The organism is Haemophilus parainfluenzae, assembly GCF_900638025.1.
In the GTDB taxonomy this organism is placed as follows: domain Bacteria; phylum Pseudomonadota; class Gammaproteobacteria; order Enterobacterales; family Pasteurellaceae; genus Haemophilus_D; species Haemophilus_D parainfluenzae_J.
In genome coordinates, this window is the sequence record NZ_LR134481.1 from 2005001 (window position 1) to 2062405 (window position 57405).

The following is a 57405-nucleotide window of genomic DNA, read 5'->3' on the forward strand; positions in this document are numbered from 1 at the left end:
TTAGCACCTATTAAGACTTCAAAATTAAAAAATATTTTTAAAACATGTCAATCAACAAGTGCCCACACAGATTGTCTGATATATTGTTAAAGAGCAAAAAATAACGACGCACTGGGTTTTATTACGTTTCACAACAGCGCGTCGTTGTGTGCGGCGTATTATAGGACTTTCAGAATTCTTTGCAAGTGCTTTTTTTAAAAAAATGTAATTTTTTTGCTATTTGCTTAGAAACACACCAACATGACGAGAAAAAATCATTTTAAAACGGTAATGCCATCAAATCCCCAAAGGGCTAATGCCTGTTCTAATTGATGTTTACTCTCTAGGTCCTGTGTACAAAAAACCTGATTTTTCACCTCTAATTTTGACCGCACTTCTAATTTATCAAGCAAGAACTGCAACCGCTTGGCAATAGCGAATCCTGGATCCATAAAATTCTTCACTTGAGGTAAGCAAATTTGAATTTCGTCTTTAATTAAAGGGAAATGCGTACAGCCTAAACAAATCGTATCTAAACTCTCTAGTGATGCCCAGGGACTTAATTCATTTTTCAATGCAATTAAATCAACCGATTTCCCTTGGATTTTATGTTCTGCGATTTCAACCAGCTTAGTGGAGCCTAACCGTTCAACCACACAATGGGCGGCAAACTGATGAATAAGATCATTAACATAAGGGCGTTTAACCGTGCCCCTTGTCGCCAATAGACCGATATGTTTCGTTTGTGAGATTTCTGCTGCTGGCTTAATAGCGGGCACGGTACCTACAATCGGAATAGAAAATTGCTCACGTAAAGGCGGTAACACTACAGTACTCGCAGTATTACAAGCAATCACAATGGCATCAAGTGGATAATCCTGATTAATTTTTTTACAAATATCCAATGTTCGCTGAATGATTGTTTCTTCTGATTTTTCTGAATAAGGAAAGCCAGCATTGTCAAAGCAATACAAATAACGGTTATCTGGCATCAGCTTTTTCGCTTCGCGATAAACGCTTAAGCCTCCCATTCCAGAATCAAAGAAAAGTACCGTTGATTTATTCATTTATATAAAACTCTTTCAAAAATAACCGCACTTTAGGCATTCGAATAAATTTCTCGATTATTTAGCCAACGGCGGATTAAACTGTCTGCCACATCCGGATATTTTACAATTAATGCCTTAGCATAATGTTGAACTGTTGGGAGCATTTTACGATCGCGCATTAAATTTGCCACTTTAAATTCGGCAATTCCTGTCTGTTTAGTGCCCAATACTTCACCTGGACCACGAATTTCTAAATCTTTCTCTGAAATAACAAAGCCATCTTGGCTATCACGCAATACCTGTAAACGTTTTTGCGACACTTTACCCAACGGCGGTTTATACATTAAGACACAAAAAGACGCTGTACTGCCACGCCCTACCCGTCCACGCAGCTGATGAAGTTGTGATAAGCCCAAACGCTCTGCATTTTCAATAATCATTAGACTGGCATTCGGCACATCTACGCCCACTTCGATCACGGTTGTAGCCACAAGCAAATCGAGTTCTGCATTTTTAAAGGCAGCCATAATATCTTGTTTTTCTTGCGGTTTCATTCGCCCATGTACAAGGCCAATTTTAAGCATCGGCAAGGCTTTCGTTAAATCTTCCCAAATTGCCTCGGCTGCTTGCGCTTCTAGCATTTCAGACTCATCAATTAACGTACAAACCCAATAAGCCTGACGTTTTTCATTAATACAGGCACTTTTGACTCGAGCAACGATTTCATCGCGACGCTCTTCAGAAATAACCACTGTCGTAATCGGCGTTCTACCCGGTGGCAATTCGTCAATAATTGATGTATCGAGATCGGCATAAACCGTCATCGCTAATGTTCTCGGGATTGGTGTTGCTGTCATAATCAGTTGATGTGGATAAAACCCTGCTTTTTCGCCTTTTTCTCGCAACATCAAACGTTGATGCACACCAAAACGATGCTGTTCATCTATAATCACCAAGGCTAAATCCGCAAATTCCACTTCTTCTTGGAATAAAGCATGTGTGCCCACTACCATTTGCACAGTACCCGATTTAATCTTTTCCAATTCGGTTTGGCGAGCTTTCCCTTTCACCTTACCCGCTAACCAGCCTACTTCAATACCAAAAGGTTCTAACCAACGGCGGAAATTATTTGCATGCTGTTCCGCTAAAATCTCTGTTGGCGCCATTAAAGCCACTTGTTTGCCATTATCAATCGCTAATAAGGCGGCTAATGCTGCTACCAATGTTTTTCCTGAACCTACGTCGCCCTGAACAAGTCGCATCATTGGATAATCTTTCGCTAAATCCTGTTCAATATCCGCCACCACTCTATTTTGGGCATTTGTTGGTTGAAAAGGCAAAGATGCAAGAAAACGTTGCTTCAAATCGGTTTGATAATGCAATGGCAACGCTAAAAACTGCTGCGTACCCAACCGCACTTTTTGCATCGCAAGATTATGCGCAAGAAGCTCTTCAAAGATAAGTCGTTGTTGTGCGGGATGCTGTCCTTTCTCCAAAACATCTAATGAGATATCTGGCGGCGGACGATGCAAAAATCGAATCGCATCCTTTAGGCTAAAAGGATGTGGATTAAATTCATTAGGTAAAATTTCCGTTAATTGGATTTTATCGAGTAAAGCCAATGCTTGATCGGTTAGCTTACGTAATGAATTTTGTTTTAAACCTTCCGTTGTGGAATAGATAGGCGTAAGTGTTTCCTCTAAAACCAATGGTGCATTATCCCGAATAATTTGATATTCAGGATGATGAATTTCCGCCATAAAACGCCCGCGTTTAATTTCACCAAACGCTTTGACGCGCGTACCAATCTGAAAACTGTTTTTCATCCCCGCATTAAAATTGAAGAAACGGAGCATAATCTTGCTCGTTCCATCAGAAAGACTTACGGTTAAAATAGGACGGCGCCCAAAGGCAACTTCACAAGTTTGGACAACCCCTTCAATGGTGGCATATTGTTCAGGACGAAGATCGGCAATAGGCGTAATTCTCGTGCGATCTTCATAACGGATTGGTAAATGAAAAAGTAAGTCTTGGAGATTATAAATTCCAATACGGCTTAATTTATCGGAGATTGCCGCACCTACACCCGATAAAGTGGTTAGAGGAACGGCATCGAGAAGTTGTGTACTCATTATGCTTCATTAATATTGCGCTTCAAACGAATCACACTGGTAATTTGTTTGATTTTTCGCATAATGTTTTCTAAATGATAGATATCTCTTGCGCCAACTTGGATAATGACTAATAGCAGATTATTCTCTAATTCTTCAGTCCAAATACTTTGAATATTACTTTCACAAGTCGCGACCGCTGTCATGAGGCTACCTAATACATTTTGTTCATTAAGCATTTCGATGTGTAATTCGGCATCAAAATTGACCGCACTTTCAGCCTCTTCCCATTTTGCCGCGGTGAAATCTTTGGCATTACTTGACGTTAAATTAGAACAAGCTTGATGATGTACAACCACACCTTTCTTCGCTGTACTTAATGCCACGATCGGATCACCCGGAATTGGATGACAACATTGAGCGAAAGACGCTTTCATTTCGCCATCTCGGCTTAACGTTAGCATACTTTGTGTATTTTCAGACACACCATCCACATCAATTTCAATGGCTTCATCCATTAATTGATGCGCAATAACACTCGACATTTGATTGCCCACACCGATTTCCTCAAAAAGCTCATTGAGGCTTGAAAGGTTCAATTCATTTAGTAGCGCTTGGATTTTCTCTTCAGAAACTTCAGAGAGATAATGAGGTTTCAAAGCCATTTCTAGCTGTTTTTTGCCCGTCTGAACCGCATCATCTGCACGCAATAATTTTAAGAAATGACGAATGCGGGTTCTTGCGCGAGCCGTCACGACAAAGTTTAACCAGTTAACGCTTGGATGAGTATTTTCACTGGTCACAATCTCAACGGTTTGACCAGACTCTAAAGCTTGTGATAACGGATAAGGTTTATGCTCTACTACTGCCGCAACACAATGATTTCCCACATCAGAATGCACGGCATAAGCAAAATCGACAGCTGTTGCACCCATTGGTAATTCAACGATGCGACCTTTCGGCGTAAAGACATAGATTTCTTTTGGGAAAAACTCTGATTTAACATTTTCAATAAACTCAAAAGAGTTACCCACGTTCTGTTGAATATCCACCAAGCTTTGCAACCAACGTTGTGCACGTACTTGAGCGGTGGTACTATCGTTTTTACCACCTTCTTTATACACCCAATGAGCGGTAACGCCCATTTCAGCAACCTGTTCCATTTCTTCAGTTTGCAAATGGACTTCCACAGGCACCCCATGAGGGCCAATCATTGAGGTTTGTAGTGCTTGGTAGCCATTTGCACGTGGCACGGCAATATAATCTTTCACTTTACCAGGGCGAGGCTTATACAAACTATGCATTTGCCCCAATCCGCGATAGCAATCATCCACCGAATTCACAATGACACGAAAAGCATAAATATCCATAATCGAATGGAATTTCTGATCTTTCGTACGCATTTTTTGGTAAATTTTATAGAGATGTTTTTCACGTCCCCAAATACGATTTGTAATACCTACATTATCAAGACGCTGTGAAATATCATTAGAAATGCGTTGAATCAATTCTTGACGAGAGCCACGCGCTTGCTCGACGAGCTTTTTAAGTACTTCATAACGGCGAGGATGCATTGCTTCAAAAGATAAATCTTCTAATTCATTTTTGATATGCTCAATGCCTAAACGGTGGGCTAATGGACAGTAAATCTCTAAAGTTTCTTTTGCGATACGACGACGTTTATCCGGACGTAATGAACCCAATGTTCGCATATTATGGGTACGGTCAGCTAGTTTGATTAAGACAACGCGAATATCTCGAGTCATCGCTAAAATCATTTTGCGGAAGTTTTCAACCTGCGCTTCTTGGCGGGTACGGAATTTCAATTTATCTAGTTTAGATACGCCATCAACAATTTCGGCTACGCTAGCGCCAAATTCATCTTTTAATTGGGATTCGGTATAAGGAGTATCTTCGATAACATCATGCAATAATGCGGCCATGATTGCTTCATGGTCTAAATGCATTTCTGCGATGATTGAGGCTACCGCAACAGGGTGAGTAATATAAGGTTCGCCGCTTGAGCGAAATTGTCCTTCGTGAGCATCTCGCGCAATGACGAATGCACGTTTGATTAATTCAATTTTATCGGCGGGCAAATACCCCTGAATAATTCGATATAAATCTGCAAACAATTCCAAAGGACACCTGACTTTTTGTAGAGAGAAAGACTAGGCGATCAAAATAGCTTTAATTTTGACCGCACTTTAATGAGATTATTCTGCGATTAACGCTACTGCTACTTCTTCGTTACGTTGAGAAGCTGCCACATCTAAATACTCTTTTGCATCCATGATTTCTTGGTTGATTAATCCTTTTTCGATTTCACGTAATGCGATTACTGTTGGTTTATCGTTATCTTCCGGCACTAACGGCTCACTTTGATGCAACTCTAATTGTCTCGCACGACGAGCGGCGGTTAAAATTAAATCAAAACGGTTACCAATTTTTTCTACTGCATCTTGCACAGTCACTCGAGCCATGTTTTACTCCGATGTTAAAAATAATGTCTATAAAGGGAAAATATTGTACTCAATTCAAGCTTATTTTGCTAGTAGCTGATGAATTAAGTCCGCATTTTCTGTTTGTTGATAAGCTTTGGTCAAGCGCTCTGCCTGTAAAATGCTTTGTAAATCGGCCAATGCCTGTTCAAAATTATCATTCACAATAACGTAATCATATTCATCATAATGCGAAATTTCGCTGATTGCTTTTGACATTCGCTCAGCAATGACCTCTTTGCTATCCTGTCCGCGTCCAACCAAGCGACGCTCCAATTCTGGCAATGATGGAGGCAAAATAAAAATGCTTTTTACAGAAGGTACTTTTTGACGAATTTGCTGCGCACCTTGCCAGTCAATATCTAAAAACACATCAATGCCTTTTGCTAAGTTTTCTTCAATTGCTGGCAATGAAGTGCCGTAATAATTGCCACCAAACACTTTTGCATATTCTAAGAAGTGACCTTTTTCAATTAAGGTTTCAAATTCTTCTACTGAAACAAAATAATAATGCACACCATGACTTTCACCTGGTCGAGGTGAACGCGTTGTGTGTGAAATAGATACCATTTTTTTCGTACCTTGATTTTTTTCTAATAACGCGGAAATTAATGATGACTTACCCGCCCCACTTGGGGCAGAAAGAATGTATAAATTACCTTGAGACATAATTGAAACCTCTTCTTGTTGTTTGTTTTTATTATACAAAAAGAAAAGGAAAAGTGCGGTCAAATTTTCATTTGTTTTACCAAATTATTAAAAACTGATCGAGATCACAAAAAAGTGGTATATACCCTTTTTTTTATCAAAATGCCCATGCTATAATCCACGGGAACTCGTGAGAGCAACGATTTTGTTTAACTTAAAAAAATAGAAGGTGAAAATCTTATGGCTATTAAAATTGGTATCAACGGTTTCGGCCGTATCGGTCGTATCGTATTCCGTGCAGCACAACATCGCGATGACATCGAAGTTGTAGGTATCAACGACTTAATCGACGTTGAATACATGGCTTACATGTTGAAATACGATTCAACTCACGGTCGTTTTGACGGTACTGTTGAAGTTAAAGACGGTAACTTAGTAGTAAACGGTAAAACTATCCGTGTTACTTCTGAACGTGATCCTGCAAACCTTAACTGGGGTGCGATCGGCGTTGATGTTGCAGTTGAAGCAACAGGTTTATTCTTAACTGATGAAACAGCACGCAAACACATCACTGCTGGTGCGAAAAAAGTCGTATTAACAGGCCCTTCTAAAGATAGCACACCAATGTTCGTACGTGGTGTAAACTTCGGTGCATACGCAGGCCAAGACATCGTGTCTAACGCTTCTTGTACGACAAACTGTTTAGCACCTTTAGCACGTGTTGTTCACGAAACTTTCGGTATCAAAGATGGTTTAATGACTACAGTTCACGCAACCACAGCAACTCAAAAAACTGTTGATGGTCCATCAGCTAAAGACTGGCGCGGTGGTCGTGGTGCGGCACAAAACATCATCCCTTCATCTACCGGTGCAGCGAAAGCTGTGGGTAAAGTATTACCAGCATTAAATGGTAAATTAACTGGTATGGCGTTCCGTGTTCCTACTCCAAACGTTTCTGTAGTTGACTTAACTGTAAATTTAGAAAAACCAGCAACTTACGAACAAATCAAACAAGCAATCAAAGATGCAGCTGAAGGTAAAACTTTCAACGGCGAATTAAAAGGCGTTTTAGGTTACACTGAAGATGCAGTAGTTTCTACAGACTTCAACGGCTGTGCTTTAACTTCTGTATTTGATGCTGATGCGGGTATCGCATTAACTGATTCTTTCGTTAAATTAGTATCTTGGTACGATAACGAAACTGGTTACTCAAACAAAGTATTAGACTTAGTTGCACACGTTTACAACTACAAAGGCTAATCAAAATCGCTAAAAAATTGACCGCTCTTTTTAGAGCGGTTTTTTTATTTCCAATCCATTTCACTTAATCAATATTTTTAAAATTCTTTATTTCTCATCCAGAGATAAAAATAGAAAAATAAATATGTCTATTATTTATTCTATATTCACAAAATAACAACATTTCACTAGATTTTAAATTTATTTCGTTTATATTAGCGTACAGTTGTTCGCTCAAATAAGGCTTATATGAATTTAGAACGTCATTTCGTCAATCGAATTCGCCAACAGGCAAAAACTCGTCAAAATGCAACCGCACTTCGCCATAAAATTAATGGCTTATGGAAAGATATTTCGTGGAACGCATTTCAACAACAGCTTGATCAGCTTTCATTAGCTTTTCTTGCTTGCAATATTCAAGTACAAGATAAAATTGCAATTTTTGCGCACAATATGTCACGTTGGACAATCGCAGATATTGCGGCACTTCAAGTCCGTGCCATTACCGTTCCAATTTATGCGACCAATACTGCACAACAGGCAGAATTTATTTTAAATCATGCTGATGTCAAAATACTGTTTGTTGGCGATCAAGAACAATATGATCAAGCGTTAGAAATTGCGTATCAATGTCCACAATTACAAAAAATTGTGGCCATGAAAGAACAAATTCAACTGACAGAAACTACCCTTTCCTACCATTGGGACGATTTAATTCAATTAGGTACAGAAGAATTCCAAACTGAATTTGAAACTCGCTTAGCAAGTAAGACAATAGATGATTTATTCACGATCATCTATACCTCAGGCACAACAGGTGAACCGAAAGGCGTAATGCTTGATTACAGTAACTTAGCGCATCAACTTGAAGCCCATGATATTGCATTAGATGTTAATCAAGATGAGGTTTCACTTTCTTTTTTACCATTTAGTCACATTTTTGAGCGTGCTTGGGTTGCCTATGTGTTACATCGCGGAGCAATCCTTTGTTATCTCGAAGATACTAATCAAGTACGTGAAGCATTAACAGAAGTGCGCCCAACCTTTATGTGTGCAGTACCGCGTTTCTATGAAAAAATTTATTCTGCTGTACTGGATAAAGTCCAAAAAGCCCCTTTTATTCGTCAGATGATTTTCCACTGGGCGATTGCAGTGGGACAAAAACGTTTTTATCTTCTCTCTCAAAATAAAAAAGTCCCGTTCTTCTTGCAAAAACGCTATGCACTGGCCGATAAACTGGTGCTTTCTAAACTACGTTCATTGTTAGGCGGACGTATTAAAATGATGCCCTGCGGTGGCGCAAAATTAGAACCAACCATTGGCCTTTTCTTCCATAGCATTGGGATTAATATCAAACTCGGTTATGGCATGACTGAAACCACGGCTACTGTTTCTTGCTGGGATGACCATCATTTTAATCCGAATTCTATTGGTAAATTAATGCCAAACGCAGAAGTTAAAATTGGGGAAAATAATGAGATTCTGGTGCGTGGCGGCATGGTGATGAAAGGTTACTATAAAAAGCCAGAAGAAACGGCTCAAGCTTTCACCGAAGATGGTTTCTTGAAAACGGGAGATGCGGGTGAGTTTGATGCTGATGGTAATTTATTTATTACCGACCGTATTAAAGAATTGATGAAAACGTCTAATGGTAAATACATTGCGCCACAATATATCGAAGGTAAAATCGGTAAAGATAAATTTATCGAACAAATTGCGATTATTGCCGATGCAAAAAAATATGTTTCAGCGTTGATCGTACCTTGTTTTGATAGCGTAGAAGAATATGCGAAAAAACTGAATATTAAGTATCAAGATCGCATGGAATTACTCAAACACTCTGATATTATCAAAATGTTTGAGCAACGTATCGAAAGTCTTCAAAAAGAACTGGCGCACTTCGAGCAAGTGAAGAAATTTACGTTACTCTCTCAGGCATTTAGCGTAAAACTTGGTGAAATCACGCCTACGCTCAAGTTACGCCGAAAGGTGATTATGGAACGTTATCGTCATATTATTGATTCGATGTATTCCAACAATAAAGAGAACAAGGAAAATAAAAAATAAAAAAAGTGCGGTGAATTTGATCTGCACCCCAAAAGTTGGACTCAACAAACCAACAATTGAGGTGCAGATTTTTTTATGGGTAAACACTACACAATCGAATTTAAATTACAGGTTCTTCAACCTATTTTGAATGGGAAAATGAGTATTAGAGAAACTGCGCGTTTTTACAATATTCCTTCCAACTCCCTAGTCGGGACATGGTTGAAACGATTTGAAAAAAGTGGCATAAAAGGACTTATTCCCCGTAAACCATCAGGACGACCGCCGATGAAACCCAAATATGCAAAAATGCCACCGCCACCCAAAACTGAAGAAGACCGTTTACGCCTGAGAATTTTACAGCTTGAAGCGGAGGTAGCCTACCTAAAGGAGTTGAGAAGGCTCAGACTTCAGGACGAAGCCGAGCAACGGAAATTATCCAAAGGTTAAGAACACGCTATCCGTTAAAATGGCTTTTAGGCTTTGCACAATTAGCGCGTAGTACGTTTTTTGCTAAACTTCAGATTAAACTGGATAAGGATGAGTTGTTGAAAAAGACCATTAAACGCATCAAAGCCAACCATCCTGATTATGGCTACCGACGTGTTCATGCCTGCTTGCCAGGCGTGAATCATAAAAAAGTTCAACGTTTAATGCAGACACTTGGGCTTCAAGTGCGGTCAAGAAAAAGCAAGAAATTTACGACCTATCGAGGCACGATAGGGGTGATTGCACCGAATCATCTTGAACGCGATTTTAGTGCAACGGCCCCGAACCAAAAATGGGTGACCGATATCACCGAGTTTAAGGCGAAAGATGGGAGCAAAGTCTATTTATCCCCAATTTTAGACTTATTTAACAATGAGATAGTTTCATATAATCTCAGCTATTCCCCAAACTGGGCGCAAGTAGAGGACATGTTAATGCAAGCCGTCAAAGGATTAAATAAAGCTTGTGGTGTCATTTTACATTCAGACCAGGGATGGCAATATCAAATGGTGGCTTATCGTCGAATCTTGGCTGAACATGGCATCATTCAAAGTATGTCGAGAAAAGGGAATTGCTTGGACAACGCCGCAATGGAAAGTTTCTTTGGACGATTAAAAACAGAATGTTTTTATGGTCGGGAATTTAACAGTAGAGAGGAGATAGTTGATGCCGTCAGGGATTATTTGGATTACTATAATCACCGACGGATTCAACTAAAATTAAAAGGACTGAGTCCGGTACAATATCGAAAACAATCCTTTAAATAACAGTCTAACTTTTTGGGGTCAGATCAATTTCACCGCCTTTTTATTTTGACAAAAATGATTTATTCAACTTCGACCAGTACACCTTCTTGGTGAGGTTTCAATCCGCCAACCTCACTAAGCTCAATACCGGCTTTTTTCGAAATCTCTAAGATTTCCGCTTCACTTTCAGGTTTAACCGCAATCAACAAGCCACCTGAAGTTTGAGGATCGCAAAGTACCGCCTTTTGATAATCCGTAAGAGGACCAATTTTATGACCATAGCTTTCAAAGTTACGGTTGGTTCCACCTGGTACACAACCTTCAGCAATATAATCCGCTACACCATCTAATAATTTGATTTTATCAAAATGTACAACCGCACTAAGATTTGAGCCTTCACAGATTTCAGCTAAGTGTCCTAATAAACCAAAGCCGGTTACATCCGTCATGGCAGTAACACCAGCAACTTCCGCAAATTGGCTACCAATCAGGTTCATTTGACACATTGCTGTCGTTGCTAAGCCTTGATGTTCAGGTTTTAACTTGCCTTTTTTCTCAGCAGTAGTCAGCACACCGATACCTAATGGCTTGGTTAAATAAAGCTTACAATTTGCTTCTGCTGAGGCATTACGTTTTACATGTTCGGTTGCAATAACACCTGTTACGGCTAAACCAAAAATGGGTTCTGGCGCATCAATCGAGTGCCCTCCAGCAAGGGAAATCCCCGCTTGATGACAAGCAAAACGTCCTCCATCAACTATTTTCTGCGCTATTTCTGCCGGTAATTCATTAATCGGAAAACCTAAAATAGCAATCGCCATAATCGGTTTACCACCCATTGCGAAAATATCGCTAATGGCATTGGTCGCCGCAATACGGCCAAAATCAAAAGGATCGTCCACAATCGGCATGAAGAAATCCGTAGTACTGATAATTGCAGTCCCATTACCAAGATCATAAACCGCTGCGTCATCCGCTGTTTCGTTCCCAACCAATAAATTAGGGTCGGTAAATTTTTCGATTTCTGTCTGTAAAATTGTCCCTAACACCTTAGGCGAAATTTTACAGCCTCAACCTGCGCCGTGGCTGTATTGTGTTAAACGAATCTCATCCGTCATGCTAAATCCTTGCTAAAATCACATACCTTTTAAGCTAAAAGTGCGGTCAGAAATCTGGCATTTATGATGCCAACTTCTCCACTTTCGCTTGTTTAATCATATTATCGCTGACTTCCAAAATCGTAATTTTCAAGCCATCAATTTCACAAACTGTTCCTTCATCAGGAATATCTTCAAGATGCTCAAGAATCAAACCATTAAAGGTTCGAGCATCTTCCGTATCCAATTCCCAACCAAACATTTTATTTAAATCACGAAGATTCGCCGAACCTTCAATAATCATTGAACCATCAGATTGATGCACCACTTCTTGCTCAATAGATGGTGCCATAGAAGTGGTGAAATCACCCACAATTTCTTCCAAAATATCTTCAAGTGTGACCAACCCCTTAATATCACCATATTCATCCACCACTAGTCCAATACGTTCTTTTTTCGTACGAAAGTTAGCTAATTGCGTTTTAAGTGGTGTTCCCTCTGGAATAAAATATACTTCATCCACTGCACGTAATAACGTTTCTTTGGTAAACTCATTCTTTTCTAATAATAGACGGAAAGCTTCACGTACTCGTAAAATTCCTAGTACTTGCTCATCAAGACTGCCTTTATATAAGACGATTCGGTTATGGGGTGCATGATTGAGCTGACGCATAATCGCTTTCCAATCATCGTCAATATCGATTCCGCCAATTTCATTACGTGGCACCATAATATCATCAACGGTAACCGTTTCCATATCTAAAATAGAAAGTAGCATTTGTGGATGCTGTTCATCTGGCGTGGCTTCACCTGCTTCAGAAACGATACTTCTCAGTTCCTCACGACTAATCACCTGTTTTTGCAAATCGAGTTTTAATCCAACCATTCGCATTAAAGTTTTGGTAAAAATATTCATCAACCATACTAATGGATAGAATACTTTTAACAATAACGACAAAATATGGCTTGAAAATAAGCCCACTTTCTCTGGGTGCATCGCCGCAACCGTTTTAGGGAATATTTCAGAAAAAACGAGCATCGCAAAGGTTAATAAACCTGTTGCGATTGCTACCCCTGCATCACCATATAAACGCATACCAATCATCGTTGCAATAGCTGACGCGCTGATATTCACAAGGTTATTAAAGATCAAAATGAAACTTAACAAGGTATCAGGCTTTTCAAGCAGTTTTTCTGCTTTTTTTGCACCTTTATTGCCTTGCTCAGCAAGAAAGCGAAGACGATATTTATTAAGAGACAGTAGACCAGTTTCCGATCCTGAAAAATAGGCAGATAAAATTAAACAAATAATCAGTGTAATAAATAAAGTACTAAGGGGAATACTATCCAAGGGAAAATCCTTTTGTTCGTTAATCAACAAAAAGTGCGGTTATTTTTTACCGCACTTTTTACTTGTTTTTGATTTTTACTAAATCAAACGACTACCAAAATAGCCAATTGTGAGCAGAATGATACCCGAAATTGCGTAAATAATCATCCTTTTTCCACGCCAGCCTAATCGCCAATGACCGAAACAAGCAATACCAAAACTAATCCAAGCAAGGAAAGAAAAAATCGCTTTGTGTAGATTTTCTGGGGTCACTGCTTGCAACACATGATAAGTACCAGAAATTAAAGTGAGCGTCAGTAATGCTTCCCCCATCGCAAATAAACAGAAGAAATGACGTTCTACTGCCATCAATGGCGGAATAGCTGGTGAAAATTGAATTTTACGCTTTTTCAAATTACGGTCTAACCACACCAATTGGATCACATACAACGTTGCAATAAAACACACCGCATAGGTAAAGAGCGACAAACCAATATGGAATAACATCAAGGTATTTTGATTCAGCATTTGAATGATATGGCTTGATAAGAATGTTGCCAAAATCAAACTAATGATTGAAAACGAATATACTATTGGCAAAACAAACCACATGGTAGAGACAAGAAACATTGAAAGCGTTACTAATACCGAAATAATTACACTCATTAAGGAAGCTATTTCCAGTAGTGTAAATGTTTTCCCTGATACTAAATGCTCTAATAGCGGCAAAGTAGTAATAACATGCAGTACGATTGCCGAAAGTGAGGTTAGAAAAAATGGAACTTTACGCTGGCTCAACTTTCCTTCTGATGAATTCATCAAAAACGGGGCAATCAACAATAGACTAAGAATGTAAAAAATAATCGAAAAAAGGGCAAACCACATAATGCATTCTCTTTACTAGGAATTATTCTTATTCTAACGGATCTTTTCTGTAGATCGCTAGAATTTTATTTGAAATGATGAAAAACGCCCAAATTTCGGTATAATCACGACAATTTTTTAAGAAAAAACAGGATTTAAAATGTTTGAGAGTTTATCGGATCGACTTTCCAAAACGCTACGCAATATTAGCGGGAAAGGACGTTTAACTGAAGATAATATTAAAGAAACCCTACGCGAAGTGCGTATGGCATTGTTAGAAGCTGACGTTGCTTTACCTGTCGTACGTGAATTTATCGCTAAAGTAAAAGAAAGCGCGTTAGGCGAAGAAGTCAATAAAAGCTTAACACCTGGCCAAGAATTCTTAAAAATCGTTCAGCGCGAACTTGAAAAAGCCATGGGTGAAGCCAATGAGAGCTTAAACCTCGCAACACAACCACCCGCAGTTATTTTAATGGCGGGCTTACAAGGTGCGGGTAAAACCACCAGCGTAGGTAAATTAGCAAAATTTTTACGCGAACGTCATAAAAAGAAAGTGCTTGTAGTCTCTGCCGACGTATATCGTCCTGCGGCAATCAAACAGCTTGAAACCTTAGCTCAATCTGTTGGCGTGGATTTTTTCCCATCTGATGTTAAACAAAAACCGGTAGAGATTGCAAAAGCAGCACTTGCTGACGCTAAACTCAAATTCTACGATGTTTTAATCGTGGATACGGCTGGTCGCTTACACGTTGATAGCGAGATGATGGATGAAATCAAGCAAGTTCATGCGACATTAAATCCAATCGAAACGCTCTTCACCGTTGATGCAATGACCGGTCAAGATGCGGCAAATACAGCAAAAGCCTTCAATGAAGCCTTGCCACTTACTGGGGTTATCTTAACCAAAGTGGATGGGGATGCACGTGGCGGTGCGGCGTTATCGATTCGTCAAATCACCGGCAAACCAATTAAATTCCTTGGGGTGGGCGAAAAAACAGAAGCCCTCGAGCCATTCCATCCTGATCGTGTAGCGTCGCGTATTTTGGGCATGGGTGATGTGCTTTCCCTTATCGAAGATCTTGAACGTTCTGTGGATCGCGAAAAAGCGGAAAAAATGGCACAGAAATTCAAGAAAGGCGATGATTTCACCCTAGACGATTTTCGTGAACAACTCCGTGAAATGAAAAAAATGGGCGGTATGATGTCGATGCTTGAAAAATTACCGGGTGCAAAAAACTTACCGGATCATGTCAAAAATCAAGTAGATGACAAAATGTTCATCAAAATGGAAGCCATCATTAATTCCATGACCTTAAAAGAACGTGCTAATCCAGACATTATCAAAGGATCTCGCCGTCGTCGTATTGCATTAGGTTCTGGCACACAAGTGCAAGATGTGAATAAGTTACTAAAACAATTTGACGAAATGCAACGTATGATGAAAAAAATGCGCAAAGGCGGAATGGCGAAAATGATGCGCGGCATGCAAGGCTTAATGGGCGGAGGCGGCTTAGGTGGCCTCGGTGGTTTAGGCGGCATGTTTAAACGTTAGTTTTCTTATAAAGATCAACTTATAAAATCAAAGAGATCAATAAACAATATTCTGAGTTCTGTATGACACAGAACTCGTTCTTTTGACTTAGAATGAATTTATTTTTGAGAACCAGTGCGGTCAAAAAATTGACTGTTTTTTGACTTCTCGACAAAATATTCATCGCTACTTACTTCAATGAAGCAAAAACGCCCGACTCTACAAGATATTGCCGACCATCTAGGCATGACTAAAATGACGGTAAGCCGTTATTTACGTAATTCTAATTCTGTTGCGAAAGAGACTCAGAAACGTATTGCGGTGGCAATTGAACAGTTTGGTTATATTCCTAATCGTGCGCCAGAAATTTTGTCTAATGCAAAGAGTAAAGCGATTGGTGTACTGCTCCCCTCCTTAACAAATCATGTATTTGCAGATGTATTAAAAGGCATTGAGCAAGTTGCCGATATTGCAGGTTATCAGACGATGCTTGCACACTATGGATATAGTGTAAAAAAAGAAGAAGAACGTATCGAAAGTTTACTTTCCTATAATGTGGATGGATTAATCTTATCTGAAAACTACCACTCTTTACGTACCCTTAAAATGATTGAAATCGCCAATATTCCAGTCATTGAAATCATGGATAGTTCCCAACCTGGCATTCAACAAGTCATTGGTTTTGATAACGTTGCTGCGGCACAAGCTATGGTAGAAACCATGATTCAGCGTGGTTATAAAAATATCGTCTATTTCACGGCAAGAATGGATAGACGAACCCAATTAAAAATGCAAGGTTATGAACAAGCCATGAAAAAATATGGGTTAGAACCTTATAGCTTGATTACTGAAGCCGCATCTTCTTTCACATTGGGTGGAAAACAGCTACGTAAAATTTTAGAAGAACGTCCTGAAACAAACGGTGTCTTTTGTACAAATGATGACTTAGCAATTGGTGCATTATTTGAATGCCAGCGATTAGGTATTGCTGTGCCTCAACAGATTGCAATTGCAGGGTTCCATGGACATGACGTAGGCTTTTCGGTCACACCTCAGCTCGCAACGGTTATGACTCCTCGTTTAGAAATTGGCAAACTTGCCGCACAAGAATTGTTAGTAAGACTCAATAATGAGCCACTAAAAGAGAAAATAATTGATCTAGGGTTTAAAATCCATTTAGGTGAAAGCATATAAGCTGTGCGATCAAAAAAATACCAACATTTTGACCGCACTTCTTTTACTTTAGATCAGAGGTTTTAATACCTCAACACAACGTTCAACTACTTGCTCAAAACTTCCAGAAATATCCACATGAATAACATCTGATTCATCTTGACCTGGCACTTCCAGCGTCTCAAACTGACTTTTTAGCATATCAGTTTTCATATAATGCCCTTTACGCTGTCTCATGCGCTCAAGTACCAGTTCAAAAGAGCCTTCTAAAAATAAGAACTTCACATTTCCATTTCCTTCACGAATGAGATTGCGGTATTTTTTCTTTAGTGCAGAACAAATAATGATCCCCACTTCACTTTTTCGTTCTAGACTAAATGCTGCATCACGAATACGCTCCAACCAAGGTGCGCGATCTTCATCATTTAACGGATGCCCCTCTCCCATTTTGATGATATTCGCTCTAGGATGAAGATCATCACCATCAATTAACTTTATTCCTAAACGATGAGCCACCTCTGTTCCTACGGAGGTTTTACCCGTACTTGATACGCCCATTAGAATAAAACTTTTTCCCATATTTTCTTGTTTATGACTCATCATACACCTCTGCAAATTTTCATTTACCATACTCTAATTACAAACAAAATGTTACTGGTAACATTTTGTTTTGTGATCAATATCACAAAATAAATTCATAATCATAATTAACCGCACTTTTAAAGATAAAAATTATGTGAATGAGATCACAATTTTGAAAAGTCATCGTTTACCAAATGTTAAATCAAGCGTATGTTACGGGTAACAATTCTATTTGGAGAACAACCATGCTCATTGCAATTATGATCGTAGCAATCTTATTGCTCCTTTTACTTATTATTAAATTCAAAGTTCATGCTTTTGTGGCATTAATTATTGTGAGTTTACTTACCGCTCTGGCGGCTGGGATTCCGGTGGAAAAAATTCTGCCAACCTTGCTTGGTGGATTTGGCAATACGCTTGCGGCAGTTGCCTTATTAGTAGGTTTAGGTGCAATGATTGGTCGGCTTCTTGAAATTACTGGCGGAGCAAAAGTGCTTGCCGACACGTTAATTAACAAATTTGGTGAGAAAAAAGCACCACTTGCATTAGGTATTGCCGCATTACTCTTTGGTTTTCCTATTTTCTTTGATGCAGGCCTTGTCGTAATGCTACCTATCATCTTCAGTGTCGCAAAACGGTTTGGTGGTTCTGTCTTACGCTATGCTTTTCCCGTTGCAGGAGCATTTGCTGTAATGCACGCTTTTTTACCACCACATCCAGGCCCTGTTGCATCTGGTGATTTATTAGGCGTGAACATTGGTTTATTGGTCATTGTTGGCTTAGTTTGTGCAATTCCAACATGGTATATTGGGACTTACTTATTTAGTCTATTCATCAGTAAAAAAATTCACGTTGATTTACCAAAAGCATTCTTAAATGCCGTCGCAATCAGTGAAACCTCTGTGCAAAATCCGCCAAGCTTTACCCGTGTAATAACGATCTTATTACTACCTATTCTTTTGATCTTATTAGACACGGGTTTAAACACATTAAGCGTGGCAAAAATAATTGACGGTTCACAAACCTGGGTTGAAGCACTGCGCTTAATTGGTAAAACGCCTGTTGCCTTACTAATCACTTTAATTATTTCCATTTTGTTATTAAAAGAACAGCGTAGCTATGAACAAATTGAAAAAATTTGTGATAATGCCTTAGGTCCAATTTGCTCTATCGTGCTCGTTACTGGTGCAGGCGGAATGTTTGGAGGTGTATTACGTGCCAGTGGTATTGGTGATGTATTATCTACGATGCTTTCCAATACCGGAATGCCAATCATTGTTGCCGCTTTCGTTATCGCCATGGTAATGCGTGTCGCACAAGGTTCTGCAACTGTTGCTTTAACTACGGCTGCTGCACTAATTTCGCCTACCGTTGCTGCGGCAACTGACTTGAGCCAATTTGATCTTTGCTTCATTGTAATCGCTATTGCATCAGGTGCAACAGTGCTTTCTCACGTAAATGATTCAGGTTTCTGGCTGATCAGCCGTTTCTTAGAAATGGATACAAAAACGACATTAAAAACGTGGACATTACTAGAGACATCTATCGGTATTGTGGGCTTTATTATTGCATTAATTGGAAGCCTGCTCTTCTAATCTTTGAATATCACTTATTCACTGAAATTATTCATTCTCGTTCTGAGCCTTGCTACAGCAGGGCTCAGCCGCTCACATGCCTATTCCACTGCTAATTTTACCGTTCACTTGTTCGGGGAATTAAAGCTTAAATCTTGTCTGCATCACTCAAAAAAATAAACAACTTTTTCAATTAAATTTTTCATTACCATAGTAAATTACTCAGTTTTAGGTAATATTTTGATTGCACAATACCATATATAATTACTCAGGTATTTTACCTTGCGTAAAATGTCGCTTTAGATGAACATTCTTAGCATGTAATCATCGAGCATCCAATTTTATAATAATCTAGGAGTGATAAAATGGGACAGTATAAAAAGTTCTGGTACCTATTAGTCGCCGTATTAATTGGAGCATTCTCCATTCTCGGTTACTATGGGTTTGAAGTGTATCGTGAAGCACCACCAATTCCGCAACAATATGTTTCAGAATCAGGTGAAAAAGTGATTACTCATGATGAAATTTTACATGGTCAAACTGCTTGGCAAACCACTGGTGGTATGCAAGTAGGTTCTGTTTGGGGTCATGGTGCATACCAAGCACCAGACTGGACAGCAGATTGGCTTCACCGTGAATTAACTAACTGGTTGGATATTACAGCGAACCAAGAATTTGGTAAAAACTTTGCTGATTTAAATGATGAACAGCAAACGTTATTAAAAGCGCGTTTAACCAAAGAATATCGTGGTAGCAAAGTTGAAAACGGTACTGTTGTGCTTTCAAACACCCGTTTAGCGGCAATGGAAAAAACAGCACAATACTACATTTCTTTATATGGTGATGATCCTGCAACCAAAGTGACTCGTGAACACTTTGCGATGAAGGATAATACCCTTCCTGACTTACAAGCGCGTAAAGACTTAACAAAATTCTTCTTCTGGACTGCATGGACTGCCTCTGCAGAACGTCCAAATACAAATGCAAGTTATACTAACAACTGGCCACATGAGCCATTAATCAATAACGTGCCAACACCAGAAAACGTGATTTGGTCTATTGCGAGTGTGGTATTCCTCATTGCAGGTATTGGTTTTGTTGTATGGATTTGGTCATTCAAAAAACGTGAAGATGAAAAAGAACCACCAATGCCTGAGTTCGATCCACTCACAAAATTACAACTTACGCCTTCTCAACGCGCATTAGGTAAATATCTCTTTACGGTGCTTGCATTATTCTTACTGCAAGTGAATTTAGGGGCGATTGTTGCTCACTATACTGTTGAAGGTCAAGAATTCTATGGTATTGATATCTCTCAATACTTACCTTATTCATTAGTGCGTACATGGCATATTCAAGCGGCATTATTCTGGATTGCAATGGCATTCTTAGCTGGCGGTTTATTCCTAGCACCGATCATCAATGGTGGTAAAGATCCGAAATTCCAAAAATTGGGCGTGGATGTTTTATTCTGGGCATTAGTGGTATTAGTCGTTGGTTCATTCACTGGTAGCTATTTAGCAATTGCACATATTCTTCCAGAAGAATGGAGCTTCATGTTCGGTCACCAAGGCTATGAGTTCATTGACTTAGGTCGTTTCTGGCAAGCGGTGAAATTCGCAGGCATCTTATTCTGGTTAGTCTTAATGCTTCGCGGTACAGTGAATGCATTCAAACAACCTGGTGATAAAAACTTATTGGCATTATTCTTCGCCTCAGTAATTGCGATCGGTTTATTCTATGGCCCAGCATTATTCTATGGCGAGCACACTCACATTTCTGTGATGGAATACTGGCGTTGGTGGGTAGTTCACCTATGGGTAGAAGGCTTCTTTGAAGTATTCTCTGTCGCGGCACTCTCATTCATTTTTGTAAGTTTAGGTTTAGTTTCACGTCGTACTGCAACTGTGGCAACCATTACTGAAGCGGCGTTATTCTTAATCGGTGGTATCCCAGGTACATTCCACCACTTATACTTCGCTGGTGCAACCACACCAATTATCGCAGTAGGTGCATCATTCTCTGCACTTGAAGTGGTTCCATTAGTTTTATTAGGTCATGAAGCGTGGGAACACTGGGAAATGCAACAAAAAACACCTTGGATGGAACGCTTAAAATGGCCTCTTTACTGCTTCGTAGCCGTAGCGTTCTGGAATATGTTAGGTGCTGGCGTATTTGGTTTCTTAATCAACCCACCAATTTCGCTTTACTATATCCAAGGCTTGAACACCACTGCCGTTCACGCTCACGCAGCATTATTCGGTGTGTATGGTTTCTTAGCGTTAGGTTTCGTGTTCTTAATTGCTCGTTATTTACGTCCAGATACACCATTTAACGATAAGTTAATGAAATGGGGATTCTGGTTATTAAATGGCGGTTTAGTATTAATGATCGTATCAAGCTTATTACCAATCGGTATTATTCAAGGTTATGCAAGTATCTCTGAAGGCTTATGGTATGCACGTAGTGAAGAATTTATGCAACAACCATTATTCGATACCTTACGTTGGGTTCGTTTAGGTGGTGATGTAGTATTCATCTTCGGTGCACTCGCCTTCTTCTGGCAAATCTTTACGATGATTTTCTTCAAACCGAAAAATAGCTAGCCTCCTCATCACATAAAAGCAACCAAAATTTTGGTTGCTTTTATTTGTTAAATATTCGTTAATTTTCTAACCGTAATTTGATCCACATCAAATCTTTTACCCTCTTTTAAGTATAAAAAAATTCTTAGTTAGATCTATACTACTTGCACCTTCAACTTTTTTTATAAAATATCAACATGAGTGAGAATCCATTTAAAGCACACTGGTCATCAAAAGGTAATACCCTATGCTTAGGGCATTGGAACATTACCTACCTTGGCCTTCCCATTGTCCTACCCATAGAGCGCCATGATAAAGATATGGGGACAAATAATATCTATAATTTCATGGATCCTGATGATGAACTTTATCGTGAGGGATTAACAGAAGATGATTGGATTGTAGAAAATATTGATTGGTTATCTGATGTATTTATTGAACACAATATTCCATTAGAAGAAGAAACCATACGAGCATTTTACCGTGCTGTCAACAAAGAGGATTGGCGATGTGGTAGCTGTGGCGGGTGCATTTAGTTAAAGTGCGGTCATTTTCATTACTCTTTTTTATAAAAAAATATTTATAATAAAACCACTAGTTAACTTTTTATTTAAACTATATAATTTGTCGATTTGTTTTTTAAAAGGGAGAAAAAAGATGAAACTTGTTGAAGTAAAACACCCGCTCGTTAAGCATAAATTAGGCGTGATGCGTGAAGCTGAGATTGACACTAAGAAATTCCGTGAACTTGCAACCGAAATTGGTAGTTTACTAACTTATGAGGCGACCGCAGACCTTGAAACAGAAAAAGTGACCATCAATGGTTGGAATGGCCCTGTTGAAATAGAACGTATTAAAGGTAAAAAAGTCACTGTTGTACCAATTTTACGTGCGGGGCTAGGAATGATGGATGGCGTCTTAGAACATGTTCCAAGCGCACGAATTAGTGTAGTAGGAATTTACCGAAATGAAGAAACGCTTGAGCCAGTCCCTTACTTCCAAAAACTCGCCAGTGATTTAAATGAACGTCTAGCTATCGTTGTAGATCCAATGCTTGCAACAGGTGGCTCTATGATTTCCACTATTGATTTGTTAAAAGCAAAAGGTTGCCAACATATCAAAGTATTAGTATTAGTGGCAGCACCAGAGGGAATTAAAGCGTTAGAGCAAGCCCATCCAGATATTGAACTTTATTGCGCATCTATTGATGATCACTTAAATGAACAAGGCTACATCATTCCTGGCTTGGGTGATGCGGGTGACAAAATTTTTGGAACAAAATAATCTTCTTATCATAGGACGGCATGTATTGCCGTCTTTTTTCCGTGCGTGAAAACATAACGCTAAAAACAGCAGATAAAACCGACCGCACTTTCAGTTAATTCAAACAGTGAGTTGAAACTAAATGAGTCATCAAGCTACAGCACCTGTTGAGGTGCAAAATATTGGCAAACAAGCGTTTGTCGGCTTACAAATGTTATTTGTTGCCTTTGGTGCATTGGTATTAGTACCTTTAATCACAGGCCTAAATGCAAATACCGCATTACTCACCGCTGGTATTGGTACGTTACTATTCCAACTTTGTACTGGCAAACAAGTGCCCATCTTTCTAGCGTCTTCTTTTGCCTTCATTGCACCAATTCAATATGGTGTACAAACTTGGGGAATTCCCGCAACAATGGGTGGGCTTGCTTGTGCGGGCTTAGTCTATTTTGCACTATCAACCTTAGTGAAATTGCGCGGTAGTGCTGCACTTGAGCGTATCTTCCCACCTGTTGTTGTAGGCCCAGTAATTATCATTATTGGTATGGGACTTGCCCCCGTTGCTGTTGATATGGCATTGGGCAAAAACAGTACATATAGTTATGAACATTCGGTGTTGGTTTCTATGATTACCTTGGTCACAACTCTCTCTGTTGCGGTATTTGCAAAAGGCATGATGAAACTGATTCCAATTATGTTTGGTATTGTTGCCGGCTATGTGGTTTGTTTGTTTCTAGGATTAATCAATTTCCAACCTGTTTTAGATGCAAAATGGTTTGAATTACCTCAATTAACCAAACCAGAATTTAATTTAGAAGCCATTCTTTATATGTTACCAATTGCGATCGCACCAGCAGTTGAACATGTTGGAGGCATTATGGCGATCAGCTCTGTTGCGGGTAAAGATTTTCTTAAAAAACCAGGCCTACACAGAACGCTATTAGGTGATGGTATTGCAACCGCTGCGGCATCATTAGTCGGAGGCCCTCCAAATACGACTTATGCAGAAGTGACTGGTGCCGTAATGCTCACTCGCAACTTTAATCCAAATATTATGACCTGGGCTGCAGTATGGGCAATTGCGATTTCCTTCTGCGGTAAAGTAGGCGCATTCCTTTCTACTATTCCAACCATCGTAATGGGTGGAATTATGATGCTCGTATTTGGTTCGATAGCGGTTGTTGGAATGAGCACACTTATTAAAGGAAAAGTCGATGTCACTGCGCCTCGCAACCTTTGTATTATTTCCGTCGTGATGACTTTTGGTATTGGTAATATGTTCGTCAACGTAGGAGATCTCGTATCTTTAAAAGGAATTAGCCTTTGTGCTATCGTTGCTATTGTACTGAACTTAATTTTACCAAATGAAAAAAATGAAGTAGAATAACGCCCTCAACAAAGGGTTAAATGAGAATTTAGCCCTTTCTTGTTATTACTTTTAGAGCAACGAATTAACTTGTGAGTCAACAGCTTTCTTTACCTATTCATCAAATCGATGATGAAACATTAGCTAATTTTTATGGCGATAATAATGCATTATTGCTCAATTCATTGCGTCAAAATATGGCTGAATTACAACAACAATTTTTCTACCTTTGGGGACATAAAAGTGTTGGAAAAACCCATCTTTTACGCGCACTTAGCAATGAATATATTCATCAAAAACGCAGTACAATTTATGTGCCGTTAAGTAAATCACGTTATTTTTCTACTGCAGTGTTTGAGAATTTAGAACAACAAGAACTCGTCTGCCTAGATGATTTACAAACTGTCATTGGTGACTCAGAATGGGAAGTCGCTTTATTTGATCTTTTCAATCGAATTAAAGATAATAACAAAACATTGTTGATTGTCAGCGCCTCTTTATCTCCCTCTGCATTACCAGTAAAACTACCCGATCTTGCCTCACGCCTTAAGTGGGGAGAAAGTTACCAACTTATTGCGCTTACTGATGAGCAAAAACTACACGCATTAAAACAAAACGCTTATCAACGAGGAATTACCCTCTCTGATGAAATCATCAGTTTCATGTTTAATCGGTTAGATCGTGACATGTCTACGCTAAAAGAAGCGCTTAATCAACTTGATAAGGCCTCGCTTCAAGCACAACGCCATCTCACAATACCTTTTGTCAAATCAACTCTAAATTTATAGGAAAAAACCGCACATTAAAAATGTGCGGTTAATATTATTACCAACAATGATGACAATATCCCACTCCAACTGCGGGTATAATTGAAACGGGAAGACGAGAATAACTCACATTCTTTGAACGATGATCACTTGCATTGATCTCATTTGGGGTACTCTCTTTTTGAGCCACCTTGATTTTCTCTTGAGTACTTACGGTATTACCGCTTATAATTCGAGAGTTATAATCTTTCACAGTATTCATATTGTATACAGCAGCATCGCTACCAATCGTTGAAGCTTCCTGAGGAGCTGTACAACTTGTTAAAATCAATAATAAAGTAATAGAAATTAATTTTTTCATCATCTTTCTTACCTTTTTAATTACAAATGACTTCATTTAAGGCTTTTCTACCTTCTTGAATACGCTCATGTGCTTTGTTTCTTACATTCTTCTCTTCATTTTGCTCAATATATTTAACAATATTCTCATTCTTTATTGCATAAACAGGTACATACTGCAAGGTTTTCGTTTCACCTTTTTGATAAATTGTCGCCCCTAAAACGCTACCATAATACTCGCTAGCATCATTTGGTTTAATGTAATAATTGCTTGAGTTTGTGACATTTACCCCATTATCACTTTTAAAACCATTACAAATTCCTGCAGGTGAGAAAAACGTAGTTTTTGATGCTGACATATCACTAAATTTATATGTTTCAAACTCAACACTATTAGCTAATGCTGACATATCATTCGATAATTTAGGCTGCAAAGCTCCCTCTACGTTTCTGTTACAGTGTTCAGAATCTACCTCACAGCTCTCAGAAAAATTCTGTGAGATATGGTCTTCTGGTGTTGGCATTTGGGTTGCGTAGATGATGCGACGATCTTCTGCTAAAACCGCTACAGAGACTAAAAAACAGAATGAGTATCCACCTAATTGTTTCTTAAAATAATTCGTCATACTAATCTTATTCTCCAAGCTAATTATTCGTTTCGTATAATTCAATGGGCAACGCATCCGGATCTTTTAGAAAAGTGTACTCCATTCTAGTTAATTCATCAACTCGAATTGGTTCACAAGAGATGCCTTTCTCAAGAAGATAAGCAATATACGAATCAATATTCTCGACTTTAAATGCTAAATGTCGCAAACCACAAGCTTCTGGCGTGGTTACTCTTGGTGGCGGATTGGGAAAAGAAAACAACTCTATTTGACTCCCATCGGGAAAACTTAAATCTAATTTATAGCTATCCCGTTTAGCCCGATAAGTTTCATTTAGCTGTTTAGTGCCTAAAATCTCCATATAAAAATGCTTCGAACGTGCGTAGTTCGAAGCAATAATCGCAATATGGTGAAAACCTAATAATTGGGGTTTCATTATTTCTCTGGTGTGACACTCTTCGCTTTTTCTTCTTCCTGTAAAGCGAGTGCATCACGTGCTGCACGAATACTTTTCTCAAGCATTGGAACGCGAGGATCATCTGGTTCTAATAAACGTAACATCATCGCCCAGGTGACGGCCGCCATTTTATAATCTTCCCCTTCAAAATAACTGAAAGCAAGTAAACTTAAGGCTTCAGGATTAGAATGATCTTGACGAATAATATCACGTAAAAGCTGATTGCCTTTGAGCTTATCTGTTTGATCTTCAGAAGACATTAGCATGCGCGCATAGGAAAGCTTATACGTTAAATTATCCGGTTCAAGCTTATTCGCTTGTTGATAACTATCAAATGCTAATTTGCCGTTCCCTAAATTCATTCCAACCTGACCGAGCAACCACCATTTTTTTGCATCTTTTGGTGTTTTTTGTAAATCTAGACGAAGTGCGGTCGAAAATTGCTGCATTTCTGCATCTGACATGGGATTCTTATCTTCATCTGCAATACGTTCAAAGAAATAAGGCAATTTTGCCAATGTCTTTTCCATCATATCTTCTGCTTTCCAAGAGCCTAATGGGAAATAAGAAACCCCAGCAATAATGGCTAAACCGAGCAAACCAGAAACAAACCATAACTTACCGTAATTTTTGGCATTTTTATCGATCGTTTGTGTTTCTTGTTGAGGAATATCTTCCAACAATGTTTTTTGTAGCTCTTGCTTGAGTTGTTCAACATTTTCAACTAAACCCTGTTGATTATCTTGTTCAATCTCTTGCAAACGAGAAAAATATAACGCTTTATTTAATTCATTACGTTTTTTATCTTCTTTCGCTTTAACAGAACGCAACAAGGGATAAAAACAAATTAGTGCCACCACTAAAGTGAGCGCAATAATACTTAATGCAAAATTCATTATTTATCCTTTTCTTTGAGTAAAGCCGACAAGCGTGCATTCTCTTCATCATCTAAAACAACGTCAGAATTAACCGCATTTGGGCTTTTCGATTTACGTTTAAATACAAATAAAATGCCAACAAATACTAATAAAATTGGTGCAATCCATAACACGATTGTGGCCATTGTCATAGGTGGATCATAAGTCACGAAATTACCATAACGTTGGATCATATAATCCACCACTTCATTTCGACTTTTGCCTTCTTGCAACAATTCAAACACTTTGCCACGCATATCAACAGCAATGGTTGCATTAGAATCGGCAATATTGTTATTTTGACATTGTGGACAACGCAGTTCTTGCGTTAATTGATGATAGTCCTTTTCTTGCTCTGGTGAAGCAAAATTTAGCGCATCAATTGCAGCAGTCACAGAGACACTCATAAAAAGTGCGGTCAAAAAAAGCCATGATTTTCTCATTATGGTTTCTCCGCTAATTTGTCATAAATAGGCTTCAATGTCTCATTCCAAACACGTTCATTCACATCACCCGCTAAGCGATAATGAATCACACCTTTACCATCTACAATGAATGTTTCCGGTGCGCCATAAACGCCTAAATCTAATGCAAAAGAACCTTTTTCATCTTTAAACACACGGCTATAAGGATTACCCAAATCTTTCAGCCATTTCATCGCTTTTAGCGATTCATCTTTATAATCTAAACCAATAATTGTCACGCCTTGTTTAGCCAATTGATTCAAATATTGATGTTCTGCGTAACAAGTTGGGCACCAAGTCGCCCACACATTTAAGAGAATGGGTTTACCTTGTTGGAAAATTTCATTACCGTAGGTTTTATTTTCCAATAAATCCGTTAATGTTTTCTGTGGTACAGGCTTCCCTACCAGGGCTGACTCTAACGCTTTCGGATCATCACCTTGCGCATTGCGTCCAAGCTGAACTAAAAAGGCCACAACGACAGCTAGAAAAATAATAAGTGGGATAAGTAGTTTTTTATTCATAACACGATCAATTTATATCTATTTTTAGGGGGCTTAATTTAGTCCCGCATCACAATTAAGACTGTTTTACCAAACGACTAAAACGATAACGGCGGTCAAACATACAAAGCAAACCACCTAGCGCCATAAACAAGCCACCAATCCAAATCCAACGGATAAACGGTTTATAGTAAAGGCGAAGTGCCCATGAGTTATCTTCTATTTTTTCACCCAAGGCAACATAAAGATCGCGGGTAAAGCCCCAATCAATTGCCGCTTCAGTCATTGGCATTTTACTGACAGTATAAAAACGTTTTTCAGCAAATAATGTTGCTTCTGGTTTACCGTCTTTTGAAATATCAATTTGTGCTTTGCCACCCATATAGTTTGGACCATTTGCATCACTCACGCCGGTAAATTTGAAGTCATAGTCAGCGATCTGCACAGTATCGCCAACAGCCATTCGCACATCGCGTTCTACACTAAAGTTTTGGCTAAAGGCAATTCCCCAAACCGTCATCGCTACACCAAGGTGAGCCAAAATCATCCCCCAATGGGAACGGGAAAGTTTGGTAATACCTTTAAAGAACGATTCACGGTGTGTTGCTCGTTGTTTCATTTCATAAAGGCTTAATAACACAATAATGACGGACATCATAGTGCCTAGCACAACACTGACGGTGAGTTTATTATGTAAGAAATATGGTAAGGCAAAGCCTGCAATCGCCATTACAATCACACTCACTACAACCGGTGTACGAATTTCAGAGAACTGATCACGACGCCATTTAACCAATGGCCCAATACCTAGTAATAAGGCAAATGGGGTCATAATAATCAGGAACATTTGATCAAAGAACGGCGCACCGATCGAAATAGAGCCCAAACTTAATTGTTTGTGAACTAATGGCAATAACGTCCCTAAGAACACCACGCAAAGTGCGGTCATTAATAGGATGTTATTTAATAACAATAAGGTTTCGCGAGAATAGCGTTCTGCATTATCACGCGAACGAATTTGGTTGCCTTTGTAAGCGTACAAGGTTAAAGAACCACCAATTACCACAACCAAATAAGCAAGAATATATAAACCACGTGTAGGATCTGAAGCAAAGGCATGTACTGACACTAAGATACCGGAACGAACTAAGAACGTACCCAGTAAGCAAAGTGAGAAAGCAAGGATCGCTAAAAGCACAGTCCAAGCTTTAAAAGAGCCGCGTTTTTCAGTCACCGCTAAAGAATGGATTAATGCGGTTCCTGCAAGCCAAGGCATTAAAGAAGAGTTTTCTACCGGATCCCAGAACCACCAGCCACCCCAGCCTAGCTCATAATAGGCCCACCAAGAACCGAGCACGATCCCGAGTGTTAAAAAGACCCAAGCCGCCATCGTCCAAGGGCGAGACCATCTTGCCCAAGCGGAGTCTAATTTCCCAGTCATTAATGATGCAATCGCAAAGGCAAAAGCCACAGAAAAACCAACATATCCCATGTAAAGCAATGGAGGATGGAAAATCAAGCCCACATCTTGCAACATTGGGTTGAGTTCTCTGCCATCCACTGGGAAGTCAGGGAATGTACGGGTAAATGGATTTGAGGTAAATAATACGAAGAGTAAGAAGCCGATACTAATAATCCCCATAATACCCAACACGCGAGCCACGGCTTCTTGTGGTAAGTGTTTGCTAAATAAGGCAACCGCTGCGCCCCAAAGGGTTAATAACCAAATCCAAAGTAATAATGAGCCCTCGTGTGACCCCCACACCGCAGATAAACGATAATAAATCGGTAAACTGCTATTAGAGTTATTTACCACATATTGCACACTGAAATCATTAACAGCAAACAGATAGAATAATGCCGCAAAAGCAATGGTTAAACTGAAAAATAAACCATAAGTCATTGGACGAGCCAATGACATTAATTGAGGGTGACCTTTTTCTGCGCCCCATAATGGGAAAATCGCTAAAAAGAATGAAACGGCAAGACTTAAAGCAAGCGCATAATTTCCTAGTTCAGCAATCATTATTGACCTTCTTGCAGTTTTTGCTGGGTTTCTTTATAACGACGATCAGCTTCACTCTCGCCTTTTAACTCTGCGCCCATTGGCTTATGTACTTTCTGCATTTTTTCGCCTAATTCTGGTGGTACATAATTTTCATCGTGTTTAGCAAGTACTTCTGTCGCCTCTAATAAAGTAGGCTCTTTTAATACGCCCTGTGCGACAATACCTTGTCCTTCACGGAAAAGATCAGGAAGAATACCTTCGTATTCTACAGTGATAGATGGACCAATATCATTTAAATCAAAGCGAACTTTTAAGCTTTTTGGATCGCGTTTTACTGTGCCTTCCACAACCATGCCGCCTACACGAATGCGTTGTCCCACTTCAGGTTTTTGATCCGCCTTGCCTTCTTTACCTTCAATCACTTCTGATGGTGTATAAAATAAATCAATATTTTGGCGAAGTGCATAAAGGACTAAACCTGTTGCAATCGAAATACCTAAAATCACAAAGATAATGATAGAAAGTCTTGATTTACGTCTTGGATTCATAGTGTATTTCCTTTATTTGCTTGGTTTAAACGGGCTTCACGTTGTTGCTCGCGTAACACTTCTTTTAACACCGCTTTACGCCCCTTGACGCTTTGTATCGCCAAAATCAGCATTGCCACAAGGCTAATGCCATAGGAAAGCCACACATAAAAACCGTAGCCTCCCATATTGATAAAATCACTCCAACTTTGGAAAAACATTTTCCGCTCCCTAAAATAAAAATGAAAAACTATTTTAGCTTACTTGCTAACTCTTTTACCCATGGGCGTTTGCTATCTTCTTTTAGCAATTCAACACGATAACGCACGAGCGTAAACCAAATGGATAAAAATAAAAATCCAAAAATACATAAAATCAATGGAATTAACATCGGCGTTGCAATAGACGGTTTTTCAAACTTCGTGATACTTGCCCCTTGATGTAAAGTATTCCACCACTCTACGGAAAAGTGAATGATTGGTAAATTCACCACACCAACAATACACAAGATACCCGCTGATTTTGCGCCCACCGCACGATCAGAAAATGCAGAGTAAAGGGCTAATACACCGATATATAAGAAGAAAAGAATGAGTTCAGCGGTTAAACGCGCATCCCACACCCACCAGGTTCCCCACATTGGTTTGCCCCAAATTGCGCCAGTGACTAACGAGATAAAGGTAAACATCGCACCAATAGGCGCCATGGCAACCATCGAAAGGTGTGCGGCTTTAATCTGCCAAACTAACGCAACAATCGCTGCAATCGCCATCGAACCATACACGCCCATTGACCAAATCGCAGCTGGCACATGCACATACATAATTCGGAAACTATTGCCTTGCTGATAATCTGCCGGTGCATAAGCTAAGCCCCATACGATGCCAACAGCCAATAATAAAACCGCAATCACGCCAAAAAATGGGCTTAATTTGCCACATAGATGATATTGGGTTTCATGTTTTGCGTAAGGATGTAACCACTTCCACATAAAAGATCCTTAATTCCAAAAAATAAAAAACAGTTAAAAATCTGACCGCACTTTCACCGTAATGATGATTAATTATCTAAACTAATTCGTAGTGCCGCTGCAATAGCAAAAGGCGATAAAGTTATCGCGCCAACCAAAATTGCGCCTAAAATAGCAAGCTGTCCGCCATAAGGGAGATTTAACGCAGCGGCATCTAAAATTGCTGAGGCAAAAATTAAAACCGGAATGAATAATGGTACCACAAGTAAACTCAGTAATACGCCACCTTTACGCAATCCCACCGTCAATGCCACACCAATAGCGCCAATGCAGCTTAAAATCGGTGTTCCTACAAATAATGTCACCACCAACGCCCACCAAATATTCACTTCTAACGAAAGCAATAAAGCCGCAATGGGTGACAGTAAAATTAACGGCAAACCAGTTAATAGCCAGTGTGCAATAACTTTTGCGAGTGCCGTTAGCGCTAAAGGTTGAGCCGTAAGCATCAATTGTTCTAAAGAGCCATCAATAAAATCATCTCGGAATAAGCGCTCAAAAGACAGCAACGCAGAAAGCAATGCCGCTACCCAAGCAACCCCAGGTGCAATTCGAGAAAGGAATTTAGGATCCGGCCCAATCACCAATGGAAACAGCGTGATAACGATCAAAAAGAACCAGAGCGGGTTCAATATTTCCGCTTGTTTACGGGTCGCAATCTTTAGCTCACGCTTTATAATCTGTAAAAATATCATAAAAATCTAAGCGTTATATTTATAATCAGCAAGATTGATTTTTTTCAATAACGTACTTGGCACTTCTTGGTGGCTCGTTAAAATCACCATTCCACCTTTTTTAGCATGATTTTCAAAAAGTACGGTCAAAAATTCAACCCCCTTTTTATCTATTGCTGTAAAAGGTTCATCCAAAATCCAAAGTGGCGCTTCAGAAATCCATAATCTCGCCAAGGCAATGCGCTTTTGCTGACCAGCTGAAAGTTGAGCTGCCGGTAAATCTTCGCGACCGAGTAAGCCCACAGTTTCCAACACATCCCATAAAATATCAGTGCCTTGCTGACTTTGACTAATCTGCTGATAAAATTTTAAATTTTCCCATGCCGTTAGTTCAGGCTTCACGCCAGAATGGTGGCCGAGATAAAGTAGCTGATGATGGTATTCTTCACGTTGCTTTGTAATCTCGTCTGAATTCCACCGCACTTTACCTTCTACAGGTTGTGCAAGACCAGCTAAAATCCGCAATAAACTTGTTTTACCGATACCATTGTGTCCTTCAATTTGCACGAAATCACCGCTTTGAAATTGCAGTGAAAGATCAGTGAACAACACACGATCGCCACGCTGGCACGCTAATTGTTCTAATTGAAGTTGATGAGCAGGAAACATAGTCTCAGCCTTAAAAATAAAACCTTGTTAAAAATCAGCGGGTATTCTACCACAAGGGGAAATTTTGACGAGATTTTAAGGGCTAAAAGGTATAACTATTTAGAAGTAGATCGGTATGTTTATTGATTTAAAACAAATTAAGCTTTTCTAGTCTATTCATCGGATAATCAAATAATTAAAAGATTTACTGATCTAAATCAAATTTTCTGCTACTATTTAGTTACTTTTTGATGTTGTTTTATCAAAAACATTACCTTAACTTCATTTAAAAAAGGAACATATTATGTCTTATACTCTACCTGAATTAGGTTACGCTTATGATGCGTTAGAACCACATTTTGATGCACAAACAATGGAAATTCACCACACTAAACACCACCAAGCCTATGTAAACAATGCAAACGCGGTGTTAGAAACTTTACCTGCTGAATTTTCTGAAATGTGCTCAGGTCAATTAATCAGCCAATTAGACAAAATCCCTGCTGAAAAACGTACTGCATTACGTAACAACGCAGGCGGTCACTCAAACCACAGCTTATTCTGGAAATCATTGAAAAAAGGCACGACTCTACAAGGTGATTTAAAAGCAGCTATCGAACGTGATTTCGGTTCTGTAGAAAACTTCAAAGCTGAATTTGAAAAAGCAGCAGCAACTCGTTTTGGTTCTGGTTGGGCATGGTTAGTGATCAACCAAGGCAAATTATCGGTTGTTTCTACCGCAAACCAAGATTCTCCATTAATGGGTAAAGAAATTGCAGGTTGTGAAGGTTTCCCTCTTTTAGGTTTAGACGTTTGGGAACACGCTTACTACTTGAAATTCCAAAACCGTCGTCCAGACTACATCAAAGAATTCTGGAACGTAGTAAACTGGGATTTTGTTGCAGAGCGTTTTGCTAAAAAATTAGCAGATTGCGGATGTGCAGCTAAATAATAGCGTCTCAAAATAGATAAAAAATCGCCTATTTTTAGGCGATTTTTTTATTGGTTAAATCCAACGTCTGACTTTTTTCTTATAAGCCAAATAAGACTCACCAAACTTCTTCTCTAGCCAGTATTCTTCAGGTTTAATTTGCCATTGTGTGATGAAGTAAATAAACAGAAAAACACCGAGAAAACTGACCGCACTTTGCAAATAAAACGCCCATGCCACTAACAAGCCCGTTAAGCTTAAATACATGGGGTTACGGCTAAAGCGATAGATACCACTTACCACAAATACTTTGCTTTTCTCTAAATGGATGGGATGAATATTAGCTTTATTTTTGTAGAATTGCCAAACACTGAAAAAACCAACAAAAGATGAAGCCAACGCAATCAGATAAGTAATCACGATATTGATTGTAACAGGGTAAGGATTAGGTAAGCATAGCATGATAAGTGCACAGCCAATAAAAATGACGGGTGGCGGCACAATAGGTTTCTGAATCATAAGATCAAAAATCCAATAAAAAAGCCCGAGCAATTCGGGCTAATTAAAATATTACAGATTATTTAATTTCATCTGCGCCATTTGTTTTTCTAACGGGTTACCGCTTTTTTGTGCATTCTCAAAGCTTGCTTTAGCACCATTCACATCGCCTTTTGCGATTTGAATATCGCCCGCTAAAAGATCTTTACGTGCACTAAAGCCTTGGCTTTTCACTTGATTTAGACTTGCTAATGCTGCATCAAATTGACCTTGTTGGAATTGCACGGCAGACAAACGAAGCGCTGCAAGAGAAGTTAAGATATCATCTTGTGATTGAGCAATCGCTTGTTTTAAGCTATTTTCAGCAGAGGCGTAATCTTGTTTTGCAACAAAACCTTTTGCTTCATCGAGTAAGCTAAATACCGCATAGCTGGTTTTATCATGCGCTTTCACAAATTCAGCCACTTTAGTTTGTTGTGCGGCGGCATCTTTGTTTGCAGTATAAACTAACGCATCATATTCAGCAGACGCTTGCATAATTTGATTGGCTTGATAAGACTGCCAATAACGCCAGCCCAACATCCCGCCTACACCGAGAACAAAAGCGGCAATAATGGTTTTGCCATTGTCTTTCCACCACTCTTTTAACTGGTTAAGTTCTTGTTCTTCTTCAATGGTATATGCCATTTTCCTATCCTTCTAAAATTAAAATTGGGCTTTTACGTGTTCAATCACATTGGCCACATCAATAGTTTGCTGCTCTGCTACGCCAAGTAAATGTTTTACCACAACTTGATTATTTTGCACTTCACTTTCGCCAAGTACAAGGGCTAGAGTCGCACCAGACTTATCTGCGCGTTTAAATTGTTTTTTAAAGTTGCCACCGCTACAATGCAACATTGTGCTTAAGTGCGGTAATTCTGAGCGAAGTTTTTCCGCTAGTTGGAATGCGGCTAATGTTGTACCTTCACCTTGATAAACAACGTAAATATCTACCGCACTTTTTACCGGAATCGATTTATTCACTTCTTGAACGAGCAGCACTAAACGCTCTAAGCCCATTGCGAAACCAACACCACTTGTTGCGTGACCACCAAGTTGTTCAACTAAGCCGTCATAGCGTCCACCACCACATACCGTGCCTTGCGCACCTAATGCTGAAGTCACCCATTCAAATACGGTTTTATTATAATAGTCTAAACCACGAACCAATTTGGGATTAATTTCATATTGAATACCAACCGCATCTAATAGACCACATAACTGCGCAAAATGCTCGCGACTTTCATCGTCTAAATAATCCAATAATTTTGGTGCACCGTCCAATACATCTTGTAATGCTTGATTTTTAGTATCCAAAATACGTAAGGGATTTTTTACAAGACGTTCTTTCTCTTCTTCGCTCATTAAATCTTGGTGATTTTCTAAGAAGGCTACTAATGCAGAACGATAGTTTGCACGTGCTTCTAATGAACCAATCGAATTTAATTGAAGAGAAACATGTTGATCAATACCTAAGGCTTTCCATAAACGTGCCGTTAAAATAATTAACTCAGCATCAATTTCAGGGGTTGCGATACCAAATACTTCGACACCTGCTTGGTGGAATTGACGGTAACGACCTTTTTGTGGACGTTCATGACGGAACATTGGTCCCATATACCATAAACGTTGTTCATTGTTGTAAATCCAACCGTGTTCAATCGCAGCACGCACGCATCCTGCCGTACCTTCCGGACGAAGTGTTAATTGTTCATCATTATCCCAGAACGTGTACATCTCTTTTGAGACGACATCTGTGACTTCACCGATTGCACGAGCAAATAATGGCGTACTTTCCACGATTGGCATACGCACTTCTGAATAGCCGTAGCTACTTAAAATTTGGCGAACCTGCCCCTCAATCCATTGCCAAAGTGGAGATTCAGTTGGGGAACAGTCGTTCATCCCACGAATTGCTTGAATATTTTTTGCCACGAGTCTTCCTTAAATAATTCGATTTTTTGGATCTTGTTGTGCAACTTTGGCACGAATTTTTGCTTCTAATTGGTCAATAATCGCGTCATTATCGAAACGTTCTTTTTGACGCTCGCCATCTAAATAATAGCCACTTTTCTTATTACCACCGGTAACACCTAGGTCAGACACTAATGCTTCACCTGGGCCATTTACCACACAACCAATAATAGACACATCCATTGGGGTAATAATATCTTCTAAACGTTGCTCCAGTGCATTCACCGTGCCGATCACATCAAACTCTTGGCGAGAGCAAGTTGGACAAGCAATAAAGTTAATCCCGCGAGAACGAATACGTAACGATTTCAAAATATCAAAACCAACTTTGATTTCTTCTACAGGATCGGCAGCTAAAGAGACACGTAAGGTATCACCAATGCCTTCTGCTAACAACATTCCTAATCCAATCGCTGATTTCACTGAACCCGCACGTGCACCACCTGCTTCTGTAATACCTAAATGTAATGGCTGTTTAATGGCTTTGGCGAGTAAACGGTAAGATTCCACCGCGAGGAAGACATCGGATGCTTTTACGCTCACCTTAAATTGATCAAAGTTTAAACGATCTAAAATCTCAACATGGCGTAAGGCTGATTCTAATAAGGCTTCTGGTGTTGGTTCACCAAATTTCTCTTGGATATCTTTTTCTAATGAGCCTGCATTGACACCGATACGGATCGGGATATTTTTATCACGCGCACAATCCACCACAGCACGAATACGATCTTCACGACCGATATTGCCTGGATTAATACGTAAGCAATCCACCCCATATTCAGCGACTTTTAACGCAATGCGATAGTCGAAATGAATATCTGCCACTAATGGCACATTCACTTGTTGTTTAATGATTTTAAAGGCTTCGGCGGCATCCATAGTTGGCACAGAAACGCGCACAATATCTGCACCGACACGTTCCAAAGATTTAATCTGCGCAACGGTTGCTTCAACATCAGTTGTGCGAGTATTTGTCATGGATTGTACGGCAATCGGTGCATCTCCACCGATTGGTACATTGCCCACATAAATTTTTGTCGATTCACGACGTTTGATCGTAGGTTTTACTGCTGACATTTTTTCGTAAATTATTCGTTAAGGTTTTGGTAATTTAAATTTAGCCACTCGGCCATCAACTGTAAGCGGATACGCTTCGCCTTTATAAGTAATGCGAACGTTACCCGGCGCCCCAATAATTAACGCATATTTATCGCCATTAAAGGTTAAGATCTCACCTTGTTTATATTCTTTTTGCGCTAATACTTTACGGTTTTGGTCTTTCACACTAATCCAACTTGAATTTTTCGTGATCTCAATAACGAGATCGCCTTTCGCTGTAGTTTGAGCTTCAGAAATAGCAGGATTTTCAACCGCACTTTGTATATCTGGTATAGTTTTCTCTGTTGTTGGTTCTGTATTAGGTAACGTTTGTTCCACAACCGGTGCTTGAGCTTGTTCAACAGTAGGCGCTGAAGTTGCTGCGGTTGAAACATCTGCGTTTACTGTTTTAGCTTGATTTTCTTGAGTCGTTGAAACAACTGGTTCAACAACGGCATTATTTGTTGCTTCCGTTACAGACACAGTTCTATTGGTTGACACAGTAGGATGGCTATTTACCACGACAGGAATTTCATTCAAATGAGTTACCGGCACTTCTGCTGTTTTTTCTTTTTCAACGTAAGTTTGCACTAAATTATCACGCTCTTCATTTGATTTTTGATAATTTTGCCACCACCATAATGCGGTCATTCCAACCACAATAAGTAAAACAAGCGAAGTTAATAACCCAACCCAGCGACCATGAGGAGCATATTGATTAACTGAACGCATTGTCCGCATATTTTTATCTAAATCATTTTTAGGTACTTCACCAAAATCTAAATTTGCCCATTCGCTTTCAGGAATACGCAAAAATTTAGTATAGCTACGAAGATAACCCTTTAGAAAAGTAGCAGGTACATTTTTTTGTACAAACTCATTATTCTCTAACTTTTCTAAAATATTTGGACGCAAAGACGTTGCTTTTGCTACATCTTCTAAAGATAAGTTTAAGGATTCTCGCGTCTTGCGAAGTTTATCACCAAAGGATATTTCGATTGGTTCGACAATTGTATTCATAAGCACCCAAACAAAAATGGAAAACTAAATGCTAAATTCTAAAGTCGAAAGGGGCTTTTGGCAATGATTATTTGAGTGAACGGAGCTTTTCCGCTCTAGAAGGATCAACTTGGCGTAATTTCTCCAATGCCTGTTGATAAGCATCGGTTTGTTTTGCAGCAAAAGCACAAAGTGCCATGTTTTCGTAAGTATCAGCTTGATGATAATAATTGGGTGCAGCAAGTGCTGCATTAAATTGTGAATAAGCTTGTTCAAACTCACCTTGCCCACATAAAAATGCACCAAAGTTGTTATACACATCGCCTTGCTTATCGTCTAGCTTAATCGCCTGTAAATAAGCTTGCTTCGCTTTTTCCGTATCGCCTTGTAATTGATAAAAATGCGCAAGTGCCGAGTGCACAAGATAATAGCGGTCATCATGTTCAAAAGCTTTATCTAAATTCAGTTTTGCTTGAACGAAATCATTTTGTTGAAGATAGCCTAATGCCAATTCAACGCGCGCTTTTGCTGCTTGTTGTTTATTAAAATCAACAGAAGACTGAGAAACACAAGCAGAAAAAACAAAAGGAAAAATGACCGCACTTAGAATGTTAATTGGGATTAATTTCATCTTATCACTCCTCTATCTTATCACTCTTCTCCAGGCCATTTTCCCTTTACAAGTATTGCTCTATTTAGCTTAGTTAACCGCTTTTACGTCAATACCTTCGCCAAACTTACGTTTCATTGCTGTACGTTTTGTTCGATCGATCACATCCCCCGCTAACTGACCACAAGCTGCATCAATATCATCACCACGAGTTTTGCGCACAATTACCGTAAAGCCGTATTCCATTAAGGTTTTTTGGAAACGATCAACACGGCTATTTGAGCTTTTACCATAAGGCGCTTCTGGGAATGGGTTCCATGGGATCAAGTTGATTTTACACGGGGTATTTTTTAACACTTGAGCTAATTGATGCGCATGCTCTGTGCCATCATTCACGTGATCTAATAACACATATTCAATAGTCACTTTACCATGGTTAGCATTCGATACCTCTAAGTATCTGTGTACCGAATCCATCAACATTTTGATGTTGTATTTTTTATTGATCGGCATAATTTCATCACGTAATTCATCGTTCGGTGCGTGAAGTGAAATCGCTAATGCTACATCAATCTTATCACGTAACATATCGAGTGCTGGCACAACACCTGAAGTGGATAACGTCACGCGTCGTTTAGATAATCCATACGCAAAATCATCTAGCATAATTTCCATTGCAGGTACAACATTAGCTACATTTAACAATGGTTCACCCATGCCCATCATCACCACATTGGTAATCGGACGAACCCCTGTCACACCAAAATTACCAATAATTTTTGATGCACGCCAAACCTGACCAATAATTTCAGACACCGTTAAATTACGATTAAAGCCTTGCTGTGCTGTCGAACAGAAGGTACAAGCTAAGGCACAGCCTACTTGAGAAGAGACACAAAGTGTCGCACGATCTGCTTCAGGAATATAGACCGTTTCAACTTGCTGTTCACCTACCTGCATCGCCCATTTAATGGTGCCATCTGCAGAGCGTTGTTCAACTGCCACTTCTGGCGCTTTAATTTCCGCGACCGCTTTTAATTTTTCTCGTAATTTTTTATTAATATTGGTCATATTGTCGAAGTTATCTTCGCCAAAATGATAAATCCATTTCACTAATTGATCCGCACGAAATGGTTTCTCGCCTAATTCAGCAAAAAACTCACGCATCTGCTGACGCGTTAAATCCATTAAGTTAATCTTTTTTGTGTTCATTTCGGATGAAAGGGGTTGTTCTAACATAAAGCCTCGTTATTACACATTACGGCGATGATGTTACTCAGAATTGAGTAACAAAAAATTCGCATATAAAAAATGAACCGAGATTCTACAGATTTACCGACGGATAAGCTAGCAGATTTGAAAAACAAAGAAAATTTTGACCGCACTTCTTTGCGATCGCTATCGCAAAAATCAAAAAAACAAAAGAAAAAAGTGCGGTGAAAAAACTTTAATTTTTTCTCTTTCACACATCCCAAACCCTTACAAAAACTGATAGAATGTAAGCTTTGTTTTATTCTCTAAGTTGGCTATATTAAAAGATATGTTAAAAAAAGTGCTTTCTGTATTGTGTTTAGTGCCAGCAATGGCAACAGCACAATCTTATGTCGTGTATGATTTCACCCATGATCGCGTGCTCGAAAGTAGCTCACCGAATCACGTTCAACCTATCGCATCCGTCACCAAGTTAATGACTGCAAATGTGTTTCTTGAAAATAATCGAAACGCAAATTGTACTGCATCGATTACTGACGACGATTACGATTACATTAAAGGCACACATACAAAATTACCAAAATACACGCCAATTTCTTGTAATGAATTATTAAAAGCGATGCTCGTTCATTCTGATAACTATGCTGCTCACGCCCTTTCTCGCTCTGCAGGCATGAGCCGTTTGCAATTTATCCAAAAAATGAATGAGAAAGCGAGAGAATTAGGTATGCGCTCTACCCGCTTTTCAGATAGTTCTGGTTTATCCGACAGCAACATTTCAAGTGTGATGGATCTCGTAAAACTGGCTAAATACTCTCTTAACAAAGCACAAATCAAAAACCTCTCGAATATGCCAAGTGCTTTCATTCAAGCTGGCGGACGTAGCGTTTTTGTTAAAAACACCAATAAATTAGTGCGTGAAGAAGTGTTTGATGCGGCAATTAATAAAACCGGTTATATTCGCGAATCTGGTTATAATTTAGTCTTTGTGAATAAAAATCCATGTAATCGCGCGACCATTGGGGTGATCAGTTTAAATAACCATTCATCAGCGTTTCGTACTAACTTTACTAAAGGAAAATTGGAACAATACGGTTGTATCGCAGGGCGTAGCATGCACAACTTTACCGTTGATGAAGCCCAATATGAAGAAGGCTATGATGAAGCGGGTATGGATCGCCTAATCCAACAAGTTGGTGGTTAATCATTTCAAAAAGAGCGGTCAATTTTGCACAAAATTTTCCGCTTTTTAATTTTAATCACCTATCGATTTGATAATTATTTTCATTTGAAAATCTTATAAAAAATGATATTATTCTGCAGAATGCTAATCAATCATTATTTTTAAGGAGATCTAATGAAGCATTTATTTAAAAGCCTATCTGTTATCGCTCTAGGTTTAGCAGCTTTACAAGCCGAAGCGAAATTTAAAGTGGTGACCACATTTACGGTTATTCAGGATATCGCACAAAATGTTGCGGGCGATGCCGCGACGGTGGAATCTATCACCAAACCTGGTGCAGAAATTCACGAGTATGAACCGACCCCTAAAGATATTGTAAAAGCTCAATCTGCTGATTTAATTTTATGGAACGGATTAAATTTAGAGCGTTGGTTTGAGCGTTTCTTCCAAAATATCAAAGACAAACCAGCCGTTGTGGTAACCGAAGGCATCACGCCACTTTCTATTTATGAAGGCCCTTATAAAGATGCCCCTAACCCACACGCTTGGATGTCGCCATCTAATGCGTTGATTTATGTCGAAAATATTAAAAATGCATTAGTTAAATACGATCCGCAAAATGCTGATACTTATCAAAAAAATGCAGCAGCGTATGCAGAAAAAATCAAACAGCTCGATAAACCTTTACGTGAAAAACTCTCAAAAATTCCTGCCGACCAACGTTGGTTAGTGACCAGTGAAGGCGCCTTTAGTTATTTAGCGAAAGATTACGATCTCAAAGAAGGCTATTTATGGCCAATTAACGCAGAACAACAAGGTACGCCTCAACAAGTACGTAAACTTATCGATTTAGTGAAAAAAAATCATATTCCAGTGGTATTTAGTGAAAGTACCGTGTCAGCCAAACCTGCTCAACAGGTAGCGAAAGAAAGCGGTGCTAAATACGGCGGCGTGCTTTATGTCGATTCTCTTTCTGCCGCTGACGGTCCTGTACCAACTTATATTGACTTACTGAATGTCACTGTATCCACCATAGTCAAAGGATTTGAAAAATAATGACTGAACTTTCCGCTTCTATTTCCGTTAATGATGTAACCGTGCGTTACAACAACGGGCACACTGCAATTTATGATGTTACCTTTGCATTACAAGGGGGAACCATCTGTGCTCTTGTCGGCGTAAATGGGAGCGGAAAATCAACGCTATTCAAAAGCATCATGGGCTTAATCAAGCCACAGCAAGGCAATATTGCGCTTTGTGGTTTGCCAATTAATCGAGCATTGAAACAAAATTTGGTTGCCTATGTGCCGCAAGCGGAAGAAGTCGATTGGCAATTTCCAGTCTCCGTTTATGATGTTGTCATGATGGGGCGTTATGGCTATATGAACTTTTTGCGTATTCCAAAAGCGGAAGATAAACAAAAAGTGCTCGAAGCGATGCAACGAGTAAACATCGAGCATTTAGCTGAACGACAAATCGGCGAGCTTTCTGGTGGACAGAAAAAACGCGTATTTTTGGCTCGAGCATTAGCACAACAAAGTAAGATTATCTTACTCGATGAACCTTTTACAGGTGTAGATGTTAAAACTGAGAATGCCATTGTGGAACTCCTTCGCCAATTACGTGCTGAAGGCCATTTAATTTTAGTCTCTACCCACAATTTAGGCTCTGTACCAGACTTCTGTGACCAAGTAGTGATGATTAACCGTACTGTGATTGCAGCCGGTAAAACAGAAGATACATTTAATCAGCATAATTTGGAAAAAGTCTTTGGTGGTGTATTACGACACATCAAATTATTAGGTGAAGATCTGCATAATGATGAAGATAAACGTGCTGTCACCGTGCTTACGGATGATGAACGTCCTGTTGTCTTCTATGGTGAAACCAAAAATGATCCACCCGCAACGGCTGTAAAATCCTGTCGTCTACCTCCGTCTGACAAGGAATAAGTCATGCTTGAATATTTACTGGAACCTTTCTCCTATGAATATATGCAAAAAGCCATGTGGATAAGTGCCGCAGTTGGTGGCATTTGTGCCTTTCTTTCTGCCTATTTAATGTTGAAAGGTTGGTCATTAATTGGCGACGCGCTCTCTCATTCCGTGGTTCCGGGTGTGGCGATAGCTTATGCCTTTTCACTCCCCTATGCTTTAGGTGCTTTTTTTGCCGGCATTTTGGCCGCACTTTCCATTTTATGGATCAAATCCATTTCTAAACTCAAAGAAGATGCTGTTATCGGCTTTATTTTCAGCACATTCTTTGCCTTGGGATTGTTGATTATTTCTCTGAATCCAACTTCAATAAACGTGCAAAATATTATTCTCGGCAATATCCTTGGTATTGCTGATGAAGATATTTATCAAGTAGCCATCATTATGTTAATTTGCTTGGTCTTATTGCTTATTTTTTGGAAGGATCTGTTACTGATTTTCTTTGATGAAACGCAAGCAATTACAGTTGGACTTTCACCACTGTTTTACAAAATTCTCTTTTTTACACTCTTGAGTGCTTGTGTCGTTGCAGCATTACAAACTGTCGGAGCGATTTTAGTGATTGCGATGGTAATCACACCAGGCGCAACTGCCTATTTACTTACTGACAAATTCAAAACTCTGATCAAAATTGCTGTAGCATTAGGCGCAATCACTGGTTTCGTTGGTGTCTATTTAAGCTATTATTTAGATGGTGCAACAGGTGGTGTCATCGTAACATTACAAACCTTATTATTTTTATTGGCTTTTCTATTCTCACCTAAATACGGATTAACGAGTCAAAAACGACGTAAGGCGGTGGCCCATGAGTGAAATATTCACTATTTTCGTTGAGCCATTTCAATTTGCCTTCATGCAAAATGCGCTACTCACCGCATTAGTGGTTGCCGTGATCTGTGCGCTACTTTCTTGCTATTTAGTATTGAAAGGATGGTCATTGATGGGCGATGCCATTTCCCATGCTGTCCTGCCAGGTATTGTCTTAGCTTTTTTAGCCGGTATTCCATTAGTGATTGGTGCATTTGTCTCTGGTATTGTCTGTGCCTTAGGGGTGGGTTATTTAAAAGAAAACAGCCGTATCAAAGAAGATACCGCGATGGGGATTGTATTTTCAGGGATGTTTGCCATTGGGTTGGTGCTGTTCACTAAAATCCAAACATCACAACATCTCACCCACATCTTATTCGGTAACGTATTGGGTGTAAGCCGAGAAGAGCTGATTCAAACGGCTATCATCGCCTTAATCATTTTTATTTTACTTGGATTAAAACGTCGTGATTTTCTACTTTATTGCTTTGATCCGAGCCATGCTCGTGTTGCCGGTCTCTCGCCTAAATTATTGCATTATGGACTACTCACCCTGCTTGCGCTCACTATTGTGAGTACGATGCAAGTCGTTGGGGTTATTTTGGTTGTAGCCATGCTAATTGCACCAGGCATTACTGCTCTCACACTGACGAATCGCTTCGATAAAATGCTCGTTATCGCGATTATCAGCGCTGTGACTGCAAGCCTACTAGGCGTGCTACTTAGCTATCATTTTGATGCCTCCACTGGTGCATGCATTATTTTGTTACAGGCCGTATTTTTCTTAATTGCCCTAGTTTATAGCAAAATAAAAGTGCGGTTAAATTTCTAACTAAAAAAGCTAACAAAGATGTTAGCTTTTTTATTAGGAATTGAGTTCCTGCAATGTCAGTACTTCAACTTGCTCATCATTGTCCAAACTGGAATTCTGTCAATATTTTGAACACATTTTGGGAGAAATATTTAAATCAAAGATACAGACGAACAGATGGTTTTGATGCATCGCTATCTTCATAACTATACTTAGAAGCATATCGGAGAAATTCTATTTGTTGATGCAAGAATGATAAGGAAGTGGCATAAAAAGGCACTTGAAACGATGAAAGTTCCAGAAAATCCGATTCGTATTACAAATAGTTCTTGAGGATTTTAGATGTCTGATAAAAATAATAGATGATGCTTGTAAGGTCATTCTATAAACTTATATGTTCTATGATACAAGTATGTACATAAAAGAAACTAACATTAATTACAATAATATAAGATGACAAGATTATTCAAAAGCATTTTTGATATCTCTCGAAATAAGACTTGTCAAGAAGAACAATTAGTGATACAACAAACACATCAAAATAATTTGATATGAGGGCTTTTATGAACAGAGATTTAGTAAAAACTGCAAAGATATTTAAAGCCTTTTCAGTGGCTATTCGCCTAGAGATATTAGATTTATTAAAAAATGGGGAAGAATGTGCCTGTGTTTTACTAGAAAAGCTAGATTTAACACAATCAGGCTTGTCATATCATATGAAAATATTGACAGAGTCAGGAATTGTTATAGCAAGAGAAGAAGGCAAGTGGGTTTACTACACGATATCTGATCAAGGAAGACAAAAAATAATACAGATGTTTTTATCATCTACAGCAAGAAATTAGTTACCCTTAAGGGTAACTAAAAAAATACTCTTCATATCAAAAAAATTGAAGAAAGGAGGGAAAAAATGAAGAAAATAAATGGAATTAGTTTTTTTGAGAAAAACCTGACTTTTTGGGTGTTAATTTGTATGGTAATAGGCATATTTATTGGGAAATATTTTCCTACTATTCCAGATTGGTTAGGAAAATTTGAGTTCTACAACGTGTCTATACCAACAACAATTTTACTTTGGATAATGATTTATCCAATGATGTTGAAAATTGATTTTAAAAGTATAAAAAACATAGGAAAAAATCCTAAAGGTCTATTTATTACATGGTTTGTAAATTGGATCATTAAGCCACTCACCATGTATTTAATCGCTTCCTTATTTTTCTTTATTATTTATAAAGGATTTATTAATAAGGAATTGGCATCAGAATATTTAGCTGGGGCGGTTTTACTCGGCGCTGCACCATGTACCGCAATGGTATTTGTATGGAGCAAGTTAACAAGAGGTGATAGTGGTTATACCTTAGTACAGGTAGCGAGTAACGACTTAATTATTTTGATTGCATATATACCAATTGTGAGCTTCTTATTAAAGGTTGGAGATATAAATATTCCATGGGGAACACTTTTATTGTCTATTGTATTATTTATTGTTGTTCCTCTTATTTTAAGCATGGTAACTAGAAGTATAATCATTAAAAATAAAGGGGAAGACTACCTAAATAAAGCTTTTATCCCTGCATTTGATAAATACACTACGATGGGATTATTGTTGACGTTAATTATAATATTTTCATTTCAAGGACAGAAGATATTGGATCAGCCACTAAATATTATCCTTATTGCAATTCCTTTGATAATTCAAACTTTGTTTATATTTGCAATAACATTTTTCATGGCATATTTAGTAAAGCTACCATATTCAATTGCAGCGCCATGTGGCATGATTGGTGCATCTAACTTTTTTGAGCTGTCCGTTGCAGTTTCTATATCCCTATTTGGGCTAGTATCAGGAGCTACGCTAACAACTGTAGTAGGTGTTCTGGTTGAAGTTCCTGTTATGTTAGCCTTGGTAAAGTTTGCCAATTCTATGGAAAATAAATTTAATCGTTGAATATGAGTTAAAACTGCTAACAACAATCAAGTAGTGTTAATTTACAAAATGCTAGATCAGATATATGTCCTAGAATGTCCATCTATAGTCTGGGATACTATATAATCAGCAAGAAATATAATATAAGCCTTGGAGGGAAATCTTCAGGGCTTTTCTTATACCCATTAGGAGGTGAAAGGATTGCCAAGAAAACCAAAGCGACCTTGCGCTTAAATCATTTTGAAATGTCTTAACGCATCCATGATAGCTTCTTCTTTTTCAGGTTTACATGTGGAATAACCTGTTTCTCTTTTTGCGATTTATTATAATGCTCCCTCAGTACAATTCCACATTTCTTTTTGATTTGTGCTATATACAATGTAGAAACCTTAAATCCAAATTTCCTCAGTACACACTCTTTAATTTGCTCATAAGTAGCCTTGCTCTCAGCACTTGTCAAATCAAGTTCATCAAGCTCTATTTAAACACTTATATGTTCATCGACATTAAGTTTGGACAATAATGCTAGCGTCTCATAATGCGCTGTATGCGGGAACATATCAAATAATTGAATTTGAGTAAGTTTATAATTGGTTAGATGCTGCAAATCTTTTCCCATAGAAATTGCGTTACAGCTGGAATAAAGAATAAAGTGCGGTTGCATTTCATTGAGAAACTCAGCGAGTTCCTTTCCGATACCTCGACGAGGCGGATTGACGATCACCAAATCGGGTTTATTTTCATCTTGTGTTAAAGCAAAATTAGCCGCATCCAAAGATTGGAATTTAACGTTGTTTAGCCCTAACACCTGAGCGGATTGAGTCGCTGCTTGAATAGCAGATGGCGAAATTTCAATCCCCGTCAATTCTACTTCTTGTTGATGTTTATCCTGTAAAGCTTTGGCACAATGCAGACCAAACCCTCCAACGCCACAAAAGAGATCCCAAAGTTTAGTAATCGGCAAATCTTGCACCCAATCTTGTGCCGTTGCATATAGCCCTTGTGCTACAAGTGGATTCGTTTGGAAGAAACCTTGAGGTCGAATAAACAACGGAATACCGTTAAAGCTTTCTGATAAGGTGTGCTGGTCCGTTAAAAAGATTTCTTTCTCACCTTCTAAAATTGCGGCATGTTGAGGTTGGATATTCACGCTCACCACTTCAAGTTGTGGTAATTTTTCCAATAGCCCTGCAAATTCACGTTGAATTAAAGGCAACTTAGTTTCTGAACGCAATACAAAACGCAACATCAATTTTTTTGTATGTTGGCTTTCTGTAAGCAGAATATATTTCAGTTCACCTTTTTGTTTCGCTACGTTATAAGGGACTAAACCCGCGCGTCCAATAAAATCCTTTAGAATCGGAAAGAGTTCAGCAAAGCGTTGTGGATAAAGCGGACAATCACATAAATCTACCGCACTTTGTGGATCATTCGGGTCTTGTAAAATACCTAAAATGGGATGTTCCACCGCGCCACTCGCAACCATTTTAGCTTTATTACGAAAAGCTGACTCAGAGGAATAAAAAGGCGGATGCCAAATTAAATCATCACAATCTAATTTGGCAAGTTGTTGTTTTAGATGCTCTTCTTTCTTGGCAAGTTGCTGTTCATAAGGCATTTCAAGCCATTGACAAGAACGGCAATCGCCTTTTTTATAATGATGGCAATCAATCATTTAGAAGCACGCCACTCTTGTTGAAGTGCGGTCAGTTTTTGATGATTTTCAACCCAACGTGAAGTTTTGGTGAGTTCTGACCAATCAAAGGATTTCTGTTTAAAGAGCGATTTCAAGCGAGCTTGGCGTGCTGCAAAATGCGCCGTTGTTTCCTCTAACTTAAGCTTATCAAGCACTTGAATGACACCTTCTCGTTCATTACAAAGCAATAATAAGTCACAACCAGCATTCAAGGCTTTTTCACTGCGAGCCACAAAATCGCCCATAAAGCCTGCGCCTTTCATGCCTAAATCATCAGAGAAAATCGCCCCCTGGAAGCCCAACTGTTTACGCAAAATCTCTTTTAACCAATAACTCGAACCGCTTGCTGGCTGGCTATCACATTGTGTATAAATCACGTGAGCCGGCATAATCGCATCAAGCTTACTCTGTTGAATGAATTGCTGGAATGGCAAAATATCATGATTAAAAATCACTTCTTTTGCACGCTCATCATAAGGCGTTTCAAGATGAGAATCGGCTAAAACATGGCCGTGTCCTGGGAAATGTTTTCCTGTTGTTGCCATGCCTGCTTGGTGCATACCATCAATAAAAGCTGCTGCTAAATTGACCGCACTTTTTACATCACTGCCAAAACTACGATCGCCAATCGCACGACATTCATGCCCCAAATCCAACACAGGAGCAAAACTCAAATCAATATCTAACGCCACCATTTCAGCCGCCATTTGCCAGCCCGCTTCTTTTGCTATTTGCTGTTGCTGAGCTGAATCCTTAACTAATGCCGCAAAAGCCTGCATTGCGGGGAGCTGAGTGAAACCTTCACGGAAACGTTGCACGCGCCCACCTTCTTGATCAACCGTGATCAATAAAGGCTTTTTTACTCTCTGGCGAATGGATTTAATTAGTGCTTGAACTTGCTGACGATCATAAAAATTGCAGGTAAATAAAATCAAACCAGCAACTAAAGGATGTTCCAGTAATTCAACTTCTTCTTGTTTGAGCTCATGACATTCAAGGTCAATTAATAATGTGGACATAAACTATTGTAAGTAAAGACGATAATTGCTACTTTCTGTGCTTGGTTTTGGTAGCTCAAACACTTTCTTTTCTTGTGGTTGCAATAAAATATTGCCTGATTGGCTTTCTTGCTGATTCGGCCAAACTTGCGTTACACCTTGTGTGTTATACCAATAAAGGTGGTAAAGCACATTGAGTTTTTGCGTAGTTTTATTTTTAAAAGCTGCCGTATTATTCGACAAATCAACATCTAAAGCGGGTACTAAATTTACCGCCATATTTAAAATTGGCTTATTTGTTCCCACAATATTTGGTGCAGATGAACAAGCCGTTAAAAATAATACCGTTGCTGTAATTAGGATATTTTTCATTATTTCGCCAACATTCTACCTAAAGGTTCACCACCAACAAGATGCATATGAATATGGAATACTTCTTGTCCACCGTGTTTATTACAATTCACAATCAAACGATAACCGTCTTCGGCAATGCCTTCTTCTTTAGCAATTTTAGCCGCGACTGTAAATAAGCGACCTAAGGTGACTTCATCTTGTTCTGTCACATCATTAACCGTTGGAATGACTTTATTTGGGATAATCAAAATATGAGTTTTCGCCTGAGGTGAAATATCTCGGAATGCGGTCACTAATTCATCTTGATAAACAATATTGGCGGGAATTTCTTTGCGAATAATTTTGCTGAAAATGGTTTCTTGAGCCATAGTCTTCTCCTTGTTTTATATAAAAAAGTGCGGTCAAAATTTACCGCACTTTGCTTTTATTTTCCATCAGAAATTGATGATGAATGACATTTCAATCGGCTTAGTGAGCCGCACCTTCTTCTGAATCATCTTGATTAATAAAGCTGGTATTAATCTCGATTTGTGCTTTTTCACGCAATGCTTGCATTAACTGTCCTTGCAATTCGCCTTGACGTGCACGAACAAGTTGAGTGCTAAATCTCGCTAACTCTTGCTCATTTAAAGTAGGTTCTTCTACACGTTCAAGGGCAACCACAACCACATCACCTTTGCTGTTACGAGCAACTTGATAAGCCGCTTTGCCATCTTGTGGTTTTGCAATAGCAAATACACCTTCATAAAGCACTGGATCTTTATTATCCACTAACGTAAAGGTTTGTGGGTCACCAAAACGAATACCGGCAGGTAATTTGGTTAGTTCGGCAGATAGCGCTTTAACGGCTTGCTCTGCTTTTTCAGCTAATACTTTATCGGCTTTTTCACGTTTTAAGAATTGCTCAATCGTTGATTTAGCTTCATCAAGGCTTTGTAAACCTTCAGCTTTATGATCAACGACACGTACTACAACAAATTCATTTTCACCAACAATTAATGGCTCAGAATTTGCACCGCCGTTTGAAATATCTGATTCAAAAATGGCAGAAGTCACATTTGGGAAATTTAATGCCGCAGGGACATTATTTTTACCAAAATAATCTGTTTCTTCGACTTTCACGCCTGCTGCTTCTGCTACCGCAGCTAAAGAATCACTGCTTTCTGCCGCTTTTGCACGAACCGCTTTTTCTACCGCTTGGAAACGACTTCCTGCTAGATTTTTACGTACGGTATCCGCAATTTGCTCTTTTACTTCGCCTAAAGTACGTTCTTTACGATCTTGCACTAAAATAATATGGTAAGCCCCATCCACATTAACTGGTGTACTATATTGACCAACATTTAATAATAATGCTGCATCTTCAAAGTTTTTCGGTAATTCGTTGTCTTTTACCCAACCTAATTCACCGCCTTGTGCACCAGAAAGTTTGTCCACAGATTTCGCTTTTGCTAACTCAGCAAAATCAGCGCCTTTTTGCAGTTCTTGATAAACCGCATCCGCTTCTTTCTCAGTGGCTAATTGGATATGTGCTAATTTTTGGCTAATAAATTGCGCTTTATTTTCTTGATAATATTGCGCAATTTGTGTTTCAGTGACAGGTTGTAATTTACCTAATTCATTCGCTGAAACGCGAATATATTGCACTTTCGCCTGTTCAGGTTGAACAAGTGATTTCGCATTCGCATCGTAATACGCTTTAATTTCTTCTTCTGTCACCTTTTGTTTTGCCACTTCATCGGCTAATGGAAGGGTTGCAAGACGAGCGATACGTTTTTGGAAAAAGGTTTGGGCACTATCTTTTACTTGAGCCGGCACAACAAATTCACTGTCAGCCAAACCGTTTTGCATTTGTTCAAGTGTTAATGCATTACGTAAAATAGCTGCATAAGTATCTGACGTTAAACCATTTTGAGTCAATAATTGTTGATAACGAGTGTTATCAAATTTACCGTTAGATTGTAAATTAGGATCGCTTACAATCGCACGTTTGATCATGTCATCGCTAACACCTAATTTTAATTCTTTCGCGTATTGACGAATTAATTCTTGATCTACTAAACGTTGAATTAAATTTTGACGAAGTGCTGTCACAAATTCCACAGAGTCAGTTTTCGCTAAGAAACTCTCGCCTTCTTGTTGTGCTCGCGCTTCAAACTCTTGGTTATAACGATTTAAGAAATCTTGTTGAGAGATGGTTTCGCCATTTACTTTTGCCGCAAAACTATCATTACTGCTATACAGATAACCTGACATCCCACCAATCAAAAATGAAACTGGAATTAAAGCAAAGATCGCTTTTCCGATAAAGCTATGGGCGATGCCATGCATTTTTTCAATTAACATTCAATTATTACCCTTTTAAAAAAGACAAATTTCGTAAGATTATAATCTAAAAGGCGAAAATTCGCACTTAAAAAACACCATGTTCGTGTAGGATTTTCTCAGCCATGACTAATAACACTAAACCGCCAAAAATCTCTGCTTTGCTTTTGAATTTTTTCCCTAAAAAATGACCGCTCTTTACACCAATAAAAGCGATGACAAAGGTTGTTAAACTTATGATGAAGACAGCCAATAAAATGTCCACGGAAAGAAAAGCAAAAGAGACACTGATGGCTAACGCATCAATACTCGTTGCCACATCAAGTGTTAGCAAGTGTTTTAAACTAATCAATGAGGGAGCGAGTTCATCATCCGAGCTAAGTCTTTCTCGAATCATATTCACACCGATGAGAGCAAACAAAACAAAGGCAATCCAATGATCCCAATTTTGAATCATCTGACTAAATTGCAGCCCGATAACATAGCTTATCACAGGCATAATGCCTTGAAATAACTCAAAGCAACATGCAATAGCTAATGCTTGTTTCCATCGAAAAGCGCACATTACTAAGCCTTTAGAGATGGATACGGCAAAGGCATCCATCGAAAGACCAAGAGCAATGACCCACAACATATGAAAAGTCATAAACTAACGTTTATTTTCCAATACAGAAAGAACTGAAAATATTGCCGAGCAAATCATCCGAAGTAAATTGCCCCGTAATTTCACTCAGGTTAGCTTGCACTAAACGAAGTTCTTCCGCCAATAATTCACCTGCATGAAATTCAGTTAATTGAACTAACCCAATTTGTAAATGTTCGGCCGCTTTTTCTAAGGCATCAAGATGACGACGACGCGCTAAGAAACCACCTTCCATCCCTGTTTGGAAACCCATCACCTGTTTTAAATGCTCACGCAATAAATCTACACCTTGATGTGTTTGAGCTGATAAACAAACGGTCGTTGTTCCATTTTCTTCTTTTAGCCCAACTGCCTCGCCGCTTAAATCTACTTTATTACGAACAATGGTCACTGGCATATTATTTGGCAATTTTGATAAAAATTCTGACCGCACTTTTTCGATATTTTGGCTATCAGGATCGCTACTGTCTAACATTAAGATAATACGATCAGCTTGCTCAATCTCCGTCCAGGCACGCGAGATGCCGATACGTTCAACTTCATCTGTCGCTTCACGAAGCCCTGCCGTATCAATAATATGTAAAGGCATGCCATCAATATGAATATGTTCACGCAACACATCGCGCGTTGTACCTGCAATATCTGTCACAATGGCTGCTTCTCTGCCTGCTAAAGCATTTAGTAAACTTGATTTACCCGCATTTGGACGACCGGCAATCACCACTTTCATTCCTTCACGCAAAATCGAGCCTTGTTTTGCTTCGCTACGGACTAAATCAAGTTGATCAATAATTTCTCGTAATTTTGCTTCGATTTTACCGTCTGCCAAAAAGTCAATTTCTTCATCGGGGAAATCAATCGACGCTTCCACATAAGTACGCAGATAAATCACGGAATCCACTAACTGATTCACTTTATTAGAAAACTCACCTTGTAATGATTTTAATGCTGAACGAGCAGCTTGCTCCGAAGTGGCATCAATTAAATCCGCGATCGCTTCTGCTTGAGCTAAATCTAATTTATCGTTTAAAAAAGCCTGTTCAGAAAATTCACCTGGACGTGCAAGACGAACACCATCAAGTTGTAAAATTCGTTTTAGCAACAAATCTAATACCACTTGTCCGCCATGACCTTGCAATTCCAATACATCTTCACCGGTAAAGGAATTCGGCGATTTAAAATAAAGCGCAATGCCTTGATCTAATACTGTGCCGTCAGCATCTTTAAAAGGTAAATAATCTGCCATTCTTGGTTTAGGACATTTACCTAGTACCGCTTGTGCAACCTCAACCGCTTTCGGACCGGATACACGCAAAATACCAATACCGCCACGTCCTGGCGCTGTCGCTTGTGCGACGATTGTTTCTTTCATAAAAACTCACTAAAAATTGACCGCGCTTTTATCTGCGATTAAAAAATGAGAGGGCGCATTAATACGCCCATGAGATTATATATCAATCAATGATAGAAAAAAGGCATCTTTCGATGCCTTCTATCTGCTATTTTTTACGGGTATGTAACCCTTTTTTCTCTAAACCACGGTAGATCATTTGTTGTTGTACAATAGTGATTAAGTTAGATACTAACCAGTAAAGTACGAGACCTGCCGGGAACCAGAGGAAGAAGAACATGAAGATCAACGGCATGAAGTTCATCACTTTTTGTTGCATTGGATCTGCAACTGGCGTCGGTGACATTTTTTGTAACAGGAACATTGATCCACCCATTAAGATTGGGAGAATGTAGTAAGGGTCTTGTGCCGATAAATCTTGAATCCAACCAAAAAACGGCGCATGACGCAGTTCAACCGCTTCCATAAACGTCCAGTATAATGCGATAAAAATTGGCATTTGAAGGATTAATGGTAAGCAACCGCCAAGTGGATTTACTTTTTCTTCTTTGTAAAGTTTCATCATTTCTTGGCTCATACGTTGGCGATCATCACCAAAACGTTCGCGCATTTCTTGTATTTTTGGTTGCAACATACGCATTTTCGCCATAGAAGTGTATTGTGCTTTTGTAAGCGGATATAAAATCGCTTTCACCACTAAAGTGACACAAATAATTGCCACACCCCAGTTAGATACAATACTTTGAATGAACGTTAATAACCAGAATAATGGTTTTGCGATGAACCATGCCCAACCGTAATCTACGGTCAAGTCTAAGTGATTAGCCACTTCAGCCATTTTGTTTTGTAATTTTGGACCAGTCCATAATGAGCTGGTAATTGTTTCTGTTGCACCCGCTGGAACAGATACTACTGGACCACGATAACCAATAGACGCAACGTTATTTTTGCTGTCTGTAATACTATAAAGTTGATTATTTACATCTTGATTTGGGATCCAAGCAGATACAAAATAGTGTTGTAAAACAGCAACCCAACCTGCTTTGGTATCGATAGAAAGATTTTTGTCTTTCATATCGCTGAAGCTATATTTTTTGTAATTTGTTTCAGAAGAAGAATACGCACCACCGGTATAAGTAGGCATTGCCACGTTACCGCTGCTTTCAACTAATGTATGTTTTAATTGGCCGTAAGGTTCAACTTCAATTGCGCTACCACTTTGGTTCACAATTTCAAAGTTAACACCTACATCATAGCTATCGCGTTTTAATACAAAGATTTTACGATAAGTGACACCATCTTTTTCAAATGTCAGTGGTACAGAAAGTTCATTTTGACCTTCTGCTAATTTGAAATTATCACCCGTAACTTGATATTGCGCGCGACCTGCTTTTGTATCGATCCCGTTTTTACCGATTAAGCCGCTTTGTGCAATGTAAACATGTTCGTTTGTATCTTTTAATAAAACGAAAGGTTCTTTTGAATTTAATTCTGCATCATATTTTAATAATTCAGAACTGATTACATCACCACCTAATGTATCCACTTTCAAACGGAATACATCATTTTCTAATGTAATAATGTGACCTTTGGTCTGTGAGTCTGCCACTACTTCGGCAGATGAAGAAGAACTTGCCGGTACATCAGAAGAGGCGGTTGTTGTTTGTTCCGTGGTCTGTTGTTGAACCGGTGGATTTTTATCAAGTTGCCATTGCTGATAAACAAGGAAAGAAATAAAGAGTAGTGCAAGCACTAATAGGCTACGTCTTGAGTCCATTATTTTTTCTCATCGTTATTATTAATCTTTTTCGGCGGAACAGGATCGAATCCACCGGCGCTTAAGGGGTGACATTTTAATACACGTTTTAGCGTAAGCCAACTACCTTTTAACAATCCATGTGTTTTTAACGCCTCAACACCATAACAAGAACAGGTTGGCACAAAACGACAACGGGGCCCGATTAAAGGGCTAATCGCTACTTGATAAAACTTAATTAAAGCGATGAGGATTTTTGTGCCAAACGAATGTGACGTGCCCATAATTTATCCAAAGTTTGTAAAAACGTTTTATTATCAAGCTGACCAATGCCACGTTTCGCTACAAAGACAAAGTCACAAGAAGGCAAATTATGTTGGGATAAACGAAAACTTTCACGAACTAAACGTTTGATACGATTACGATCATGCGCTCGTTTAAGATGTTTTTTAGCCACAGTTAAACCTAAGCGTGGGTGCTCAAGATTATTTTTGCGTGCGAGAATGGTAATTTCAGGGGTGCTTGCTCGAAACGGTTGTTCGAAGACATTTTTGAATTGAGTGGGAGTTAACAATCGTAACTCCCGAGAGAAGTTTAGCTTAATCACTAAAAGAGGTGATTATGCAGATAAACTCTTACGACCTTTAGCACGACGACGAGCTAAAACTTGACGGCCGTTTTTAGTTGCCATACGAGCACGGAAACCGTGAGTACGGCTACGTTTTAATACAGAAGGTTGAAATGTACGTTTCATTATAATCTACCTAAATCAAAATGGTTTATTGTTTTGATAGCCAAAACACAACAAGGGTTATAAAAATAGACCGCAATTCTAATCATAAATTGGGCTTTCGTCAAATAAGAAAAGAGAAAATTCCGAAATAATCTTCGCTTTCTTTTAAAATCGGAGGGGATTATACGAGTTTTGGATAAAATCTCAAGTAACCTTTTTGTCTTTTTTTAACACCTGACAGAAGATCTTTTATCTAAATTATTGTAAAATCCCTTTCGATTTTTAACCACACTTTTGTGGTTTTTAGCTCTTATTTATGCGCATACAATATAAGGATAATTTATC

59 protein-coding genes are annotated in these 57405 nt (G+C 38.9%); 20 read left to right on the forward strand and 39 right to left on the reverse strand.

Annotation, left to right across the window (positions count from 1 at the left end):
• Positions 1-254 precede the first annotated feature (254 nt).
• The 5 genes from murI to gmk form a co-directional block, all read right to left on the reverse strand.
• Entirely contained in the window at positions 255-1046 is a 792-nt protein-coding gene (murI, locus tag EL215_RS09935) for a glutamate racemase (protein WP_049356944.1), read from the reverse strand.
• A 32-nt stretch (positions 1047-1078) separates the two neighbouring features.
• Positions 1079-3160 (reverse strand): ATP-dependent DNA helicase RecG, encoded by a 2082-nt coding sequence (gene recG / locus EL215_RS09940; protein ID WP_126471872.1) that lies wholly within the window; start codon positions 3158-3160, stop codon positions 1079-1081.
• Positions 3160-5280: a bifunctional GTP diphosphokinase/guanosine-3',5'-bis pyrophosphate 3'-pyrophosphohydrolase gene (spoT, locus tag EL215_RS09945; protein ID WP_126471874.1), complete on the reverse strand. Its 2121-nt coding sequence runs from the start codon at positions 5278-5280 to the stop codon at positions 3160-3162. The genes recG and spoT overlap by 1 nt, the downstream gene beginning before the upstream one ends.
• 75 nt (positions 5281-5355) lie before the next feature.
• Positions 5356-5622 (reverse strand): DNA-directed RNA polymerase subunit omega, encoded by a 267-nt coding sequence (gene rpoZ / locus EL215_RS09950; protein ID WP_126471876.1) that lies wholly within the window; start codon positions 5620-5622, stop codon positions 5356-5358.
• 60 nt (positions 5623-5682) lie between these two features.
• A complete protein-coding gene (gene gmk / locus EL215_RS09955; protein WP_041918290.1) occupies positions 5683-6309 on the reverse strand; it encodes a guanylate kinase in 627 nt (208 codons plus the stop codon).
• A 219-nt stretch (positions 6310-6528) separates the two neighbouring features.
• Here gmk and gap point away from each other — a divergent pair, with 219 nt between their 5' ends.
• The 4 genes from gap (at position 6529) to EL215_RS09975 (ending at position 10829) form a co-directional block, all read left to right on the forward strand.
• The gene (gap, locus tag EL215_RS09960) at positions 6529-7548 is read left to right on the forward strand and encodes a type I glyceraldehyde-3-phosphate dehydrogenase (RefSeq protein WP_014063969.1); all 1020 of its coding nucleotides are present in this window, start codon (positions 6529-6531) and stop codon (positions 7546-7548) included.
• A gap of 228 nt (positions 7549-7776) precedes the next feature.
• Positions 7777-9594, forward strand: a complete 1818-nt coding sequence (locus tag EL215_RS09965) for an AMP-dependent synthetase/ligase (RefSeq protein WP_126471878.1) — start codon at positions 7777-7779, stop codon at positions 9592-9594.
• A 75-nt stretch (positions 9595-9669) separates the two neighbouring features.
• Positions 9670-10023 (forward strand): helix-turn-helix domain-containing protein, encoded by a 354-nt coding sequence (locus tag EL215_RS09970; RefSeq protein ID WP_126469735.1) that lies wholly within the window; start codon positions 9670-9672, stop codon positions 10021-10023.
• A complete protein-coding gene (locus EL215_RS09975) occupies positions 10011-10829 on the forward strand; it encodes an IS3 family transposase (protein ID WP_232013322.1) in 819 nt (272 codons plus the stop codon). The genes EL215_RS09970 and EL215_RS09975 overlap by 13 nt, the downstream gene beginning before the upstream one ends.
• Before the next feature lie 59 nt (positions 10830-10888).
• Here the strand turns inward: EL215_RS09975 and selD are convergent, their stop codons facing one another.
• From selD to EL215_RS09990, 3 genes are all read right to left on the reverse strand, one after another.
• Positions 10889-11926 carry a selenide, water dikinase SelD gene (gene selD / locus EL215_RS09980; protein WP_126471880.1) on the reverse strand — a complete coding sequence of 346 codons (1038 nt, stop codon included), beginning with the start codon at positions 11924-11926 and terminating at the stop codon, positions 10889-10891.
• A 61-nt stretch (positions 11927-11987) separates the two neighbouring features.
• A complete protein-coding gene (locus EL215_RS09985) occupies positions 11988-13256 on the reverse strand; it encodes an HlyC/CorC family transporter (RefSeq protein WP_126471882.1) in 1269 nt (422 codons plus the stop codon).
• Positions 13257-13334: 78 nt separating this feature from the next.
• On the reverse strand, positions 13335-14120 hold the full coding sequence (locus EL215_RS09990; RefSeq protein ID WP_049356959.1) for a cytochrome C assembly family protein: 786 nt from the start codon (positions 14118-14120) through the stop codon (positions 13335-13337).
• 139 nt (positions 14121-14259) lie between these two features.
• On the opposite strand from EL215_RS09990, the gene ffh reads away from it, so the two are divergent.
• Complete coding sequence (ffh, locus tag EL215_RS09995; RefSeq protein WP_126471884.1) at positions 14260-15651, forward strand: signal recognition particle protein; 1392 nt, start codon at positions 14260-14262, stop codon at positions 15649-15651.
• Positions 15652-15828: 177 nt separating this feature from the next.
• Complete coding sequence (gntR, locus tag EL215_RS10000; protein WP_126471886.1) at positions 15829-16824, forward strand: gluconate operon transcriptional repressor GntR; 996 nt, start codon at positions 15829-15831, stop codon at positions 16822-16824.
• A gap of 48 nt (positions 16825-16872) precedes the next feature.
• On the opposite strand, the gene EL215_RS10005 is transcribed toward gntR, so the two are convergent.
• Complete coding sequence (locus tag EL215_RS10005) at positions 16873-17403, reverse strand: gluconokinase (RefSeq protein WP_232013332.1); 531 nt, start codon at positions 17401-17403, stop codon at positions 16873-16875.
• Positions 17404-17630: 227 nt separating this feature from the next.
• On the opposite strand from EL215_RS10005, the gene EL215_RS10010 reads away from it, so the two are divergent.
• From EL215_RS10010 to hda, 6 genes are all read left to right on the forward strand, one after another.
• A complete protein-coding gene (locus EL215_RS10010; RefSeq protein ID WP_049356964.1) occupies positions 17631-18980 on the forward strand; it encodes a GntP family permease in 1350 nt (449 codons plus the stop codon).
• A gap of 344 nt (positions 18981-19324) precedes the next feature.
• Positions 19325-21565, forward strand: coding sequence for a nitric-oxide reductase large subunit (locus EL215_RS10015; RefSeq protein WP_126471888.1), 2241 nt, complete (start codon positions 19325-19327; stop codon positions 21563-21565).
• 176 nt (positions 21566-21741) lie between these two features.
• Complete coding sequence (locus EL215_RS10020) at positions 21742-22080, forward strand: PM0253 family protein (RefSeq protein WP_049356968.1); 339 nt, start codon at positions 21742-21744, stop codon at positions 22078-22080.
• 121 nt (positions 22081-22201) lie between these two features.
• Complete coding sequence (upp, locus tag EL215_RS10025; RefSeq protein WP_049356970.1) at positions 22202-22828, forward strand: uracil phosphoribosyltransferase; 627 nt, start codon at positions 22202-22204, stop codon at positions 22826-22828.
• A gap of 121 nt (positions 22829-22949) precedes the next feature.
• Positions 22950-24194, forward strand: coding sequence for a nucleobase:cation symporter-2 family protein (locus EL215_RS10030; RefSeq protein ID WP_126471890.1), 1245 nt, complete (start codon positions 22950-22952; stop codon positions 24192-24194).
• Between the two features lie 71 nt (positions 24195-24265).
• Positions 24266-24961 carry a DnaA regulatory inactivator Hda gene (hda, locus tag EL215_RS10035; RefSeq protein ID WP_126471892.1) on the forward strand — a complete coding sequence of 232 codons (696 nt, stop codon included), beginning with the start codon at positions 24266-24268 and terminating at the stop codon, positions 24959-24961.
• 37 nt (positions 24962-24998) lie between these two features.
• On the opposite strand, the gene EL215_RS10040 is transcribed toward hda, so the two are convergent.
• The 12 genes from EL215_RS10040 to ccmA all read right to left on the reverse strand — a co-directional run bounded on the left by EL215_RS10040 (position 24999) and on the right by ccmA (position 33136).
• Positions 24999-25304 carry a hypothetical protein gene (locus EL215_RS10040; protein ID WP_225852614.1) on the reverse strand — a complete coding sequence of 102 codons (306 nt, stop codon included), beginning with the start codon at positions 25302-25304 and terminating at the stop codon, positions 24999-25001.
• A gap of 13 nt (positions 25305-25317) precedes the next feature.
• The gene (locus EL215_RS10045; RefSeq protein ID WP_126471894.1) at positions 25318-25905 is read right to left on the reverse strand and encodes a DUF8095 domain-containing protein; all 588 of its coding nucleotides are present in this window, start codon (positions 25903-25905) and stop codon (positions 25318-25320) included.
• A gap of 19 nt (positions 25906-25924) precedes the next feature.
• Entirely contained in the window at positions 25925-26323 is a 399-nt protein-coding gene (locus EL215_RS10050) for an SMU1112c/YaeR family gloxylase I-like metalloprotein (RefSeq protein WP_126471896.1), read from the reverse strand.
• The gene (ccmI, locus tag EL215_RS10055) at positions 26323-27240 is read right to left on the reverse strand and encodes a c-type cytochrome biogenesis protein CcmI (RefSeq protein ID WP_126471898.1); all 918 of its coding nucleotides are present in this window, start codon (positions 27238-27240) and stop codon (positions 26323-26325) included. Before ccmI ends, EL215_RS10050 begins: the two co-directional genes overlap by 1 nt.
• A complete protein-coding gene (locus EL215_RS10060; protein ID WP_126471900.1) occupies positions 27240-27704 on the reverse strand; it encodes a cytochrome c-type biogenesis protein in 465 nt (154 codons plus the stop codon). Before EL215_RS10060 ends, ccmI begins: the two co-directional genes overlap by 1 nt.
• On the reverse strand, positions 27704-28249 hold the full coding sequence (locus EL215_RS10065; protein WP_126471902.1) for a DsbE family thiol:disulfide interchange protein: 546 nt from the start codon (positions 28247-28249) through the stop codon (positions 27704-27706). The genes EL215_RS10060 and EL215_RS10065 overlap by 1 nt, the downstream gene beginning before the upstream one ends.
• Before the next feature lie 55 nt (positions 28250-28304).
• On the reverse strand, positions 28305-30254 hold the full coding sequence (locus tag EL215_RS10070) for a heme lyase CcmF/NrfE family subunit (protein WP_126471904.1): 1950 nt from the start codon (positions 30252-30254) through the stop codon (positions 28305-28307).
• Complete coding sequence (gene ccmE / locus EL215_RS10075; protein WP_126471906.1) at positions 30254-30784, reverse strand: cytochrome c maturation protein CcmE; 531 nt, start codon at positions 30782-30784, stop codon at positions 30254-30256. Before ccmE ends, EL215_RS10070 begins: the two co-directional genes overlap by 1 nt.
• Positions 30781-30984: a heme exporter protein CcmD gene (gene ccmD, locus EL215_RS10080; RefSeq protein WP_126471908.1), complete on the reverse strand. Its 204-nt coding sequence runs from the start codon at positions 30982-30984 to the stop codon at positions 30781-30783. The genes ccmE and ccmD overlap by 4 nt, the downstream gene beginning before the upstream one ends.
• A 29-nt stretch (positions 30985-31013) precedes the next feature.
• A complete protein-coding gene (locus tag EL215_RS10085) occupies positions 31014-31754 on the reverse strand; it encodes a heme ABC transporter permease (RefSeq protein ID WP_126471910.1) in 741 nt (246 codons plus the stop codon).
• A gap of 68 nt (positions 31755-31822) precedes the next feature.
• On the reverse strand, positions 31823-32488 hold the full coding sequence (gene ccmB / locus EL215_RS10090; RefSeq protein WP_126471912.1) for a heme exporter protein CcmB: 666 nt from the start codon (positions 32486-32488) through the stop codon (positions 31823-31825).
• Between the two features lie 6 nt (positions 32489-32494).
• A complete protein-coding gene (gene ccmA, locus EL215_RS10095) occupies positions 32495-33136 on the reverse strand; it encodes a cytochrome c biogenesis heme-transporting ATPase CcmA (RefSeq protein WP_126471914.1) in 642 nt (213 codons plus the stop codon).
• 283 nt (positions 33137-33419) lie between these two features.
• Between ccmA and sodA the strand changes: the two genes are divergently transcribed.
• Complete coding sequence (sodA, locus tag EL215_RS10100) at positions 33420-34067, forward strand: superoxide dismutase [Mn] (protein WP_126471916.1); 648 nt, start codon at positions 33420-33422, stop codon at positions 34065-34067.
• 54 nt (positions 34068-34121) lie between these two features.
• On the opposite strand, the gene EL215_RS10105 is transcribed toward sodA, so the two are convergent.
• From EL215_RS10105 to EL215_RS10135, 7 genes are all read right to left on the reverse strand, one after another.
• The gene (locus EL215_RS10105; protein ID WP_126471918.1) at positions 34122-34565 is read right to left on the reverse strand and encodes a methyltransferase family protein; all 444 of its coding nucleotides are present in this window, start codon (positions 34563-34565) and stop codon (positions 34122-34124) included.
• Positions 34566-34616: 51 nt separating this feature from the next.
• Positions 34617-35231 carry a YfgM family protein gene (locus EL215_RS10110; RefSeq protein WP_126471920.1) on the reverse strand — a complete coding sequence of 205 codons (615 nt, stop codon included), beginning with the start codon at positions 35229-35231 and terminating at the stop codon, positions 34617-34619.
• 18 nt (positions 35232-35249) lie between these two features.
• Entirely contained in the window at positions 35250-36521 is a 1272-nt protein-coding gene (gene hisS, locus EL215_RS10115) for a histidine--tRNA ligase (protein ID WP_126471922.1), read from the reverse strand.
• 9 nt (positions 36522-36530) lie between these two features.
• Positions 36531-37637 (reverse strand): flavodoxin-dependent (E)-4-hydroxy-3-methylbut-2-enyl-diphosphate synthase, encoded by a 1107-nt coding sequence (gene ispG, locus EL215_RS10120; protein ID WP_005695590.1) that lies wholly within the window; start codon positions 37635-37637, stop codon positions 36531-36533.
• An 18-nt stretch (positions 37638-37655) separates the two neighbouring features.
• Positions 37656-38678, reverse strand: a complete 1023-nt coding sequence (locus EL215_RS10125; protein ID WP_126471924.1) for a RodZ domain-containing protein — start codon at positions 38676-38678, stop codon at positions 37656-37658.
• Between the two features lie 67 nt (positions 38679-38745).
• Positions 38746-39288 carry a type IV pilus biogenesis/stability protein PilW gene (gene pilW / locus EL215_RS10130; protein ID WP_126471926.1) on the reverse strand — a complete coding sequence of 181 codons (543 nt, stop codon included), beginning with the start codon at positions 39286-39288 and terminating at the stop codon, positions 38746-38748.
• Between the two features lie 69 nt (positions 39289-39357).
• Positions 39358-40506 (reverse strand): dual-specificity RNA methyltransferase RlmN, encoded by a 1149-nt coding sequence (locus EL215_RS10135; protein WP_049357003.1) that lies wholly within the window; start codon positions 40504-40506, stop codon positions 39358-39360.
• A gap of 301 nt (positions 40507-40807) precedes the next feature.
• Here EL215_RS10135 and EL215_RS10140 point away from each other — a divergent pair, with 301 nt between their 5' ends.
• The 7 genes from EL215_RS10140 to arsB all read left to right on the forward strand — a co-directional run bounded on the left by EL215_RS10140 (position 40808) and on the right by arsB (position 47225).
• A complete protein-coding gene (locus EL215_RS10140; RefSeq protein ID WP_049363744.1) occupies positions 40808-41683 on the forward strand; it encodes a D-alanyl-D-alanine carboxypeptidase family protein in 876 nt (291 codons plus the stop codon).
• Positions 41684-41836: 153 nt separating this feature from the next.
• Positions 41837-42718: a metal ABC transporter substrate-binding protein gene (locus tag EL215_RS10145; RefSeq protein ID WP_126471928.1), complete on the forward strand. Its 882-nt coding sequence runs from the start codon at positions 41837-41839 to the stop codon at positions 42716-42718.
• Positions 42718-43614 (forward strand): manganese/iron ABC transporter ATP-binding protein, encoded by an 897-nt coding sequence (locus tag EL215_RS10150; protein ID WP_070582499.1) that lies wholly within the window; start codon positions 42718-42720, stop codon positions 43612-43614. Before EL215_RS10145 ends, EL215_RS10150 begins: the two co-directional genes overlap by 1 nt.
• 3 nt (positions 43615-43617) lie before the next feature.
• A complete protein-coding gene (locus EL215_RS10155; RefSeq protein ID WP_126471930.1) occupies positions 43618-44469 on the forward strand; it encodes a metal ABC transporter permease in 852 nt (283 codons plus the stop codon).
• A complete protein-coding gene (locus EL215_RS10160; RefSeq protein WP_164757085.1) occupies positions 44462-45295 on the forward strand; it encodes a metal ABC transporter permease in 834 nt (277 codons plus the stop codon). The genes EL215_RS10155 and EL215_RS10160 overlap by 8 nt, the downstream gene beginning before the upstream one ends.
• Before the next feature lie 542 nt (positions 45296-45837).
• The gene (locus EL215_RS10165; RefSeq protein ID WP_126471932.1) at positions 45838-46119 is read left to right on the forward strand and encodes an ArsR/SmtB family transcription factor; all 282 of its coding nucleotides are present in this window, start codon (positions 45838-45840) and stop codon (positions 46117-46119) included.
• A 65-nt stretch (positions 46120-46184) separates the two neighbouring features.
• Entirely contained in the window at positions 46185-47225 is a 1041-nt protein-coding gene (arsB, locus tag EL215_RS10170; RefSeq protein WP_126471934.1) for an ACR3 family arsenite efflux transporter, read from the forward strand.
• 460 nt (positions 47226-47685) lie between these two features.
• Here the strand turns inward: arsB and rlmC are convergent, their stop codons facing one another.
• The 11 genes from rlmC to rpmH form a co-directional block, all read right to left on the reverse strand.
• Positions 47686-48879 carry a 23S rRNA (uracil(747)-C(5))-methyltransferase RlmC gene (gene rlmC / locus EL215_RS10180; RefSeq protein WP_126471936.1) on the reverse strand — a complete coding sequence of 398 codons (1194 nt, stop codon included), beginning with the start codon at positions 48877-48879 and terminating at the stop codon, positions 47686-47688.
• Entirely contained in the window at positions 48876-49919 is a 1044-nt protein-coding gene (gene nagZ / locus EL215_RS10185) for a beta-N-acetylhexosaminidase (protein WP_126471938.1), read from the reverse strand. Before nagZ ends, rlmC begins: the two co-directional genes overlap by 4 nt.
• 3 nt (positions 49920-49922) lie before the next feature.
• Entirely contained in the window at positions 49923-50270 is a 348-nt protein-coding gene (locus EL215_RS10190) for a putative periplasmic lipoprotein (protein ID WP_126471940.1), read from the reverse strand.
• Positions 50270-50620 (reverse strand): purine nucleoside phosphoramidase, encoded by a 351-nt coding sequence (gene hinT, locus EL215_RS10195; RefSeq protein ID WP_005695575.1) that lies wholly within the window; start codon positions 50618-50620, stop codon positions 50270-50272. The genes EL215_RS10190 and hinT overlap by 1 nt, the downstream gene beginning before the upstream one ends.
• 100 nt (positions 50621-50720) lie before the next feature.
• Positions 50721-52598, reverse strand: coding sequence for a peptidylprolyl isomerase (ppiD, locus tag EL215_RS10200; protein ID WP_126471942.1), 1878 nt, complete (start codon positions 52596-52598; stop codon positions 50721-50723).
• 67 nt (positions 52599-52665) lie between these two features.
• Positions 52666-53223, reverse strand: coding sequence for a manganese efflux pump MntP (locus EL215_RS10205; RefSeq protein ID WP_126471944.1), 558 nt, complete (start codon positions 53221-53223; stop codon positions 52666-52668).
• A gap of 10 nt (positions 53224-53233) precedes the next feature.
• Positions 53234-54592 carry a tRNA uridine-5-carboxymethylaminomethyl(34) synthesis GTPase MnmE gene (gene mnmE / locus EL215_RS10210; RefSeq protein ID WP_126471946.1) on the reverse strand — a complete coding sequence of 453 codons (1359 nt, stop codon included), beginning with the start codon at positions 54590-54592 and terminating at the stop codon, positions 53234-53236.
• Positions 54593-54719: 127 nt separating this feature from the next.
• Positions 54720-56348, reverse strand: a complete 1629-nt coding sequence (gene yidC / locus EL215_RS10215) for a membrane protein insertase YidC (protein ID WP_126471948.1) — start codon at positions 56346-56348, stop codon at positions 54720-54722.
• Positions 56348-56611 carry a membrane protein insertion efficiency factor YidD gene (gene yidD, locus EL215_RS10220; RefSeq protein WP_126471950.1) on the reverse strand — a complete coding sequence of 88 codons (264 nt, stop codon included), beginning with the start codon at positions 56609-56611 and terminating at the stop codon, positions 56348-56350. The genes yidC and yidD overlap by 1 nt, the downstream gene beginning before the upstream one ends.
• Positions 56566-56934, reverse strand: coding sequence for a ribonuclease P protein component (rnpA, locus tag EL215_RS10225; protein ID WP_049369437.1), 369 nt, complete (start codon positions 56932-56934; stop codon positions 56566-56568). The genes yidD and rnpA overlap by 46 nt, the downstream gene beginning before the upstream one ends.
• 12 nt (positions 56935-56946) lie before the next feature.
• A complete protein-coding gene (gene rpmH, locus EL215_RS10230) occupies positions 56947-57081 on the reverse strand; it encodes a 50S ribosomal protein L34 (protein ID WP_005539760.1) in 135 nt (44 codons plus the stop codon).
• Positions 57082-57405: the final 324 nt, after the last annotated feature.

Excerpts from the sequence above, each read along its gene's own strand:
- murI (WP_049356944.1), bottom strand. The coding sequence starts at position 1,046 with ATGAATAAATCAACGGTACTTTTCTTTGATTCTGGAATGGGAGGCTTA.
- recG (WP_126471872.1), bottom strand. The coding sequence starts at position 3,160 with ATGAGTACACAACTTCTCGATGCCGTTCCTCTAACCACTTTATCGGGT.
- rpoZ (WP_126471876.1), bottom strand. The coding sequence starts at position 5,622 with ATGGCTCGAGTGACTGTGCAAGATGCAGTAGAAAAAATTGGTAACCGT.
- gmk (WP_041918290.1), bottom strand. The coding sequence starts at position 6,309 with ATGTCTCAAGGTAATTTATACATTCTTTCTGCCCCAAGTGGGGCGGGT.
- gap (WP_014063969.1), top strand. The coding sequence starts at position 6,529 with ATGGCTATTAAAATTGGTATCAACGGTTTCGGCCGTATCGGTCGTATC.
- EL215_RS09965 (WP_126471878.1), top strand. The coding sequence starts at position 7,777 with ATGAATTTAGAACGTCATTTCGTCAATCGAATTCGCCAACAGGCAAAA.
- EL215_RS09970 (WP_126469735.1), top strand. The coding sequence starts at position 9,670 with ATGGGTAAACACTACACAATCGAATTTAAATTACAGGTTCTTCAACCT.
- EL215_RS09990 (WP_049356959.1), bottom strand. The coding sequence starts at position 14,120 with ATGTGGTTTGCCCTTTTTTCGATTATTTTTTACATTCTTAGTCTATTG.
- ffh (WP_126471884.1), top strand. The coding sequence starts at position 14,260 with ATGTTTGAGAGTTTATCGGATCGACTTTCCAAAACGCTACGCAATATT.
- gntR (WP_126471886.1), top strand. The coding sequence starts at position 15,829 with ATGAAGCAAAAACGCCCGACTCTACAAGATATTGCCGACCATCTAGGC.
- EL215_RS10005 (WP_232013332.1), bottom strand. The coding sequence starts at position 17,403 with ATGAGTCATAAACAAGAAAATATGGGAAAAAGTTTTATTCTAATGGGC.
- EL215_RS10010 (WP_049356964.1), top strand. The coding sequence starts at position 17,631 with ATGCTCATTGCAATTATGATCGTAGCAATCTTATTGCTCCTTTTACTT.
- EL215_RS10015 (WP_126471888.1), top strand. The coding sequence starts at position 19,325 with ATGGGACAGTATAAAAAGTTCTGGTACCTATTAGTCGCCGTATTAATT.
- EL215_RS10020 (WP_049356968.1), top strand. The coding sequence starts at position 21,742 with ATGAGTGAGAATCCATTTAAAGCACACTGGTCATCAAAAGGTAATACC.
- upp (WP_049356970.1), top strand. The coding sequence starts at position 22,202 with ATGAAACTTGTTGAAGTAAAACACCCGCTCGTTAAGCATAAATTAGGC.
- EL215_RS10030 (WP_126471890.1), top strand. The coding sequence starts at position 22,950 with ATGAGTCATCAAGCTACAGCACCTGTTGAGGTGCAAAATATTGGCAAA.
- EL215_RS10040 (WP_225852614.1), bottom strand. The coding sequence starts at position 25,304 with ATGATGAAAAAATTAATTTCTATTACTTTATTATTGATTTTAACAAGT.
- EL215_RS10045 (WP_126471894.1), bottom strand. The coding sequence starts at position 25,905 with ATGACGAATTATTTTAAGAAACAATTAGGTGGATACTCATTCTGTTTT.
- EL215_RS10050 (WP_126471896.1), bottom strand. The coding sequence starts at position 26,323 with ATGAAACCCCAATTATTAGGTTTTCACCATATTGCGATTATTGCTTCG.
- ccmI (WP_126471898.1), bottom strand. The coding sequence starts at position 27,240 with ATGAATTTTGCATTAAGTATTATTGCGCTCACTTTAGTGGTGGCACTA.
- EL215_RS10060 (WP_126471900.1), bottom strand. The coding sequence starts at position 27,704 with ATGAGAAAATCATGGCTTTTTTTGACCGCACTTTTTATGAGTGTCTCT.
- EL215_RS10065 (WP_126471902.1), bottom strand. The coding sequence starts at position 28,249 with ATGAATAAAAAACTACTTATCCCACTTATTATTTTTCTAGCTGTCGTT.
- EL215_RS10070 (WP_126471904.1), bottom strand. The coding sequence starts at position 30,254 with ATGATTGCTGAACTAGGAAATTATGCGCTTGCTTTAAGTCTTGCCGTT.
- ccmE (WP_126471906.1), bottom strand. The coding sequence starts at position 30,784 with ATGAATCCAAGACGTAAATCAAGACTTTCTATCATTATCTTTGTGATT.
- ccmD (WP_126471908.1), bottom strand. The coding sequence starts at position 30,984 with ATGTTTTTCCAAAGTTGGAGTGATTTTATCAATATGGGAGGCTACGGT.
- EL215_RS10085 (WP_126471910.1), bottom strand. The coding sequence starts at position 31,754 with ATGTGGAAGTGGTTACATCCTTACGCAAAACATGAAACCCAATATCAT.
- ccmB (WP_126471912.1), bottom strand. The coding sequence starts at position 32,488 with ATGATATTTTTACAGATTATAAAGCGTGAGCTAAAGATTGCGACCCGT.
- ccmA (WP_126471914.1), bottom strand. The coding sequence starts at position 33,136 with ATGTTTCCTGCTCATCAACTTCAATTAGAACAATTAGCGTGCCAGCGT.
- sodA (WP_126471916.1), top strand. The coding sequence starts at position 33,420 with ATGTCTTATACTCTACCTGAATTAGGTTACGCTTATGATGCGTTAGAA.
- EL215_RS10105 (WP_126471918.1), bottom strand. The coding sequence starts at position 34,565 with ATGATTCAGAAACCTATTGTGCCGCCACCCGTCATTTTTATTGGCTGT.
- EL215_RS10110 (WP_126471920.1), bottom strand. The coding sequence starts at position 35,231 with ATGGCATATACCATTGAAGAAGAACAAGAACTTAACCAGTTAAAAGAG.
- ispG (WP_005695590.1), bottom strand. The coding sequence starts at position 37,637 with ATGTCAGCAGTAAAACCTACGATCAAACGTCGTGAATCGACAAAAATT.
- EL215_RS10125 (WP_126471924.1), bottom strand. The coding sequence starts at position 38,678 with ATGAATACAATTGTCGAACCAATCGAAATATCCTTTGGTGATAAACTT.
- pilW (WP_126471926.1), bottom strand. The coding sequence starts at position 39,288 with ATGAAATTAATCCCAATTAACATTCTAAGTGCGGTCATTTTTCCTTTT.
- EL215_RS10135 (WP_049357003.1), bottom strand. The coding sequence starts at position 40,506 with ATGTTAGAACAACCCCTTTCATCCGAAATGAACACAAAAAAGATTAAC.
- EL215_RS10140 (WP_049363744.1), top strand. The coding sequence starts at position 40,808 with ATGTTAAAAAAAGTGCTTTCTGTATTGTGTTTAGTGCCAGCAATGGCA.
- EL215_RS10145 (WP_126471928.1), top strand. The coding sequence starts at position 41,837 with ATGAAGCATTTATTTAAAAGCCTATCTGTTATCGCTCTAGGTTTAGCA.
- EL215_RS10150 (WP_070582499.1), top strand. The coding sequence starts at position 42,718 with ATGACTGAACTTTCCGCTTCTATTTCCGTTAATGATGTAACCGTGCGT.
- EL215_RS10155 (WP_126471930.1), top strand. The coding sequence starts at position 43,618 with ATGCTTGAATATTTACTGGAACCTTTCTCCTATGAATATATGCAAAAA.
- EL215_RS10160 (WP_164757085.1), top strand. The coding sequence starts at position 44,462 with ATGAGTGAAATATTCACTATTTTCGTTGAGCCATTTCAATTTGCCTTC.
- EL215_RS10165 (WP_126471932.1), top strand. The coding sequence starts at position 45,838 with ATGAACAGAGATTTAGTAAAAACTGCAAAGATATTTAAAGCCTTTTCA.
- arsB (WP_126471934.1), top strand. The coding sequence starts at position 46,185 with ATGAAGAAAATAAATGGAATTAGTTTTTTTGAGAAAAACCTGACTTTT.
- rlmC (WP_126471936.1), bottom strand. The coding sequence starts at position 48,879 with ATGATTGATTGCCATCATTATAAAAAAGGCGATTGCCGTTCTTGTCAA.
- nagZ (WP_126471938.1), bottom strand. The coding sequence starts at position 49,919 with ATGTCCACATTATTAATTGACCTTGAATGTCATGAGCTCAAACAAGAA.
- EL215_RS10190 (WP_126471940.1), bottom strand. The coding sequence starts at position 50,270 with ATGAAAAATATCCTAATTACAGCAACGGTATTATTTTTAACGGCTTGT.
- hinT (WP_005695575.1), bottom strand. The coding sequence starts at position 50,620 with ATGGCTCAAGAAACCATTTTCAGCAAAATTATTCGCAAAGAAATTCCC.
- ppiD (WP_126471942.1), bottom strand. The coding sequence starts at position 52,598 with ATGTTAATTGAAAAAATGCATGGCATCGCCCATAGCTTTATCGGAAAA.
- EL215_RS10205 (WP_126471944.1), bottom strand. The coding sequence starts at position 53,223 with ATGACTTTTCATATGTTGTGGGTCATTGCTCTTGGTCTTTCGATGGAT.
- mnmE (WP_126471946.1), bottom strand. The coding sequence starts at position 54,592 with ATGAAAGAAACAATCGTCGCACAAGCGACAGCGCCAGGACGTGGCGGT.
- yidC (WP_126471948.1), bottom strand. The coding sequence starts at position 56,348 with ATGGACTCAAGACGTAGCCTATTAGTGCTTGCACTACTCTTTATTTCT.
- yidD (WP_126471950.1), bottom strand. The coding sequence starts at position 56,611 with ATGGGCACGTCACATTCGTTTGGCACAAAAATCCTCATCGCTTTAATT.
- rpmH (WP_005539760.1), bottom strand. The coding sequence starts at position 57,081 with ATGAAACGTACATTTCAACCTTCTGTATTAAAACGTAGCCGTACTCAC.